At 70.2% G+C, this 53254-nt stretch carries 68 protein-coding genes and 2 pseudogenes; 35 read left to right on the forward strand and 35 right to left on the reverse strand.

All coding sequences use genetic code 11. The features are described from left to right. Positions 1-62: 62 nt before the first annotated feature. From AC559T_RS03490 to AC559T_RS03500, 3 genes and pseudogenes are all read right to left on the reverse strand, one after another. Entirely contained in the window at positions 63-1199 is a 1137-nt protein-coding gene (locus AC559T_RS03490; protein ID WP_498867719.1) for a hypothetical protein, read from the reverse strand. Continuing rightward, entirely contained in the window at positions 1196-1426 is a 231-nt protein-coding gene (locus tag AC559T_RS03495) for a hypothetical protein (RefSeq protein WP_498867799.1), read from the reverse strand. Before AC559T_RS03495 ends, AC559T_RS03490 begins: the two co-directional genes overlap by 4 nt. Further along, positions 1427-1582 (reverse strand): annotated as a pseudogene (locus AC559T_RS03500) (hypothetical protein); the annotation flags it as partial. Between AC559T_RS03500 and AC559T_RS03505 the strand changes: the two are divergent. After that, positions 1552-1707, forward strand: coding sequence for a WCX domain-containing protein (locus AC559T_RS03505; RefSeq protein WP_498867795.1), 156 nt, complete (start codon positions 1552-1554; stop codon positions 1705-1707). The pseudogene AC559T_RS03500 and the gene AC559T_RS03505 overlap by 31 nt on opposite strands. A 359-nt stretch (positions 1708-2066) precedes the next feature. On the opposite strand, the gene AC559T_RS03510 is transcribed toward AC559T_RS03505, so the two are convergent. Continuing rightward, positions 2067-2450 carry a twitching motility protein PilT gene (locus AC559T_RS03510; RefSeq protein ID WP_235014005.1) on the reverse strand — a complete coding sequence of 128 codons (384 nt, stop codon included), beginning with the start codon at positions 2448-2450 and terminating at the stop codon, positions 2067-2069. Then, the gene (locus AC559T_RS03515) at positions 2447-2692 is read right to left on the reverse strand and encodes a hypothetical protein (protein ID WP_112106445.1); all 246 of its coding nucleotides are present in this window, start codon (positions 2690-2692) and stop codon (positions 2447-2449) included. Before AC559T_RS03515 ends, AC559T_RS03510 begins: the two co-directional genes overlap by 4 nt. A 34-nt stretch (positions 2693-2726) precedes the next feature. Between AC559T_RS03515 and AC559T_RS03520 the strand changes: the two genes are divergently transcribed. After that, positions 2727-2996: a hypothetical protein gene (locus tag AC559T_RS03520; protein WP_498867720.1), complete on the forward strand. Its 270-nt coding sequence runs from the start codon at positions 2727-2729 to the stop codon at positions 2994-2996. 17 nt (positions 2997-3013) lie between these two features. Here AC559T_RS03520 and AC559T_RS03525 read toward each other — a convergent pair whose 3' ends face one another. From AC559T_RS03525 to AC559T_RS03545, 5 genes are all read right to left on the reverse strand, one after another. Next, entirely contained in the window at positions 3014-4045 is a 1032-nt protein-coding gene (locus AC559T_RS03525; RefSeq protein WP_498867721.1) for an NAD(P)/FAD-dependent oxidoreductase, read from the reverse strand. A gap of 110 nt (positions 4046-4155) precedes the next feature. Further along, positions 4156-4629, reverse strand: coding sequence for a TetR/AcrR family transcriptional regulator (locus AC559T_RS03530; protein ID WP_498867722.1), 474 nt, complete (start codon positions 4627-4629; stop codon positions 4156-4158). A gap of 335 nt (positions 4630-4964) precedes the next feature. Next, the gene (locus tag AC559T_RS03535) at positions 4965-5408 is read right to left on the reverse strand and encodes an SRPBCC family protein (protein WP_498867723.1); all 444 of its coding nucleotides are present in this window, start codon (positions 5406-5408) and stop codon (positions 4965-4967) included. Position 5409: 1 nt separating this feature from the next. After that, positions 5410-5835, reverse strand: a complete 426-nt coding sequence (locus AC559T_RS03540) for an ArsR/SmtB family transcription factor (protein ID WP_498867724.1) — start codon at positions 5833-5835, stop codon at positions 5410-5412. Continuing rightward, positions 5832-6293, reverse strand: a complete 462-nt coding sequence (locus AC559T_RS03545) for an SRPBCC family protein (RefSeq protein ID WP_498867725.1) — start codon at positions 6291-6293, stop codon at positions 5832-5834. The genes AC559T_RS03540 and AC559T_RS03545 overlap by 4 nt, the downstream gene beginning before the upstream one ends. 175 nt (positions 6294-6468) lie before the next feature. Here AC559T_RS03545 and AC559T_RS03550 point away from each other — a divergent pair, with 175 nt between their 5' ends. The 3 genes and pseudogenes from AC559T_RS03550 to AC559T_RS03560 all read left to right on the forward strand — a co-directional run. Beyond that, entirely contained in the window at positions 6469-6807 is a 339-nt protein-coding gene (locus AC559T_RS03550) for an ArsR/SmtB family transcription factor (RefSeq protein ID WP_498867726.1), read from the forward strand. After that, a complete protein-coding gene (locus AC559T_RS03555) occupies positions 6804-7286 on the forward strand; it encodes an SRPBCC domain-containing protein (RefSeq protein WP_498867727.1) in 483 nt (160 codons plus the stop codon). The genes AC559T_RS03550 and AC559T_RS03555 overlap by 4 nt, the downstream gene beginning before the upstream one ends. A 17-nt stretch (positions 7287-7303) precedes the next feature. Beyond that, positions 7304-7459: pseudogene (locus AC559T_RS03560) on the forward strand (hypothetical protein); the annotation flags it as partial. Between the two features lie 167 nt (positions 7460-7626). Here AC559T_RS03560 and AC559T_RS03565 read toward each other — a convergent pair. Beyond that, positions 7627-7764 (reverse strand): hypothetical protein, encoded by a 138-nt coding sequence (locus AC559T_RS03565; RefSeq protein ID WP_498867728.1) that lies wholly within the window; start codon positions 7762-7764, stop codon positions 7627-7629. A 351-nt stretch (positions 7765-8115) separates the two neighbouring features. Further along, positions 8116-8457 (reverse strand): MerR family transcriptional regulator, encoded by a 342-nt coding sequence (locus AC559T_RS03570; protein WP_498867729.1) that lies wholly within the window; start codon positions 8455-8457, stop codon positions 8116-8118. 63 nt (positions 8458-8520) lie between these two features. Here AC559T_RS03570 and AC559T_RS03575 point away from each other — a divergent pair, with 63 nt between their 5' ends. After that, positions 8521-9357 (forward strand): LLM class F420-dependent oxidoreductase, encoded by an 837-nt coding sequence (locus tag AC559T_RS03575; protein ID WP_498867730.1) that lies wholly within the window; start codon positions 8521-8523, stop codon positions 9355-9357. Positions 9358-9495: 138 nt separating this feature from the next. On the opposite strand, the gene AC559T_RS03580 is transcribed toward AC559T_RS03575, so the two are convergent. Then, on the reverse strand, positions 9496-10764 hold the full coding sequence (locus AC559T_RS03580) for an ATP-binding protein (protein ID WP_498867731.1): 1269 nt from the start codon (positions 10762-10764) through the stop codon (positions 9496-9498). 600 nt (positions 10765-11364) lie between these two features. On the opposite strand from AC559T_RS03580, the gene AC559T_RS03585 reads away from it, so the two are divergent. Beyond that, on the forward strand, positions 11365-11646 hold the full coding sequence (locus tag AC559T_RS03585; RefSeq protein WP_498867732.1) for a MazF family transcriptional regulator: 282 nt from the start codon (positions 11365-11367) through the stop codon (positions 11644-11646). A 110-nt stretch (positions 11647-11756) separates the two neighbouring features. Here AC559T_RS03585 and AC559T_RS03590 read toward each other — a convergent pair whose 3' ends face one another. Next, positions 11757-13256 (reverse strand): hypothetical protein, encoded by a 1500-nt coding sequence (locus AC559T_RS03590; RefSeq protein ID WP_498867733.1) that lies wholly within the window; start codon positions 13254-13256, stop codon positions 11757-11759. Between the two features lie 338 nt (positions 13257-13594). Between AC559T_RS03590 and AC559T_RS03595 the strand changes: the two genes are divergently transcribed. The 6 genes from AC559T_RS03595 to AC559T_RS03620 all read left to right on the forward strand — a co-directional run bounded on the left by AC559T_RS03595 (position 13595) and on the right by AC559T_RS03620 (position 17713). Next, on the forward strand, positions 13595-13933 hold the full coding sequence (locus tag AC559T_RS03595) for an ArsR/SmtB family transcription factor (RefSeq protein WP_498867734.1): 339 nt from the start codon (positions 13595-13597) through the stop codon (positions 13931-13933). After that, entirely contained in the window at positions 13930-14433 is a 504-nt protein-coding gene (locus tag AC559T_RS03600; protein ID WP_498867735.1) for an SRPBCC domain-containing protein, read from the forward strand. The genes AC559T_RS03595 and AC559T_RS03600 overlap by 4 nt, the downstream gene beginning before the upstream one ends. Positions 14434-14898: 465 nt before the next feature. Further along, on the forward strand, positions 14899-16575 hold the full coding sequence (locus tag AC559T_RS03605; protein ID WP_498867736.1) for a plasmid pRiA4b ORF-3 family protein: 1677 nt from the start codon (positions 14899-14901) through the stop codon (positions 16573-16575). Positions 16576-16677: 102 nt separating this feature from the next. Continuing rightward, a complete protein-coding gene (locus AC559T_RS03610) occupies positions 16678-17001 on the forward strand; it encodes a PadR family transcriptional regulator (RefSeq protein WP_112106456.1) in 324 nt (107 codons plus the stop codon). Next, the gene (locus AC559T_RS03615; protein ID WP_131626803.1) at positions 16998-17357 is read left to right on the forward strand and encodes a hypothetical protein; all 360 of its coding nucleotides are present in this window, start codon (positions 16998-17000) and stop codon (positions 17355-17357) included. Before AC559T_RS03610 ends, AC559T_RS03615 begins: the two co-directional genes overlap by 4 nt. Beyond that, on the forward strand, positions 17354-17713 hold the full coding sequence (locus AC559T_RS03620; protein WP_200835290.1) for a hypothetical protein: 360 nt from the start codon (positions 17354-17356) through the stop codon (positions 17711-17713). Before AC559T_RS03615 ends, AC559T_RS03620 begins: the two co-directional genes overlap by 4 nt. Before the next feature lie 20 nt (positions 17714-17733). On the opposite strand, the gene AC559T_RS03625 is transcribed toward AC559T_RS03620, so the two are convergent. Continuing rightward, the gene (locus AC559T_RS03625; RefSeq protein ID WP_165938734.1) at positions 17734-17871 is read right to left on the reverse strand and encodes a hypothetical protein; all 138 of its coding nucleotides are present in this window, start codon (positions 17869-17871) and stop codon (positions 17734-17736) included. Positions 17872-17914: 43 nt separating this feature from the next. On the opposite strand from AC559T_RS03625, the gene AC559T_RS03630 reads away from it, so the two are divergent. Next, positions 17915-18847, forward strand: a complete 933-nt coding sequence (locus AC559T_RS03630; protein WP_498867737.1) for an aspartyl protease family protein — start codon at positions 17915-17917, stop codon at positions 18845-18847. 566 nt (positions 18848-19413) lie between these two features. On the opposite strand, the gene AC559T_RS03635 is transcribed toward AC559T_RS03630, so the two are convergent. The 3 genes from AC559T_RS03635 to AC559T_RS03645 form a co-directional block, all read right to left on the reverse strand. Then, positions 19414-19872: an NYN domain-containing protein gene (locus tag AC559T_RS03635; protein WP_498867738.1), complete on the reverse strand. Its 459-nt coding sequence runs from the start codon at positions 19870-19872 to the stop codon at positions 19414-19416. 295 nt (positions 19873-20167) lie between these two features. Continuing rightward, a complete protein-coding gene (locus tag AC559T_RS03640) occupies positions 20168-20305 on the reverse strand; it encodes a hypothetical protein (RefSeq protein WP_498867739.1) in 138 nt (45 codons plus the stop codon). 188 nt (positions 20306-20493) lie between these two features. Continuing rightward, positions 20494-21528 (reverse strand): aldo/keto reductase, encoded by a 1035-nt coding sequence (locus tag AC559T_RS03645; RefSeq protein WP_498867740.1) that lies wholly within the window; start codon positions 21526-21528, stop codon positions 20494-20496. Positions 21529-21616: 88 nt separating this feature from the next. Here AC559T_RS03645 and AC559T_RS03650 point away from each other — a divergent pair, with 88 nt between their 5' ends. Continuing rightward, positions 21617-22225, forward strand: coding sequence for a TetR/AcrR family transcriptional regulator (locus tag AC559T_RS03650; RefSeq protein WP_498867741.1), 609 nt, complete (start codon positions 21617-21619; stop codon positions 22223-22225). A gap of 143 nt (positions 22226-22368) precedes the next feature. On the opposite strand, the gene AC559T_RS03655 is transcribed toward AC559T_RS03650, so the two are convergent. Next, positions 22369-22536, reverse strand: coding sequence for a hypothetical protein (locus AC559T_RS03655; RefSeq protein ID WP_498867742.1), 168 nt, complete (start codon positions 22534-22536; stop codon positions 22369-22371). A 244-nt stretch (positions 22537-22780) separates the two neighbouring features. Next, on the reverse strand, positions 22781-23425 hold the full coding sequence (locus tag AC559T_RS03660) for a dihydrofolate reductase family protein (RefSeq protein WP_131626805.1): 645 nt from the start codon (positions 23423-23425) through the stop codon (positions 22781-22783). Between the two features lie 162 nt (positions 23426-23587). Between AC559T_RS03660 and AC559T_RS03665 the strand changes: the two genes are divergently transcribed. The 3 genes from AC559T_RS03665 to AC559T_RS03675 all read left to right on the forward strand — a co-directional run bounded on the left by AC559T_RS03665 (position 23588) and on the right by AC559T_RS03675 (position 26334). Continuing rightward, positions 23588-23998 carry a YciI family protein gene (locus AC559T_RS03665; protein WP_235014007.1) on the forward strand — a complete coding sequence of 137 codons (411 nt, stop codon included), beginning with the start codon at positions 23588-23590 and terminating at the stop codon, positions 23996-23998. Further along, entirely contained in the window at positions 23995-25224 is a 1230-nt protein-coding gene (locus AC559T_RS03670) for an RNA polymerase sigma factor (protein WP_498867743.1), read from the forward strand. Before AC559T_RS03665 ends, AC559T_RS03670 begins: the two co-directional genes overlap by 4 nt. Positions 25225-25443: 219 nt before the next feature. Next, complete coding sequence (locus AC559T_RS03675) at positions 25444-26334, forward strand: MerR family transcriptional regulator (protein ID WP_498867744.1); 891 nt, start codon at positions 25444-25446, stop codon at positions 26332-26334. A 26-nt stretch (positions 26335-26360) separates the two neighbouring features. On the opposite strand, the gene AC559T_RS03680 is transcribed toward AC559T_RS03675, so the two are convergent. From AC559T_RS03680 to AC559T_RS03690, 3 genes are read right to left on the reverse strand one after another with little or no spacing between them, the layout of a single operon-like run. Continuing rightward, positions 26361-26816, reverse strand: a complete 456-nt coding sequence (locus AC559T_RS03680; protein WP_498867796.1) for a LuxR C-terminal-related transcriptional regulator — start codon at positions 26814-26816, stop codon at positions 26361-26363. Beyond that, on the reverse strand, positions 26759-27307 hold the full coding sequence (locus AC559T_RS03685) for a histidine kinase (protein ID WP_498867745.1): 549 nt from the start codon (positions 27305-27307) through the stop codon (positions 26759-26761). Before AC559T_RS03685 ends, AC559T_RS03680 begins: the two co-directional genes overlap by 58 nt. Next, positions 27295-28530, reverse strand: a complete 1236-nt coding sequence (locus AC559T_RS03690) for a hypothetical protein (protein ID WP_498867746.1) — start codon at positions 28528-28530, stop codon at positions 27295-27297. The genes AC559T_RS03685 and AC559T_RS03690 overlap by 13 nt, the downstream gene beginning before the upstream one ends. Before the next feature lie 489 nt (positions 28531-29019). On the opposite strand from AC559T_RS03690, the gene AC559T_RS03695 reads away from it, so the two are divergent. Then, positions 29020-30420, forward strand: a complete 1401-nt coding sequence (locus tag AC559T_RS03695) for a phenylacetate--CoA ligase family protein (RefSeq protein WP_498867747.1) — start codon at positions 29020-29022, stop codon at positions 30418-30420. A 197-nt stretch (positions 30421-30617) separates the two neighbouring features. Here the strand turns inward: AC559T_RS03695 and AC559T_RS03700 are convergent, their stop codons facing one another. Continuing rightward, a complete protein-coding gene (locus tag AC559T_RS03700; RefSeq protein ID WP_112106469.1) occupies positions 30618-31205 on the reverse strand; it encodes a DJ-1/PfpI family protein in 588 nt (195 codons plus the stop codon). A gap of 339 nt (positions 31206-31544) precedes the next feature. Here AC559T_RS03700 and AC559T_RS03705 point away from each other — a divergent pair, with 339 nt between their 5' ends. Further along, complete coding sequence (locus tag AC559T_RS03705) at positions 31545-32771, forward strand: alpha/beta hydrolase family protein (protein ID WP_498867748.1); 1227 nt, start codon at positions 31545-31547, stop codon at positions 32769-32771. 244 nt (positions 32772-33015) lie between these two features. Beyond that, positions 33016-33753, forward strand: coding sequence for a GNAT family N-acetyltransferase (locus tag AC559T_RS03710; protein WP_498867749.1), 738 nt, complete (start codon positions 33016-33018; stop codon positions 33751-33753). A gap of 161 nt (positions 33754-33914) precedes the next feature. Here the strand turns inward: AC559T_RS03710 and AC559T_RS03715 are convergent, their stop codons facing one another. Both AC559T_RS03715 and AC559T_RS03720 read right to left on the reverse strand, forming a co-directional pair. Then, positions 33915-34109 carry a hypothetical protein gene (locus AC559T_RS03715; protein WP_498867750.1) on the reverse strand — a complete coding sequence of 65 codons (195 nt, stop codon included), beginning with the start codon at positions 34107-34109 and terminating at the stop codon, positions 33915-33917. A 17-nt stretch (positions 34110-34126) separates the two neighbouring features. Then, on the reverse strand, positions 34127-35065 hold the full coding sequence (locus tag AC559T_RS03720) for a LysR family transcriptional regulator (RefSeq protein WP_498867751.1): 939 nt from the start codon (positions 35063-35065) through the stop codon (positions 34127-34129). Positions 35066-35126: 61 nt separating this feature from the next. Here AC559T_RS03720 and AC559T_RS03725 point away from each other — a divergent pair, with 61 nt between their 5' ends. From AC559T_RS03725 to AC559T_RS03735, 3 genes are all read left to right on the forward strand, one after another. After that, positions 35127-35990, forward strand: a complete 864-nt coding sequence (locus tag AC559T_RS03725) for an SDR family NAD(P)-dependent oxidoreductase (protein ID WP_112106473.1) — start codon at positions 35127-35129, stop codon at positions 35988-35990. A 466-nt stretch (positions 35991-36456) separates the two neighbouring features. Next, on the forward strand, positions 36457-37422 hold the full coding sequence (locus AC559T_RS03730) for a nuclease-related domain-containing protein (RefSeq protein ID WP_498867752.1): 966 nt from the start codon (positions 36457-36459) through the stop codon (positions 37420-37422). A 72-nt stretch (positions 37423-37494) separates the two neighbouring features. After that, positions 37495-38838 carry an effector-associated domain EAD1-containing protein gene (locus tag AC559T_RS03735; RefSeq protein WP_498867753.1) on the forward strand — a complete coding sequence of 448 codons (1344 nt, stop codon included), beginning with the start codon at positions 37495-37497 and terminating at the stop codon, positions 38836-38838. Between the two features lie 17 nt (positions 38839-38855). Here AC559T_RS03735 and AC559T_RS03740 read toward each other — a convergent pair whose 3' ends face one another. Continuing rightward, positions 38856-39788, reverse strand: a complete 933-nt coding sequence (locus tag AC559T_RS03740) for a LysR family transcriptional regulator (protein WP_498867754.1) — start codon at positions 39786-39788, stop codon at positions 38856-38858. 57 nt (positions 39789-39845) lie between these two features. Here AC559T_RS03740 and AC559T_RS03745 point away from each other — a divergent pair, with 57 nt between their 5' ends. Continuing rightward, positions 39846-40685 carry a siderophore-interacting protein gene (locus tag AC559T_RS03745; protein ID WP_498867755.1) on the forward strand — a complete coding sequence of 280 codons (840 nt, stop codon included), beginning with the start codon at positions 39846-39848 and terminating at the stop codon, positions 40683-40685. 189 nt (positions 40686-40874) lie between these two features. Here AC559T_RS03745 and AC559T_RS03750 read toward each other — a convergent pair whose 3' ends face one another. After that, entirely contained in the window at positions 40875-41519 is a 645-nt protein-coding gene (locus AC559T_RS03750; protein ID WP_112106478.1) for a TetR/AcrR family transcriptional regulator, read from the reverse strand. A gap of 94 nt (positions 41520-41613) precedes the next feature. Between AC559T_RS03750 and AC559T_RS03755 the strand changes: the two genes are divergently transcribed. Then, on the forward strand, positions 41614-42507 hold the full coding sequence (locus tag AC559T_RS03755; protein WP_498867756.1) for an NmrA/HSCARG family protein: 894 nt from the start codon (positions 41614-41616) through the stop codon (positions 42505-42507). Between the two features lie 43 nt (positions 42508-42550). Here AC559T_RS03755 and AC559T_RS03760 read toward each other — a convergent pair whose 3' ends face one another. Beyond that, positions 42551-42943 carry a winged helix-turn-helix transcriptional regulator gene (locus AC559T_RS03760; RefSeq protein ID WP_071059750.1) on the reverse strand — a complete coding sequence of 131 codons (393 nt, stop codon included), beginning with the start codon at positions 42941-42943 and terminating at the stop codon, positions 42551-42553. Between the two features lie 130 nt (positions 42944-43073). Between AC559T_RS03760 and AC559T_RS03765 the strand changes: the two genes are divergently transcribed. Continuing rightward, entirely contained in the window at positions 43074-43739 is a 666-nt protein-coding gene (locus tag AC559T_RS03765) for an NADPH-dependent F420 reductase (protein ID WP_112106480.1), read from the forward strand. 16 nt (positions 43740-43755) lie between these two features. Here the strand turns inward: AC559T_RS03765 and AC559T_RS03770 are convergent, their stop codons facing one another. Then, positions 43756-43923 carry an antibiotic biosynthesis monooxygenase gene (locus tag AC559T_RS03770; protein ID WP_498867797.1) on the reverse strand — a complete coding sequence of 56 codons (168 nt, stop codon included), beginning with the start codon at positions 43921-43923 and terminating at the stop codon, positions 43756-43758. A 166-nt stretch (positions 43924-44089) separates the two neighbouring features. On the opposite strand from AC559T_RS03770, the gene AC559T_RS03775 reads away from it, so the two are divergent. Then, the gene (locus AC559T_RS03775; RefSeq protein WP_498867757.1) at positions 44090-44842 is read left to right on the forward strand and encodes a hypothetical protein; all 753 of its coding nucleotides are present in this window, start codon (positions 44090-44092) and stop codon (positions 44840-44842) included. Beyond that, positions 44839-45429 carry an RNA polymerase sigma factor gene (locus AC559T_RS03780; protein ID WP_498867758.1) on the forward strand — a complete coding sequence of 197 codons (591 nt, stop codon included), beginning with the start codon at positions 44839-44841 and terminating at the stop codon, positions 45427-45429. Before AC559T_RS03775 ends, AC559T_RS03780 begins: the two co-directional genes overlap by 4 nt. Before the next feature lie 119 nt (positions 45430-45548). Here AC559T_RS03780 and AC559T_RS03785 read toward each other — a convergent pair whose 3' ends face one another. Beyond that, positions 45549-45905 (reverse strand): antibiotic biosynthesis monooxygenase family protein, encoded by a 357-nt coding sequence (locus AC559T_RS03785; RefSeq protein ID WP_498867759.1) that lies wholly within the window; start codon positions 45903-45905, stop codon positions 45549-45551. A 28-nt stretch (positions 45906-45933) separates the two neighbouring features. Then, positions 45934-47031 carry an epoxide hydrolase family protein gene (locus tag AC559T_RS03790; protein ID WP_498867760.1) on the reverse strand — a complete coding sequence of 366 codons (1098 nt, stop codon included), beginning with the start codon at positions 47029-47031 and terminating at the stop codon, positions 45934-45936. 67 nt (positions 47032-47098) lie between these two features. On the opposite strand from AC559T_RS03790, the gene AC559T_RS03795 reads away from it, so the two are divergent. The 3 genes from AC559T_RS03795 (at position 47099) to AC559T_RS03805 (ending at position 48922) form a co-directional block, all read left to right on the forward strand. Next, positions 47099-47581, forward strand: a complete 483-nt coding sequence (locus AC559T_RS03795; RefSeq protein WP_498867761.1) for a MarR family winged helix-turn-helix transcriptional regulator — start codon at positions 47099-47101, stop codon at positions 47579-47581. Between the two features lie 173 nt (positions 47582-47754). Continuing rightward, complete coding sequence (locus tag AC559T_RS03800) at positions 47755-48192, forward strand: PPOX class F420-dependent oxidoreductase (protein WP_498867762.1); 438 nt, start codon at positions 47755-47757, stop codon at positions 48190-48192. Between the two features lie 76 nt (positions 48193-48268). Continuing rightward, positions 48269-48922, forward strand: coding sequence for a dihydrofolate reductase family protein (locus AC559T_RS03805; RefSeq protein ID WP_498867763.1), 654 nt, complete (start codon positions 48269-48271; stop codon positions 48920-48922). Positions 48923-48947: 25 nt separating this feature from the next. Here the strand turns inward: AC559T_RS03805 and AC559T_RS03810 are convergent, their stop codons facing one another. Then, positions 48948-49745, reverse strand: a complete 798-nt coding sequence (locus AC559T_RS03810) for a class I SAM-dependent methyltransferase (RefSeq protein WP_498867764.1) — start codon at positions 49743-49745, stop codon at positions 48948-48950. Positions 49746-49888: 143 nt separating this feature from the next. On the opposite strand from AC559T_RS03810, the gene AC559T_RS03815 reads away from it, so the two are divergent. Next, positions 49889-50746 (forward strand): phytanoyl-CoA dioxygenase family protein, encoded by an 858-nt coding sequence (locus AC559T_RS03815; protein WP_498867765.1) that lies wholly within the window; start codon positions 49889-49891, stop codon positions 50744-50746. 50 nt (positions 50747-50796) lie between these two features. Here the strand turns inward: AC559T_RS03815 and AC559T_RS03820 are convergent, their stop codons facing one another. Both AC559T_RS03820 and AC559T_RS03825 read right to left on the reverse strand, forming a co-directional pair. Continuing rightward, positions 50797-51138: a hypothetical protein gene (locus AC559T_RS03820; RefSeq protein ID WP_112106486.1), complete on the reverse strand. Its 342-nt coding sequence runs from the start codon at positions 51136-51138 to the stop codon at positions 50797-50799. Between the two features lie 118 nt (positions 51139-51256). After that, positions 51257-51466 (reverse strand): hypothetical protein, encoded by a 210-nt coding sequence (locus AC559T_RS03825; protein WP_071059758.1) that lies wholly within the window; start codon positions 51464-51466, stop codon positions 51257-51259. Between the two features lie 643 nt (positions 51467-52109). Between AC559T_RS03825 and AC559T_RS03830 the strand changes: the two genes are divergently transcribed. Together AC559T_RS03830 and AC559T_RS03835 are read left to right on the forward strand one after the other, a co-directional pair. Next, the gene (locus AC559T_RS03830) at positions 52110-52973 is read left to right on the forward strand and encodes a helix-turn-helix domain-containing protein (RefSeq protein WP_498867766.1); all 864 of its coding nucleotides are present in this window, start codon (positions 52110-52112) and stop codon (positions 52971-52973) included. After that, positions 52970-53209: a DUF397 domain-containing protein gene (locus tag AC559T_RS03835; protein WP_071059760.1), complete on the forward strand. Its 240-nt coding sequence runs from the start codon at positions 52970-52972 to the stop codon at positions 53207-53209. Before AC559T_RS03830 ends, AC559T_RS03835 begins: the two co-directional genes overlap by 4 nt. The last annotated feature ends 45 nt before the right edge of the window (positions 53210-53254 follow it).

Below are 53254 nucleotides of genomic sequence, written 5' to 3' on the forward strand. Positions count from 1 at the left end.
AGTGGGCTATCGAACAAAAATGTGACCAGCCGCGGCATCACGGCCGGGCCCGACGGGAACTTCTACATCGCCACCGGCAGTACCGGTACGACGCTGTGCGGCGTGAACAGCAGCGGCACCCTTCTGGTCGTCAACCCGGCGATGACCGCGTTCGGCTGCAACAACCTGGGCCCAGGAATCTTCAATTCCCAGGACGTCGCCGTGCAGCGTGGCACCGGCCGGCGCGACCTGCTGGCGAACGCCCAGCAGCGAGACCTGCACCCGGCGCAGCGCCAGCCAGGCCGCGACGGCGGCACCCAGCGGGATGCCGAACGCGACCGCCAGCACGTCGGCGAGGCTGAGCGAAATGTCGGCGGGGTGGAAGCGGTCGCCGGTGAACGGGATCGCGGCGAGTTCCGGCCGGCTCGCGAAGAACAGCGCGAATCCGGCGACGGTGCCAGCGCCGGCCGCGCGGTCGACTCGACGGCCGAGAACACCGAGATCTGCCGGGGGGTCGCCCCGACCAGCCGCATCGCCGCGAACCGCTGCTCCCGCCGGGCGGCGGCGAGCCGCGTCGCCGTCCCGATGAACATCAATACCGGGAAGAGCAGCGCCACCGCGACGACGGATAGCACCAGCGTCAAGGCGTCGGGGTTGAATCCGACCACGCAGCCGTCGCAGTCACCCGGGTCGGTCGTCGAGATCTGGTTGACCCGCTGCCCACCGAGCCGCTCCGTGGCGGGGTCACGCCCGATGAGGATGATCAACGAGTCGGGCGACGGCAGCGCGGCCGGGCCGAGTACACCGGCCTCACGCCCTGGAAAGCGGTCGCCCAGCTCGCCCGACGGCACGGTGCGCAGCAGCTCGGCGAGGGCGGGCGACACGTAGAACTCGCCGGCCGCGGGCAGCCGCGGAACGCCCGGCGGGACCGCGACACCCGGCCCGAGGGAGGCGACGTCGATCCGGCCGATGGACTCGCCATGGTAATAGTCCTCGCGTAGCAGCCACCACAGCCCGTCACCCGGACCCTGGGTGGAGTCCGGCGCGATCGCCGTGTTGAGCCAGCCGTAGCGCAGGTTCTGCGCCTGGACGGCGTTCATGCCGGCGAGAGGGGCCAGCAGCATGCCGACTCCGAGCGCCACCGCACCGGCGAGGACGGCGAGCCGGGCGGCGGACTCCCGCCCGCCGGCCAGCGAGAGGCGCAGCGCGAGCCAGATCATGACGGCACCAGCGCGTTCACCTGACCGTCACGCACCATGACCTGCCGGTCCGCGTACGCGGCGACGCGGGCCGAATGGGTGACCAGCACGACGGTCGTGCCCTGTTCCCGGGCGGACCCGACGAGCAGGTCCATGACACGTTCGCCGGTGAAGGAGTCGAGCGCGCCGGTCGGCTCGTCAGCGAACAGCACCTCCGGCCGGCCGACGAGGCCCCGCGCCAACGCCACCCGCTGCGCCTGGCCGCCGGACAGCTCACCGGACCGGCGTCGCTCCAGCCCGGCGATGCCGAGCCGCTCGACTGCTGAACAGCGCGCTGGCTGTCCGCGCCGAGGAACCCGACGCAGACGGCTGGCTGCGGCTGGAGGTGACCTTCCAGGATTCACGGCACGCCGAGTGGGCGCTGTGGCAGCTCAGCACGAACGCGGAAGCCCTAGCCCCGCAGTCGTTGCGCACTTCCCTGCGCAACCGCGCCGCCGCTATTGCCACCCGCTACGAAGACCCATCCTGAGAGTTCGTCGCCCGGTACCGCTGGCCATCCTGCTAACCGTCGCGGAACAGCGCTGCGCGGTGGATCACGAGCCCAGCGGTCGGCCTGCCGGTCGCTGACCCTCGCGGCCTCCGGCTGATGATCGGGGCTGGGACGGCCGCGATAGACGCGGACGGCGGCGAGCTCACCGCGAGTGCCACTCGTTCTTTCCACGCTCACCGAAGGTACTCGGCGGCACTCCCCGGCCCGCCTGCCTGCGCATCCCCACGGCTGCCGCGCTGAATTACCAATGTCGTGTACGGGGTCAACGAGCGAGCCTCGTCGGCGTTGGTGGCGTCACAGCCGTGCTGCTGGCCAAGGGAAGCCGGCTGGTGAAGTTGCTAGCAGGGCACTACCACGGCTGGTACGCCGCCCGCCTGAACAAGCCGGGTGATGTCCTTGGGGTCGCTGGTCAGGATGCGGTCGCCCGGACGGGCGAGCAGGGCGACCGTCGCGTCAACCACATCAGATGTGCCGGCGCGGCCAAGTAGCACACCGGCATCGCGACCGGTCCGCTCATCAACGGTGCACACCTCCACCGCGCGTAGCAGGCGGGCCAGTGCGGCCTGCCGCCCGGCCTGATTCCGCCAAACCTGGGCAACGACGACGGCGTTACTCCGTAGCCCGATGTCCCGCTGCTGCGCTATCCGGAGTCGGGCGACCATCTCCCGATCGCCGCGCTCGACAGCCAGGAACGCGCCCGCGTCGAGAACGAGCGCGCTCACGCCGCCGACTGATCCGCGCGCAGGCCCAGCTCGCGCTCAGCCCGCGCCAGTTCCTCCGGCGTCAACGCCGGATTTGCCGTCTCCCACGAGTCGAGGAACTCGGCGAGGGCATCGGCTCGAAGCTTCGCGGCAGCGGCGACCGCCAGCCAGGCCGACAGCCCGACGCCAGCGCGCCGGGCGGCATCCCGAACCGCGTCGCCCAGTTCGCCGTCGAACGAGACGCTCATCTTGTCAACCTTCACCGCTCCAGAATACCGGAGTAGCAACTACCGCGGTATGTCAGCTCGGCGTGGCTCGTCCACGGTGCCTGCCGGGCGGGCGACCAGTACCAGCACCTCGTGCTCGCGTGGCGTCAGTTCGTCGAGCAGGCCGGGCGGCGTCGGCGGGCGGGTACGGGCGGCGAAGGTCTTGACCAGCCGCCTGGTGATGGTCCGCTCCGGCCTGACACCACTGGCGGCGATCAGCCTGCACCTGGTGGATGGTGCCGTGCGCACCATCCACCTGGTCAGCAACCCCGAGAAGCTGGCGGGGCTGCGCGACCTATGATCGCCGCCGTCCGGAGCTCACGCGGCGGCCGGACGGCGCGCCGCTCGGCCGCCGCGGCTCGACAGCGCCGCCGCGGGCAGCGGCACCCGCCGCGCGAGACGGTAGGTCGAGCGCGGGCTGCTGGTGACCGTCTCCTTGTAGCGGACGGCGGCCCGGCCGCGCAGGTACCAGCGGCGAGGGGTGTCGTCCGCGTGGGTGAGCTGGATGACCGCATCGCGTCGGCCGAGACTCACCGGCTGATGGATGTAGCCAAAGCGGAACGGCTTGGCCTCGCGACCCCGCATCCGCCGCGCAATCGAGGCGGCGGCGTGCGCCCCGGTGGGAATCCCGCTCTGGCAGGTGCCGTGGATGACACCCCAGGCCTGATGGATCGCGGCCGCGTCACCGATGGCGTAGATCGCCGGATCGCTGACCGCGCGCAGCGTCTCGTCCACCACGATCCGGCCCGTCGCGTCGACGGTCAGGCCCGCCTCGGCGGCCAGCGGCGAGGCCCGGAAGCCCGTCGTCCACAGCACGGCGTTCGCTGGGACGATCTCGTCGCCCAGCTCGACACCGTCGGGAAGCACCTTGGTGATCTCCACCCCGGTTCGGACCTCGACGCTGAGGCGGTCGAGCGCCCGCCGAACGTGGGCGCGGGCACGCGGGCCCATCGCGGTGGCGGGCTCGTTCCGGCTGAGCAGGATGACGTGGATGCCCGGATAGGACTCGGCGATCTCGGTGGCCGCCTCGAGCCCGGCGAGGCCGGCCCCGCCCACCGCCACGGTGCCGGTGCCGATCTGAGCCAGCCAGCCCGCGAGCCGCGCCGCCTCCGTTGGGCTGTTCAACGTGTGCGCGTGCAGGCCGGCGCCGGGGACCGGATCGGTATCGGCCGCGCTACCGGTCACATATACCAGCGTGTCGTAGGGCACCAGCAGGGGCCCTTCAGCGGTGTCGACGTGCAGCACCCGGCCGGCCCGGTCGATCCGCGTCGCCCATCCCTGGACGAACTCGATGCCGGCGGGCTCGACGAGGCTCGGAATGTCGATCTCGGCCATCCGCTGGGCGGTCACGATCATCCGTACGACGCCCAGGAACTGGTAGGCGATGTCGGTAGCGGTGATGTCGTCGGCCAGCGTGCTGTCGGTCCGGGAGCGTTCGACGGCGTCGTGTCCGATGCCCGTCAGATGGGCGACTGCCCGTCAGATGGGCGACTGCCCGTCAGATGGGCGACGCAGCGTTGCAGCTCGGCCCCTGAGGGGTCGGCATTCGCGAGCAGGTCGACCGCCGCCCGGTTGTGGACCAGGGGCGTCAGCGCCGCGGTGAAGAACGCACGGAGCGCGTCGATCGCGGATGGGCCCGGGGGGAGGCTAGACGTGGCGAGGCCCGCCAGGTCGGTGTTGGTGATCTCCTTCACCAGATGCTGGCGCGTCGGGAAGTGCCGGTAGAGCGTGCCGACGCCCACACCCGCCTCTCTGGCGATGGCGCGCATGTCGACGTCGAGGCCGCGCTCCCGCAACATCGTTGTGGCCGCCGCCACGATGCGGGCCCGATTGACAGGCGTCGACAGCTCCAGCCCGCCGGTGCGGGTCCAGCACATGAGCACCGAGATCGCGGACGGCCTGCAGCGCAGTTGACCGTCGAGCGGACCAGCCACACATTTCTGGCTCGTGGCTATCGCCCGGTCACAACCGGGCGCGCTCCGCGGAGCGGGCGTCCTGGACGAGCGTTCCGCTGTGGAGTACGCCCGCCATCGCACCGTCGCGCCAAGCGGCGGTGGAGTCGTAGAGCGCGGCCTCGGTGTCGACGGTGGAGATCAGAACGCCGCTTCGATTACGCGGCAGCCGTCCACTGACGACACCGTCGGCCCGGACGAAGAAGGCGCCCCACCCTATCTGGCCGGACCAACCCCGCCCCGCTGGCAGTTTCGCCGATGGTCCTCGACGGGCGCACAGCCGCGGCTCGACCTTTGTTCCGTAGCCCTCGACTCGCTCAGTGCCAGTCGCTGATCTGGACGTCCCGCGGCGCCGGCGCGCCCTCGCCGGTCTCCACCAGGTCTTTCAGACTCATCAGGAACGAGCCCCACTTGGTGCTGCAATGGTGCATGAACTCCACCGGCTCCTTCCAACCCTGGTGGCTGAAGAGCACGATCGTGTAGTCGCCACTCTGGCGCAGGTCCCAGTCGATCGTCGTCCCGACCCATTCTTCGGGTCCGTCCACCACCCGCCACAGGACCCGATCGGACGGCCGTGACTCGACAACCTCCATATCGAAACCACCCGCCGGAAAACGGAACTCAAGGACGCCGCCCACGTCGGCACTGCCCTTCGTGTCGTCGGTCCACCAGCTGGCGAGGCCCTCGATGGTCGTCAGCGCGTTGTACACCTTCTCCGGGTTAGCGCCCCGCACTCCGACCCTGTGCAGAATGTCCACCATCTCAGCTCTCCTCAGTCTCGTTGATCTCGTTGATCTCGTTGGTTTCGCTGGTCTCGTTTATCTCGCTGGTCTCGCCGTGTGTCTGCTGGGCGCGCTGGATCGTCTCGGCGATCCGCCTGATCCGCCGCAGTCGGGCGTCCCACGTCGAGCCGACAGACGACAGCTGGGCCACGGCGCGGGCAAGCTGGACGTCGTCCACCCGGTAGCGCTTCTCCCGGCCCTCCGGCGCGGCCCGGACCAGACCCGCCCGGTCGAGGACGCCGAGATGCTTGGCCACCGCCTGCCGGGTGACCGGCAACTGCTGGCTCAGCGTGGTCGCGGTGCCGCCCCCGTCGATCAGCAGCAGGTCGAGCATCCGGCGCCGGGTCGGGTCCCCGATCGCGGACCAGAGGTCGTCGTCGACGGTCTCGGCCACCGCGACGCTCATCGCGGCACCCGCAGCGTGGCGACGTATGGCACCAGCCGCGGCAGGTAGTAGGCCCAGCCGGTGACGTGCTCCTGATACTGCTCTTCCAGGAGTGCGACCTCCCAGCCCATCTCACGGAAGCCGGTCTCGGTCATCCGCAGCAACGTCCCGTCACCGGACGGGGCCAGGTCGAAGGTGACCAGCAGCGAGTTGCCCTCCACCGCGACCTCGCCGGCCGGATGCGTCCAGCGGAACGAGAACGTCCGGGGCGGCCGCGCGTCGACGACGGTGAACGCCACCACCTTCCCGTCCGCGTCGCAGTCACCGAAGACGATTGCCCCCGACGCCCCGGGGGTCGGGTCATACCGGGCCTCGTCCGGCCACCACTCCTTCAGATGCTCAGGACTGCTGACCACGTCGAAGACGATCTCCGGCGCCGCCTCGATGTAGATCTCACGCTCGATGGACCCGAACTCCATGCCAGCCTCCAGCAACCTTTGGTTGCACATCAGACTAGCCGGGAGTCGCCCTTGATGCAACCATCGGTTGCGCTGACCCCACTCGAACCAGACGGCACACCACCTCAGGCAGCGCCTGCGACGCGCCAACACTTTGCCCTTGCACTAAGTGTTGCGGCGAGCAATGCTTAGCCGCATGGCACAGTATTCGGCGGAGCTGGACGGTGTGTTCGTCGCCCTCGCCGACCCGACCCGGCGCGACGTCGTCCGACGCCTCGGCCGCGGTCCGACGAGCGTCGGCGATCTCGCCCGCGAGTTTCCGATGACCCTGCCCTCGTTCATGAAGCACATACGGACACTCGAGGCGAACGGGCTGATCCACACGGTCAGGTCCGGCCGGGTACGCACCTGTGCGCTCAACCGCGAGCGCCTCGTCCTGGTCGACGGCTGGCTCACCGAGCAGCGCCGGATCTGGGAAGCGCGCACCGATCGCCTCGAACGCCTCGTCACCGATCCCAAGGAGAATCAGCGGTGAATCCCGACCTGGACCTCAGCCTTGAACGGATCATCCGCGCCCACCGCACCGCCGTGTGGAACGCGTGGACCGACCCATCCAGCTTCGAGAAGTGGTGGCTCCCGGCGCCGACCCTGTGCCGCGTCGACCACCTGGACGTCCGGCCCGGCGGCGCGCTCGTGACCCGGCTCAGCGACGACGGGGTGGAGTTCCTCCCGCACGTCGACGCGACCTTCCTCCTCGTCGACGAACTCGAACGCATCGTGTTCACGAACGCCATCGACAGCGCCTGGCGCCCCGCGAGCCCTGCCCCGGTCGCCATGACCGCCGAGATCACCCTGCGCGAGCATCCGGACGGCACGGATTACCGGGTCATCGTCCGCCATGGTGATCCGGCCGCCCGGGCCCGTCACGAGGAGCTCGGCTTCTTCGAAGGCTGGGGCTCGGTCACCAGGCAGCTCGCCGCGGTCGCCGAAGGTGTGGCGGCGGTGTCCGGGTAGCCCGCCGGATCATCGATGTGGACGCGTTTGGACGCGTTGCGCGGCCTGGCGCTACTCGGAATCCTGGTAGTCAACATCGCGTTCGGGATAGTGCTCGCCACGCAAAGACGCACGGCATCAAGGCGTTCCGCCACCCGGTGGTCGGCCCGCTGACCCTGCGCTTCGAGACGCTCGGACTTCCTGGCGACCAGCAGAGCCTGATCACCTATCTGCCCGTCGATGCCGAGTCGCCGCGACGTTGCGCCTCCTGGCGGCCTGGGAGGAAGGGCACCCGGCTCCCGAACGTGGTGCCTCACTCCAGCACCCGCAGATCCGCGGATCCGATTCTGACGCTACGCCGTCAGGTGAGTGCGGATTGCCCCGTCCCGCTCCATCCTTCCAATACTGACTGGTCCAGCACCATCCCGATCAGCAACGCCAGCGGGTCGTTGGTCAGCAGTTCGTCGGCCTCGTCGATCTGGCTCAGGTGCAGTCCCACGACATCACCGTAGCCGACCTGGTCGGCTGGCTGCCGCGGCCGGCGGCCAGGCTGCGGTGCTGTCGGTGTAGTCCCGGCAGCCTTCGTAGTCGAGGGTCACGGGCCCGCGGTCGGCCTGCCGGTCATTGGCCCTCGCCGTCTCCGGCCGGTGATCGAGGCTCGGACGGGCGCGGTGGGGTCCGAACTCGGCCCGCCCCTCGTCGATCAGCCGCGCCCGGCGCCGACGCACCCTGGGACGGAACGGACGCTCGCGCCTGGGTGGAGATAGCCCAGGGTGCCTGGGCGACGCTCGAAGCACAGTCCACGAAGGCCTGCGGCGGCGGTGCTGCGGCTCGTGACGCCGCCTTCGCGTCAGACCATGAGCATTCGGGAGATCAGGGTGCGGGCTCGATCAAGTTGATCGGCCTGATGGTCCAGCCGGGCGAGTTCACCACGAAGTTTCGCGGACACCTCCTCGCACGGGATGATTCTTGGCGTCGCGTCAAGTGTGCAGGGCAGCACCTGCCGAATTGTCGCCACCGACAATCCCGCGGCGAGAAGCACCCGGATTCTGGCCACTGTCTCCACCGCTGAGTCCGGAAATTGACGGTAGCCGTTCATACCTCGGCCGGCGACCAGCAGACCGTGCGTTTCGTAGTGCCGCAGCGACCGCACACTCGCGCCCGTGGCGGCGGACAACTCACCGATCAGCATCCGGCACCGCCTCCGATCCGCGCGTTTGACCCTCACACCAGTGTCAGACCCTACTCTCCTCCCATGAACTTCGGGATCTTCACAGCGGTCACCGACAACCAGCTCAGGCCGGCATCGCTCGCCAGGGCGATCGAGGAACGGGGGTTCGAGTCACTGTTCATCGCTGAACACACCCACATCCCCGTCCGCCGGGAGACGCCACACCCCGAGCTGGGTGAGATTCCGCGCGAGTACTACCGCAATCTCGATCCGTTCATCAGTCTGACGGCCGCCGCGACCGCGACGACCCGGCTGCGGCTGGGTACCGCGGTCGCGCTGGTGGTGCAGCGTGACCCGATCCTGCTGGCGAAGGAAGCCGCCAGTCTCGACCTGATCAGCGACGGGCGGTTCGAGCTGGGAGTTGGCGCCGGCTGGCTACGTGAGGAGATGCGCAACCATGGCACCGATCCGGCGACGCGGGTAGCGCTGCTGCGAGAGCGGCTCGGCGCGGTCAAGGCACTGTGGACCCAGGAGCAGGCGGAGTTCCACGGCCGTTTCGTCGACTTCGATCCGGTCTTCCAGTGGCCGAAGCCGGTGCAGCGGCCCCACCCACCGGTCTGGGTCGGCGGGTGGGGCCCGACCACCTTCGACAGGATCGTCGCCGACGGTGACGGCTGGCTCGCCCCCGCTCTTCCGGTCGGCGACCTGGCCACGGGGGTCGACAACCTGGCGAAGGTCGCGGGCGAAGCGGGAACGGCCACGCCGCCGGTGATCGCGACCCTGCTGGACCCCGACGAGGCAGCCATCGAAAAGGTGACTTCCCTTGGTGTGCACCGCGTTCTGTTCGGCCTGCTCTCCATCACCGAACCGGACACGACGCTGCGCGAGCTCGACCGCTTCAGCGCCCTGCTTCGCGCGTAGTCCTGTGAGCGTCCGACCGCGCCCACTCCACCTGGCGCCCAGAGCCGCTGACCCGGAAGATCCGACCCTGATCACCAGATCAGCCGCACGGCGGATGCAGGGTTCGTGACGACCCGCGGCTCCGCCCGCCCCAGTGGGTCACGGACCGAGAAGTGCCAGCGGGACCACGGCGACATCATCACGTCGACGGTAGGCGTGCTCGCCCGCATAGATCACGAGGGCGTCGATCAGATCTTCTCCGATGCGGTCTCGCAGCCAGTTCAGATGCCTGACGTCGGAATCCTCGACCCGGTCCGCCAGCTTGACCTCGGCCGCCAGCACGCGGCCGTCCGAGCGCTCGACTATCAGATCGATCTCATGGTCGTTGTTCTGGGTACGCAGGTGACCCACCCGGGCCTCGGCGGCCTCGGCGTAGGTATGAAGGCTGAGCGCGGCGAGGTGCTCGAACAGGGCCCCGAGGATCGTGCCTGCCGGGAGGACGGTGCTGCCCTGCTCGGCCCGCAGCAGCGCGGAGCCGTCGAGTCCGAGCAGCCGTGCGGCCAGCGCCGGGTCCGCCAGGTGGTGTTTGGGGGACCGGCCGAGCCGGTCGAGATGGTTTCGGCTGGGAATCCACGGTGGTACCGCGTCGAGCAACCACAGTGACGACAGGGCGTCACGATAGGCAAGAGTGGTCTCCTTGGCTGGCTTGTTGCCCAGGCCGGGAGTCGCCGCATCCAGAATTTTCGAGTAGGCCGTCGTCGTCGACGTGGCGGCAGCATAGGCCGCGAGCCAGGCGCGCAGCACCGTCGGGCGCCGGATCGGGTAACCCTGCTCGGGAAACTCCCGTTGAACGACGTTGTCCAGGTACGCGTCCAGTTCGGCTCGACGCACCCGCGGCGGCAGGCTGCGGATAGCGGGAAAGCCCGATGCCGTGATCTCCTCGACGTAGTCCGTCAACCGCACGGCGGTCGCACCCCCGACGTCGCCGTTTCCTTCGAGGAGCGCAGCGAGGCTCACAGTCGGCTCGTCGACGTCCCGCTCGGCCAGGCTCAGCGGGCGCATCCGCAACGGCACGATCCGCCCTGCGCCCGAGTGGACCACTGCCCCTCGGGGTGCGGAGCTGCCCGCGATGATGAAGTGACCGGCCGGCGAGCCGGCGTCGACCGCACGCCGCACGTGGTCCCACACCTCGGGAAGGCGCTGCCACTCATCGACCAGGACCGGCCCCGGCAGCCGGGTCAGGACGGTCGGATCGGCGGCCACGATCTCACGCTGGCCGGGAAGGCTGAGATCGATGATCGACGCCGCACGCCGCATCGCGGTCGCGGTCTTGCCCACCGCCTTCGGCCCGTGGATCGACAGAGCGCGAAGATGCGGCTGAAGTGCGTCCAGCGTGCCGTCGAGCACACGACGCCGATAGTCGACCACATCTCTACTCTACCAACGACAGATGCCCTAGTCTGCTAATAGCAGGCCCGCGAGTCTGCTGATCCAACCTCGTCGACAGCCCCGGCCTGACGGACGGGCCGGGCCTCGCACTGTCCTCACCAGCCGAGGCGCCGTCTGGCGGCCACCTGCGAACCGCCCCGGCGCCGTCGCCCCGCACCGGCGCACGGTGGAGCTGGGGATCGATCCGATCGACTCGGATCGCTACTCTACGAAATCAAGCTGGAACGGACCGTCCGATCCCACTCCACCCTTCCGATACTGGCTGGTCCAGCACCATGCCGATCAACAGTGCCAACGGGTCGTTCGTCAGCAGCTCGTCTGCCTCGGCGATCTGACTCAGGTGAAGTCCCACACCATCACACTAGCGTCGCGTCGCCCACCCCGAAGATCGGCACTCGCCGGAGAGCCCCAGATGGTGCGCTTGCCGGTAGGACTCTGCTGGGTGACTCCTGATTGCCGATCATGGTGCCGCGCGATTGACTTCATGTCGACCTTGACGTCTCCAGAGACGTGACAGCTGCCGCGGGCGGGGCGCGTGGTCATGTCTGGCGGTCGTCGTACTGCCGCTGGCTGTGCTCGATGTCAGGGTCGTGCTCGACGGCCCACTCAGCCAGCGCCACGGTCTACAACGAGATCGCCGACGAGCCGACCGTACTGGTCGCGCTGGTCGCGCTGGTCGTGGAGGACGCCGCCGACGAGGGGTTCTGCGTCAGGCTCGGCGAGGGCCAGTGGGCCGTGATGGGCCTGGTCACGTTCGTGGCCAAGGCCGCTCTGGACGAGTGCCTGCGCCTGGTCGACGTCCAGACGCTCACCGACGCCAACACCATGCTTTTCAAGATCCTGGCCACACCCGAACACTGACGTCTCATGCGTTCTATCCGATAACTGCTGGTCAACGCGGGCACCACGAGGGCGGCCCGCCCGGCTGTGGCTGTCCGGGCCGCCCTGGCCAGCGCAAGGCCGGCCGCGACTCAGACCGGGTTCGGAGTGACGGCGTTCAGGCTGGCCGCGACGTGGTTGACCAGCGCCTGGGTCTGGACGGCCGCGCCGGCCGTGAACGGTGGCAGCGGGCCGGCGACCATCGGGTTCACCGCTGCCCGCCACGCAGCCAGGCGCGCCTTGTCAGCGAGCCGGCCCGGCCCGGCCGGAGCGTACAGGTGCACGTTCGCGTAGTTGAGGCCGTTGAGCAGCGCCCGTTCGAACGCGTTCTGGTTCCCGGCCCCGGCCCCGCCGGGCCCTGCGACCGCCGCCGCGCCGTCCTTCGAGCCCGCGACGAAATAGTGCAGCCCGGCACGCCCGGACGGCTCGACGACCATCGTGATGCCGTTGGCGAAGCCCTTGCCCCGCGGTCCCGGCGTCTCCCACTGCTCGTGCCAGCTCCGGCCGGCCCCCGTCCCGTACATCTGGAAGTAGTAGAGATGTTCCTGGGCCGGCGGCGCACCGATGAGCGGCACCACCGCCGGGCTGATCTCTGCGCCGCGGGCGTAGTTCTCCAGCGTCACGTAGTCCGCGCCGTCGATGGCGACGACGCCGCCCCAGTGGAATCCCCAGGCGACGTCGTTGATGTTCTGCGCGGTGAGGGCCCGGCTGTTCGAGTAGTCCTGCGCGGTGGACCCACCGACGGACGCCGCGCGGGTACCGAGACTCGTCGTCCACAGCCCCTGGCCGATCCGGGCCGGCCGCGCGTACTGGTTGATTCCCCGCACCTGGAGGTCGTGGTCCAGAGTGGGGTTGGCGACGACGGGGTTACCGGACTTCAGCGCGAAGACCGCCTGGCCGTACCGTTTGGCGATCGCGTTCTGCGATGCCTGGAGAGTGGCGACGGGCGCGACGGTGATCGGGGTGTTCGCGGCATGGCCGCCGGTCAGGGCGATCGCCGCGAAGTACTCGGACAAGGTGTCCTGGCCGGGCGCCACGTAGACCGGCGCGGTGAACACCGGCTGCATGGCCGCGCCGAAGACACCACCGCCGCCGGTCACGTTCATCACCATGACGTCGCAGTTCTCGGTGGTCCGCATCCGGTCGCCGGCGAGGCCGAGGTTGAGATTGACCGGGAAGATCTTGATCAATGTCCGGGGCGCGCCTCCGGCTGGCGGGACGAAGGTGACCGTGGCGCCCGGCTCGGGTATGAGCTGGAAATCGGAGCCGGCCTGGGCGAGCGCGCGGTTCCAGTCGGCGACGGCGTTCTGGCTGGCGAAGAAGTGCCGCGGCTGGCGCCGAGTGAGATCGGCCTGCTCGATGGCAAGGTTTCCCTGGTCGGAAACCCACAGCTGTGGGCTGGGTAGCGGCGGAGCGGCCGCCGGGTCCGGCAACGTACGAACGACAGGAGCAATAGGACCGGGCGCACCGTTGAGAAATGAATAGCCGACCGGCGCGTTCACGTCAGCCCGGAACTGTAACGCGCTGAAGGTGCTGGTCGTCGTGTAGGTGGGAGCGGCGGCGCCGGGCACGGAAAAGTTGTACAGCTGCACGGTGAGAATCCCCCTGGGTCACGGCGGTGTTCCACCGCCGGACTCCGACGGTATCGCGCGCCGACCCCACGCCCGGCTGTTTCCAGAAGGTCGACTGTGTATTTCCACCGGCCCACCGGCGGGCCACCCGCATAGTCATTAAATGGACGTTCAGGGCAGAGTGGGACATCGCCGAGCTCTCGTTCACGCATGAAGGCGCGCCGGGACAGACCGCCATCCAGAGCGTGATCGCCTGATCGCGGCACGCCTTGAGCTCCCGGTCACCTGGCTGCGATCGGACTCGCCGGGACGGCCGCCGCCCTTGCGCCAGGTGTCCCGACGAAGCAATACTTAGCCTCATGGCACAGTATTCGGCGGAGCTGGACGGCGTGTTCGTCGCCCTCGCCGACCCAACCCGGCGCGGCGTCCTCCGACGCCTCGGCCGCGGTCCGACGAGCGTCGGTGATCTCGCCCGCGAGTTCCCGATGACCCTTCCCTCGTTCATGAAGCACGTACGGACCCTCGAGGCGAACGGGCTGATCCACACGGTCAAGTCCGGCCGGGTGCGCACCTGTGTGCTCAACCGCGAGCGCCTCGCGCTCGTCGACGACTGGCTCACCGAGCAGCGCCGGATCTGGGAAGCGCGCACCGATCGCCTCGAGAACCTCGTCACCGATCCTGAGGAGAACCAACGATGAATCCCGATCTGGACCTCACCCTGGAGCGGATCATCCGTGCCCACCGCGCCGCCGTGTGGAGCGCGTGGACCGACCCGTCCCGCTTCGAGAAGTGGTGGCTACCGGCTCCGACCCTGTGTCGCGTCGACCACCTGGACGTCCGGCCCGGCGGCGCGCTCGTGACCCGACTGAGCGACGACGGGGTGGAGTTCCTCCCGCACGTCGACGCAAGCTTCCTCCTCGTCGACGAACTCGAGCGGATCGTGTTCACGAACGCGATCGACAGCGCCTGGCGCCCCGCGAACCCCGCCCCGGTCGCCATGACCGCCGAGATCACCCTGAGCGATCATCCAGACGGCACGGACTACCGGATCATCGTCCGCCATGGTGACCCCGCCGCCCGAGCCCGTCACGAGGAACTCGGCTTCCTCGAAGGCTGGGGCTCGGTCACCAGGCAACTCGCCACGGTCGCCGAAGGTCAGGACACGCGACAGAGCTCGCTCCCACCGGCCCCTGACTGACGGGAGAGCAGCACGAAAACCCTTTTGATGGGAGCGCGACGGGCCGGACCGTCAACTACACCTCGCGCCAGCGCCAGCAGATCATCTTCGCGGTCGCCGCCGGTTCCCTGCGGATATATGTGGCGGGTACGAGCCAGTCTCGCTCATCAACCAGCCGACCCACCATCACTACGTATCGTAGTCAGATCCGCCGATACCCTTGAGGAATCGAACCAGCGGATCAACACCCCGACCTGGGCATCTTCCATTCGATCAACCATCAGATCTCATAGTTCTTACCTATTTACCCAGGTCAGGACATTGTTACGCATCGTGGTGGTCCAGGTGGAAGTCGAACCAACGGTCTATCGCGGCATCGGGTCGGCAGGCGCCTGAGCGAGCCGAGCTGCCAGGCCGATCAGACACGTGCGCGGGCGGGCCACGCCGGGTGCATGATGACGTCGCACCTGCTGCAGACTTGAATGCATGAGCCCCGCGAGCCGTGGTCGCAAGAACGGGAAGAAGCCCTCCGCGAAGGAGCCAGCGCCGGCGAGGCGCACCTCGCGGCCCGCGCTGTCCGCTGTGCCGGACATCGGTGATCAGTCTCCGCGGCCTCCTGACGACAGCGAGCTGGACCCGCGCGCACTCACCGCCGACATGCTTGAGATCGGCGGGGTACTCCGCGAGAACGACGACCCGCTGATGGCGGAGGTGGCCGGTGCGACGTTCGCCGTGCTTGACGACCTCACCGACGGCTCCATCGGGGTGGCGTTCCTTCAGGAGATCGTGCCGCGGCTGGAGGCAGCGGCGACCGAGGGCGCCCTTGCGGTGCTGCTGGCAGTAGGTTCCGTCGCGTCGGGGCCGGTCGGTGTCGCCGCAGATACCGCCGCCGGCCGGCTCGCCGCGGCCGGGGTCTCCCGGCCGCGGTGGGCGGACGAGTTGACTGCGCCACTGGTGGCCGGCGACTTCCAGCGCCGGTATGACGACGAAGGTGACACCGTCCTTCTGAGCTGCACCGTCGAACGGGCTGGCCGGCCGCACGCGTTCTTGGTAATTGTCGACCCATCGGCCTGTGGTGAGGCCGCAGACCTCCTCGTCCTCCCGGCCGAGGACCTTCCCAAGGTTCTGGAGGAGATCACCGCCGCGGCTCGCAGGGACAAGGTCGGACTACTAACCGAGACGCTGGACGCCGAGGAGTTTCGCTGGCAGGTCGAGAACGCCCTGAGCGCGCGTGCGGTGCACGACGACGAGCTCTCGTTCGAGGACGACGAGGAAGCCGCCCCCTTTCTCAGGTTCGGCGAGGAGGTCGAGATCCCCTTCCATGAGGAGGAGGACGGCGAGGATGGGCCGCCGTACGAGGCCCTGGTGCTCGTGCTGCGGTCGCGCCTCGCGACGCTCCCGACCCCCCGGAAGCCCCCCGCTCCGCATGCGGATGACGACGAGGACGAGGGGATCGACGCGCTCGGTGACTTGGCCGACATCGTCAGGATGCTGGACGAGCGGGGGGTGAACCCGGCCGAGCTTGCCGCAGGCATGCTGGCGAACCTGACTGGGCGGCCCGGTCTGCCGCCGACGCTCCCGAAGAAGCCGAAGCGGGCCAAGGGGCAGCGCGCCCCGGTCTACCAGGTCAAGGTAGGGCTGCGCGACGCGAAGCCACCGATCTGGCGACGGTTGGAGGTGCCAGCCGACACCAGCCTGGCGCGCCTGCACACGATCCTTCAGACAGCGTTCGGCTGGGACGACAGCCATCTGCACGTCTTCGAAACGCCCTACGGCAGGTTCGGCAGGCCGGACGCGGACCTTGGCCAACGCGCCGAGGCGGCGGTGTCGCTGGAGCAGGTGCTTCCCGACGTCAAAGCAAAGATCAGCTATACCTACGATTTCGGCGACGACTGGGAGCACCAGATCGTCCTCGAGAAGATCCTCGATCCCGACCCGTCCGTCCGGTATCCGCGCTGCACCGGCGGGCGTCGCGCGGCCCCGCCGGACGACTGCGGCGGTATCTGGGGCTACGAGGCGCTCCTGGAGACCCTGGGCAACCCCAGTCATCCCGAGCACGAAGAGCGGCTGGAATGGCTGGGCCTCGACAACCCCGCCGACCTCGACCCCGCCAGGTTCGACGCCGAGGAAGTGACAGCCGCGCTGTCCCGGCTCCTCCGCTGATGGTGGCGCGACGTCGATCCGACAGCCGCCGAGCGGAGCCTGACGAATGACGAACGCCGACGGCCTTGCCGCTCCCAACTACTACGCCATACGATGCATCGCATGGCGAGGTTCGGACGGGACGAGGGCCTGGCCCGCTTCGGCGAGCCGGGAGTACTCGTCCTGCTGTCACTGAGCGACGGCGCCAAACACGGTTACGCGATCACCGCCGATGTGCTGGAACAGACCGGGGTCCGGCTCGGCCCCGGCACCCTGTACGGCTCGCTGACCAAGCTGGTGGAACGCGGCCTGATAGCCGCACTGCCCAGCAACGACCGCCGCCGCCCCTACGAGATCACGCCGGCGGGAAGAGCGGCGTTGGCCGCTCAGTTGGCTACCTGGTCCCGGGTCGTCCAGACCGGGCAGTCACGGCTGGCCCAGGCATGAGGCGCTTCCTTCTCGCCCTGTGCCCCAGGCAGTGGCGGGCGCGCTACGGCGACGAGTTCGCCGCGCTCCTCCGGGACACCCCTCTGACCTTGGCCGCCGTCGTCGACGTCCTGCGCCTCGCCATGAGGCTCCATCTGCGGGCCAGGCCGTGGCTCGCCCAGATCGCCGGAGCGGTACTCGCCACGGCCGCCATGGAAGCCGCTGCCGTACGGGCAGAGCTGACCGACAACATCCTGTGGGCTCCGAGCACGCCGCTGCGGGCGCTGGCCCTGGTAGCGGTCCTGACGCCGACCGCGATGGTGGTCGACTCCGCGGCCATGCGCCGTGCCCGGCTCCGCGGAGACGAGCTGGCGTGACGGGACTGGCCGTAGCCGCCGTGGTCGCAGCGAGCCTGATCACGGTGGGCCTGATCACGGCACGCCGACCCGCGCCACCGCCAGCCGCTGGCTGGGCCGCACAACTACGGCGCGCGGCGGTCTGTCTTCTCCTTCTGGCGGCCGGCGCCGTTCTTGTCGCAAGGGCCGGATACATCCTCGCCACCGAGCATCCCGGCGATCCGGAGACCTATCAACACGCCTGGGGCGGCCCTCATTACATTGGTTTCATCATCGTGCACGTCGGCCCCGCCGTCCTCGTCCTGTTCCTGACCGGCCTGGCGCTGTGCCGCAGGTTGAGGGGACGCCGGCGAGCGGTCAGCCAGCAGCGCGGGTGACAGGAAACCCGGGCCAACCGTTATTCGTTCTTTCCGAAACCCGCATGGTCAAGGACCATGTCGATGAGCAGCGCCAACGGATCGTTGGTCAGCAGTTCGTCTGCTTCGGTGATCTGGCTCAGGTGCAGTCCCACGCCATCACCGTAGCCGACCGTCACGTGGCGCCCGTGGCACCGTCGGCGCGAGCAGGAAGGTGACGCAATGGACATCCGTGCCGACAGTCCGGTCTCGACGCGGATCACGTCCCGACGGAACTGGTGCGAGCGCCCCATAGTTCCGCGATCCGTCCGCCGGGGCGCCTACCTCTCCCCGTTCCTGCCAGGGGTCGACGTGACGCTCGACGGCCACCGCCTGTGCGCCCATATCGATACTGGCGGCACGTTCGTCGTCATGGGAACCCAGCGCGCCGAGGCGCTCGGCATCCGGCTCGCCGCGAACGGACGCGATTACCACGGCACCACCAGCACCGACGTCTACGTCGGTGTGGCCAGGGAGCTGACGCTCGGCGGAGCCACCCTGGCCAACGTGCCGGTCGAGGCGATGCCCACGCTGCACGACGGCCAGGACGTCGTACTCATAGGCACCAACATCCTGCAACAATTCCTCGCCACGATCGACTACCCGGGCCAGCGCCTACTTCTGTCGCCACGCCGCGACCCGCAGCAGGCGACCGACCACCTCGCCCAACTCCGCGACCTGAAGGAGGTCGCGCGGTTCCCCTTCTACCTGTGGGGAGATCATTACATGTTCGCGCGGGGCGGCTTCGGCACCCGACAGGACCTCAACTTCTTCATCGACTCGGGACTGGCCTACGTCATCCAGGAGGAGGACTCGCAGCCCCGCCAGGCATGCCTGTACACGACGGCCCGGCACTACCGCTCCTGGGGAATACCCCGGGCCCGCGCCGCTGGCCCGCACTTCGAAGCCGACCAACCGATTTGGCTGGGGCCGCTCCGCCAGGACAAGCAGTTCGTGGCCACGTCGCCCGCGCGTCGCCCGCCCTGGCATTCGTTCGGCGGCGTACGCATCGACGGTCTGCTGTCCCACGCCTTCCTGAGTGCCTACGCCTGGACCCTCGACTTCGACCGGCACGAGTACACGTTCCGGCAGCCGGCACGCCTTCAGGTGCCGTGATTCGACGACACTCGCGCCCGGCATTGGGCGGCTCGGTTCGTGTGTAGCGCCTCCTCGGTCTCGATGGTCACTGAAGGGCGGGTTGATCCACACCTTAGGGGCGGCACGGGCGGTGTGGGGCGGCGACGGATCCGTTCGGGGTGGACGGCGTCAGGGACCGGGGCGTGCCGGGAACCGCGCCATTGCGCGACACGCGTCACCGCGCCGCTCGTGGGCTCGCCCCACCCGCGTGCCCGATCATCGGACAGCGACGGCAGGCACGAGTGGGCATGACCCCACGGAAGATCCGATCCTGATCACGAGATCAGCCGCCGGGCCGACCGGGATTCGTGACGGCCCGGCGGATCCGCGGTCCAAGCTGGTCCGGCAGGCAGAAAGATTGACCAGCCGCCGCGCGATTCGCGCCGCGCGTGGACCCAGACGTCAGCCACGCACAACAGCACCCACGTGAGCCGTGATCGCCGGCCCAAGTAGACAAAGGCACCGACGGTGTAGTGGTGCAGGAGCAGATAGAACACGAAGACCGCAGGCAAGCCAAGCCGCCGCCGACCGTCAGGCCGCAGCGATCAGATCGCCGTGTAGTCGGTGTAGTCCCGGCAGGCCTCGTAGTCGTCGGCGTCCAGGTAGTGGCACCACGGAAGCTGCGAGTCAGGAAAGCGGAGTCGGCTCGTGCCCTTCCAGCTCGCGACCTCCACATGGATACCAAGATCGCGGAAGGCCTCCAGCGCGGGCACGAGGTCCGTGTCGCGGCTGAACAGGACGCCGATGTCGTAGGTGTCCTCGCAGGCGAGACGCACGAAGTCCACGGCGAGTGCGACGTCGATACCCTTCTCCTGCGCGGGCTCGGCCGGCCATGCCTTCGGGTAGCGGGGCTGCCGGCGGGCAACGACCACACGAGGATCACGGGCCCAGCGGTCGGCCTGCCGGTCGCTGGCCCTCGCCGCCTCCGGCTGGTGATCGGGGCTTGGACGGCTGGCCGCGGTAGACACGGACAGCCGCAAGCTCACCGCCAAGTCGTCGTCCATCGACGATCCGCCGCGCCACACGCACGGGATCGACGTGTCCATGCTGGCCAGGCGTGCCGGCGGGGAGGAACCTGCCGCGTGCCGAGAGGCGGACGTTCTGGTAGTCGATGAAAACAGCGACTCGCGGGGGCATGACCTAGCCGATCTAGAAAAAAGCCCCGCCAGTCCCGGAGGACGGCGGGGAGAAAGTGACTACCACGTCACTGGCGCAGGCTCCGGACCGTCAAACGCAGACACGGTCGCTCACTGTGGTCCTTCACTCCGGTAGCCCCGAGCCGGGAGTGGCACTGCACGGTCAGGCATGCGCAGAATGTCGCATCCCGCTCCATCCTTCCGAAACCCGCTGGTCCAGAACCACGCCAATAAGGAGTGCAAACGGATCGTTGGTCAGCAGCTCGTCCGCCTCGGCGACCTGGCTCAGATGCAGTCCCACGAGGACACCGTAGCCAACCTCGGGGCAGAGGCCGTCATACCGGTGGTCGGACCGCGATGAAGTCAGCGGCCTGGGCGTCTGCCGACGGGCGACAGCGATCTTCTGCGAACGAGGCCGAACCGGCAGGTCCGGCTCCTCGCCGCCGAGCACCGTCCGGGCACGCCACCGGCCGGATATTGGCCGCCGCCCTAGACCGGCGACGGGTTCAGCCGGGCGAAGCCCTCCTGCCGTTGGTACGGGAAGTACGGGTAGGGAGCGGTGCGGGCGCTGGCCGCGTCCAACCGTGCCATCTGTCCCGCGGTCAGCGACCAGCCGACCGCCCCGAGGTTCTGCCGTAGCTGTGTCTCGTCCCGTGCGCCGATGATGACGGAGGACACCGTGGGCCGCTGGAGCAGCCAGTTGAGGGCGATCTGCGGCACGGCCTGACCGGTCTCCGCAGCAATCTCGTCGAGCGCGTCGACCACGGTGAACAGGTACTCGTCGTCCACCGGCGGGCCGTAGTCCGCGGTGGCGGGTAGCCGGCTGTGCGCGGGCAGTGGCTGGCCGCGACGAATTCGGCCGGTCAGCCGACCCCAACCCAGTGGGCTCCAGACGATCGCGCCGACGCCCTGATCCAGGCCCAGTGGCAGTAGACCCCACTCGTAGTCGCGGCCGACCAGCGAGTAGTAGACCTGGTGCGCCACATAGCGCGGGTATCGGTACTTCTCGGCGATGCCGAGGGACTTCATCAGCTGCCAGCCCGCGAAGTTGGACACGCCTAGATATCGAATCTTGCCGGCCCGCACCAGATCGTCCAGGGTGGCCAGAACTTCCTCGATCGGGGTGCCTGCGTCGAATGCGTGCAGCTGGAAAAGATCGATGTAGTCGGTGTTCAGTCGACGCAGGGCGGCGTCGCACGCGGCGAGCAGCCGGGCACGGGACGAGCCGGCGTCGTTGGGCCCATCGCCGAGGGGCAGGCTTGCCTTGGTGGACACGAGCACCTGGTCGCGCCTGCCCCTGATGGCCGCGCCGAGCACCTCCTCGGAGGCGCCATCGGAATAGACGTCGGCGGTGTCGAACATGGTCACACCCGCCTCCAGGCAGATGTCCACCAGGCGCCGGGCCTGGTCAGCGTCGGTGTTGCCCCAAGCGCCGAACAGCGGACCACGGCCGCCGAAGGTGCCGGCACCGAAGCTCAGTGCGGGAACCAGCAGCCCGGATGCGCCCAGGCGCCGATACTCCATAGCAACCGCCTAACGATTCTCCAGTTCCGTTAAGATGACTCGACCGTACCACGCAGAAAGGCACTAGCGGAACTGGAGACCCGTTACCGTGAATGAGGACAGCGAGCCGGGGACTGTTCGGCCCGGCGGGCGCACCGCACGGGTGCGGGCCAGCGTGCTGCGGGCGGCCGGGGATGTGCTGGCCGAGCGGGGTTTCGCCCACCTGGACCTGGCCGACGTGGCGCGCCGGGCCGGCGTCGGTAAGACCACTGTCTACCGGCGGTGGGGGGCGGTTGCCGGCCTGGTGGCCGACCTGCTGGCCGAGATGGTCGAGGAGTCCGTGCCGCGTGCCGAGACCGGCTCCCTGCTCAACGACCTGAAGGCCAACGCCAACCTGGTACGGCGCACCCTGTGCGACCCCCGCCAGGGCGCGTTGTTCAAAGCGGTGATCGCTGCCGCGACCTATGACGAGCGCACCGCGCAGGCACTGCGCCGCTTCTACGACGCCCGAGTCACCGAGTGGGCGCCGTGTGTGACACAGGCGATCGACCGTGGCGAGGTACCCGCTGGAACCGATCCGTGCGAGGTAATCCGCGCCGTCTCCGCCCCGCTGTACTATCGCCTGCTGACCATCGGGGAACCGCCGGACGAGACCGCGGCCGAGCGCGCCGCCAGGGCGGCCGCAGCCGGCGCCCGCGCCGGGGTGTACGTGCGGTGAGATCGCACGCACCACGGTCGCCGACCCCGGATGCGATCGAAGCGACCCCGACCCCGGCCCCCAGCCACGTCCGTCGCCGCCGGGCAGGAGGACGAAGCTGTTGACGCGTCCGGCCCGGCGGCCGTGTCACCCGGCGCCGGGCGCTAGCTCGTTCGAGCGGCGACTGGCAACGCGTTCGTTCTTTCCGAAACCCGCTGGTCCAGCACCATCCCGATCAGCAAGGCCAACGGGTCGCTGGTCAGCAGTTCGTCCGCCTCGGCGATCTGGCTCAGGGGAGCTGTGCCGCTACTCGGGCGGTCACGGCTGGTCATGGGGCGACTCTGGCCGGCTACGAAGACCGACCCGGTACCCGGATGACGGCCATGTCTCGCGCATTGTCCGCCGGCATGGTCGTCACCCGGGGAAACGGCCGTTGACCGCGGGCCGGTTCGCCGCGCGGTCGGCCACGTCGCGCCACGTGACGGCTGCCCGGCGCCGACCTGGTCCGAGACAAGGCGACCCGAGCTGCGTCACTCATGACGGTCAACTCCTCAGTCGGTGTCTGTTGCCGCGTACCTATCGCCGCCAGAAGAAGTGGTGCACGACACCGCTCGGGCTTGGCACGCGTTCCAGGTGGTAGCGGTCGGTCAGCTCGTCCGGGTTGTCCCAGAGACGGAGACCACTGCCGAGTTCATGCGGGCCGACGGCGATGTGCATCTCGTCGATCAGGTCCGCGTCGAGGAACTCGCGGATGGTCGTGACGCCACCGCCGATGCGCACGTCCCGGCCGTCGGCGGCGGCCTTCGCCTGCTTCAGTGCTTCGTGCGGCGTCGCGTCGAGGAAGTGGAAGGTCGTGTCGCTCAGGGTGAACGACGGCCGAACGTGATGCGTGAGCACGAAGACCGGCGTGTGGAAGGGGGGCTCGTCTCCCCACCAGCCCTGCCACTCGTGGCCCGGCCAGGGGCCACGGATCGGACCGAACTTGTTGCGCCCCATGATCTCGGCGCCGACGTTACGGGTGAAGTCACGTACGACGTAGTCGTCGAGCCCTCGGGTGCCGCCGGGATCGGTGCGGTGAACCCAGCTGTCCGTGGCACCGGCCCAGGCGAACAGGTCACCAGGGTCCACCTGGCCGAACGGGCGTTCGAGGCTTTGCTCCTCGCCCGCTCCGATCCCGTCCTGGCTGACGCTGAAGCAGTGGACCCGGACCCGCTGTGTCATGGCCTACCTCCTGAACGTGGGCGGCTCGCCTGTCGCGGCCGCATGCCAGGTGGTCGTCGCCGACACGCCCCGCGCGACAACGACGGCGGAGATTCCTGGCTGCCGTGGTGGAGATTCCTGGCTGCGTAGTGTCGCGGGAGCACTGTCGGCGACGACCACCTGGTGAGCCGCCGCGCGGGTGGCTGCTTCGCCAAGGAGGAGACCGTGAAGTATCTGATCATCATGCAGATCGACCCGGCTGTGCTGGAACAGCTCACCGACGACCAGCAGCGGCAGATCCAGGAGGGACACGGCGCGTTCATCGCCGCCACCAAGGAGCGCGGTGAGTTCATCGCGGCTCAGGCCCTCGCCGACCCCAGCCAGTCGAAGGTCGTTCGCAGCTCCGGGGGCCAGCCCGAGGTGACGGACGGACCATTCGTCGAGAGCAAGGAGTTCATGGGCGGCTTCTATCTCCTCGACGTCGAGGACGAGGCCCGGGCGGTGGAGCTGGCCCGGCAGATACCCGATGCCAACATCCCCGGCCTCGCCCTCGAGCTTCGGCCGGTGATGTTCGCCGACCTCGGAGCGGGATGATCCCAGCTGAACCCCTCGGCGAGGGCCGGTGGCGCGAGCTCGCGCGACAGGCCCTCGCCCGGTTGCTGCGCCGCTATGGCAGCGCCCAGTTCGACCTGTGCGAGGACGCCGTCCAGGATGCGCTCCTGCAGGCGTACCAACAGTGGCCGGCGCGGTTCCCCGACGACCCGCTGGGCTGGCTGATCGCGACCGCCCGCCGCCGGTATGCCGACCGCGCCCGCAGTGATGCCCGGCGCCGACACCGCGAGACCCGCGCCGCGTTGTTGCAGCCCCCGGTGGCGCCGGAGGCCGTCCAGCGGGACGACTCGCTGCTGGTGCTGCAGCTGTGCTGCCACCCCGACCTGCCACGCTCCGGACAGGTCGCACTGACCCTCCGGGCGGTCGCCGGGCTGACCACCGCCCAGATCGCCAACGTCTACCAGGTCCCCGAACGCACCATCGCCCAGCGGATCACCCGGGCCAAGCGTCGCCTCTGCGAGCTCGGCCGGCCGCTACCGCCACCCGGGCAGGCAGGCGAGTGCGTCACCGCCGTCCTCGACGTGCTCTACGTGATGTTCGCTGAGGCGCACCACACAACCGCCGGCGCGCCTCCCCGCGACGCGGATCTCGCCGTCGAAGCGATTCACCTGACCCGGCTCCTTCGTCGCAGCGTCCCCGAGTCCACCGAGGTCACCGGGCTTCTCGCGCTGATGCTGCTCACCGAGGCCCGCCACCCGGCCCGGGTGGGGCCGGATGGGCGTCTCACCTCGCTCGACGAGCAGGACCGCGCGTTGTGGGACCGGGAGCTGATCGACGAAGGGATCAGGCTCGTCGAACAGGCCACCCCGGGCGCCGAACCCGGCCCTTACCTGCTCCAGGCCTGCATCGCGGCTCTGCACGCCGAAGCCCCCGACATCGCGACAACCGACTGGGACGAGATCCTCGCGCTCTACCGGCTCCTCGAGATCGTGACCGGTCATCGGAACCCCACGATCACCCTCAACCGGATCGTCGCGCAGGCCATGGTCGACGGCATCGACGTCGCCCTCGCCCGGATCGACGCGCTGGAAGCCGACCACCCTGGCCTTCCCCGTCTCAACGCCGTACGCGCCCACCTCCTGGAGCAGGCCGGCAGACCGGACGACGCGGCCAGGGCCTACCGACGAGCCATCGCCGCCACGGTCAACCTCGCGGAGCAACACCACCTCAGGCACCGCCTACGCCGCCTGTCTGGCGCACATACGTGACGCATGGACCACCCAGGACTCCGCCAGGTGTCTGTACGGCCGGTCGGCGTCCGGATCCGGGTCCGCCCTGCCCAACCTGGATTTCAGCGACGACACATGACCGACGGTCGATAGCCAGACCCGTCGATCGTGCACATAGTGGGTTTGAGACGCCCCTTGGGCCGTGGACGGGTTGAGGCGGTTGACTCTCCAGCCGGTGGAGACGCGACGATCGGCTTCATGATGATCGGCCAGCTCGCGGCGAGCACCGGGCTCTCGGTGCGGACGTTGCGGTTCTACGCCGACGCCGGAGTGCTGCCCGCGCAGGAACGCACCGCGTCGGGATACCGGCTGTTCGGGCCGGACGCCGTGGCCCGGGCGCGGCTCATCCGCACCCTGCGCGAGCTCGGTGTCGGGCTGGACCACATCAGGCGCGTGCTCAGCGCCGAAACATCACTGGATGAGGTGGCCGTCGAGCATGTACGCGCCCTCGACGCCCAGATTCGCGTGCTGCGACTGCAGCGCGCGGTGCTGCGCGCCTTCATCGGATCCACCGACCCCGAGGAGCTCCGACGGATGACCGACCTGACCAGCCTGACGACCGAACAACGCCGGCGGATCATCGACGACTACCTCGACGCCGTCTTCGGCGACAGCCCCAGCGCCGTCGCCGACAAACTGGCCATGGGCGCACCCGAGCTGCCCGACGACCCGACCCCGGAGCAGGTCGCGGCCTGGGTGGAGATCGCCGAGCTGCTGCGCGACCCCGACTTCGTCGCCTCCAGCCGCCGGATGGCCGAACGAGCCCGCGCCGAAGGGCCGGAGCCGGACGTGGCGCAGTTCGAGGTCGGCAAAGCTGTCGGCGAACTCGCCGGCCCCGCCGCCCGGGCCGGTGTCGACCCCGCCTCCCCCGAGGCCCTGGCCGTGGTCGAGCGTCTCGAAGCCCTCGGCCCGACCCCGTCTGAAGACCGCACGCGCGTGGCCGACCGCATCGAGGCCTTCACCGACCGCCGGGTCGGCCGCTACTGGACCCTCGTCGGCATCATCAACGGCTGGGCCCCCGACCAGGCGCCCAACGACATCATCGACACCTGGGAGTGGTACGCCCGAGCACTGCGCGCCCACGCCTGACATCCTGCTCCGACGGGAGCGGACCGCTAGTCGGCGGGACCGGATCCGAAGCCGGCATCGCGGGCCCGCAGGATCACCTCGGTACGGGTCGCCGCCCCGAGCTTGGTGAGGCTCGTCGAGATCCGGTTGCGCACCGTCTTCTCGGAGAGGAGCAGCCGGGCGGCGATCTGCCCGTTGGCGAGGCCGTCCTCGACGAGGTCCAGCACCCGGACCTCGGCCTCCGTCAGCTGGGGAAACAGCCGCGGCGAGAGCCCGCCGACGGCGTGCCGCACCTTGTCGGCGATCCCCGGTCCGATGACCAGCTCGCCTCGCGCGACGGCCTCCAACGCTTGCGCGACGTCCGCCTTCGACGACTCCTTCAGCAGGTAGCCGCGTGCCCCCGCCTGGAGGGCCGCCTGCAGCGACGCGGTGGCCTCGCTCATTGTCAGGACCAGGACCGCGGTCCCGGGCGCCTGCTCGCCGATGCGCGCGGTGGCCTCGATGCCGCCAGGCCCGGCATGCGCAGGTCCTCGACGGTGTGCCGGATCTCGCGCACGGTGCCGCGCAGCCGGTCGCGGACCAGAGCGGCGCGCTCCGCCGCGGGGTCGGCCCGTTCCGCCAGGCCCTCGACGATGCCGTCGAGCTGCATCGCCATCGCGGCGAGCTGGGGGCCGACGCCGTCGTGCAGGTCGCGGCGCAGCCTGCGGCGTTCCTCCTCGCGCGCGGCGACCAGCCGCTCCCGGCTGCGCCGCAGGTCATGCTGCGTACTCGCCGCGTCAAGCAGGTCACCGGCCCGCCGGGCGATGTCGTCGAACATCGCCCGTTCCGGCTCGGTGAACTGGTCCGCCGGGTGGCGGCGGCCCACGAGCAGGGTGCCGGCCCGCCCGCTTCCGGTCCTGGCGGGCACCGGCAGCCGCTCGAGCCAGCCGACGGGCGTCCCGGACTCGATCGTCGCCAGGCGTTCGTCACTGCTTTCGACTGCTACGTAGGGCACTTGCAGAGCCTCCCGCACCCGTCCGCGAGCTGTGAGAGCGCGTCCAGCGGCCCGGTGGCCAGGTCGGGCCGGCCGCGCAGGACGGCGAGCACCGCGTACGGGTCGCGGGTCGCGCCGAACAGCAGCCGGTCGACGAGCCTCTGCAGCTGGTCGCGGGCCGCCGCCGCGACCAGTGCCGCGACCGCGAGCACGCCGTAGGCGATGCGCCGCCCCGGCACCAGCGCGCCCGCGCCGGCGACGGTTGCGGCATACGCCAGCACCAGGAACGCGGTGAGCAGGCCGTACACCAGGGTCCTGCTGAGCGCCGTCCCTATGTCGAACAGCCGATGGCGGACGGCTCCGATGCCGATGGCGGCGACCAGCAGCACCATCCCGGCGCCCATGCCCGTGGCCTGCGCGTCCGGCCCGTGCGGGAGCGAACCCAGCAGGGTCGCGCCGACCAGGCAGGCGACCCCGAGAACCAGCCACTGCAGCCGGGCCCGCTCGACGCCGGTGGACCGGCGCAGCCGCGTCACGACCGCCATGAGCCCGAGCAGCCCTCCGCCGAAGATGACGGCCAGGGCGGTGACCATGGTGACGTAGCGCAGCCAGGTCGCGGCCTCCAGACCGTAGGGGTTCCGCAACGTCGTGGACACGTCCAGCCGCGTCGGGCTGAGTATCCGGGCGATCAGGTGACACCCGATGGCCACGGCGGTGGCGGCGACGGGAACGCGCCACCGCCTGGAGGGCAGCCGCCCGTCGGGGAACAGCGCCGGCACCAGCCCCCACAGCACGAAGTACGGAACGTAGCCCCAGACCGCGAACCAGGTGGCCGCGTACTGGGAGGCCAGCAGGTACGGGCCGGTCAGCGCGGTCGTCAGCAGCAGCCATCCGACCCGGTTACGCGGCTGGTAGACCAGCACCAGGGCCGCGACCAGCGGGAACGCGACGGCGAGGACCAGATCCGCGGGGTCCAGTGCGACGTGCTGGGCCGTCCGGGCCATCACGTACTGATGCAGCAGCAGTGCGCCGGCCGAGCAGAAGACCGACAGCAGCGCCAGGCCGACCACGAGCACCGAGGCCGCGACGACTCCGGTCGTCATCGTGACCGCCCGCGCCCGCGCCCGCGCGGGCGCGGGCGCGGGCGCGGGCGCGGGGACGGGGACGGGGGGCGGGAGCGCGGGCGCCGCCGGGAGTGGTGCCGCGCCATCCCTGGTGCCGGGTACCGGCGCAGATGCCCCCATGCACCAAGGATCGCGCCAGCTCGGCAGCCAGCTCGTGCGGTGTCGCGCGCGCGTCCATGGCACGGGGCGGCTGTCCCTCGTTTACGGGACGCCGGGCGCCCGAGGGTGATCCTCACAACGCCGACGGCGATCGGGCCGTCGGTGCGAGGAGGGGACGGGACACCATGACAACCACGACAGCGCAGGCCACCCGCGGCCACACGGACGGCGACGCCGCCGGCGCGCCCACCCGAGCGCGGTGGACGTGGCTCGGTGTCGGCGCCGGGGTGCTCGGCATCGTCGCGACGATGTTCACCAGCCCGAACGTCGGCAGTGACCGGGTCGGGCCGGAGGCGATCGCCGAGCTCTCCCGAGGGCAGGTCCAGCAAGCCGGCGGCGCGCTCGTGTTCGCGGTCAGGGCATCACGGCGCCGGCGGCATCTCGGCGAGGACGTCCGCTGCGGCGGACAGACCGAGACGGGTAGCGCCGGCCTGGACGAAGGCCTGGGCCGTGGCCGACACTGTGTGCGTGCCCCGGGAGGACCCCAAGGCGGCTTACCAGCGTCTGCGCGCAGCGCACCTGAGCGCTGTGCAGGCCGCGATCGAGGACCATGTGGCGCGGCTGGCGTGGCCGCGCCAGCGAATCGAGCGTTACCGCACCGAACGACTCCGGTCGTTGCTGGGGTTCGCGCGCGAACGCTCGCCGTTCCACGCGGCCCGGATGGCCGACATCGACCCGGCCACGGCGACGGTCGACGACCTCGCACGGCTGCCAGCCATGGTCAAGCAGGATATTCAGAATGAATGGGACAGGATCGTCACCACGCCCGATATCGACCGTGCGGGCGCCGAGCGGGTGCTGGCCCGGCAGGGCTGGTTCTCCTACACACCCGCGGGACTCCAGGTGTTCAGCTCGGGCGGCTCAAGCGGTGTGCGCGGCGTTTACGTATGGGACTGGGAGCAGTTCGTCACGCTCGCCTGTCTCGCCTGGCGATGGCAGGCGCGTGGCGAGCGCGCTTCCGGCTCGGCCGGCCGCCCGGTGCGACTGGCCGTGGTGGAGGCCGGCGAGCCGCCACACGCCAGCACGCCGTTGTTCGACGTCGCGACCGGGCCGTCGACGCAGACCGTCGTGATCCCGGCGGCGGCGCCGTTCGATCAGGTGCTGCGCGCCCTGGCGGACGCGCGGCCGACCCATCTCGTGGGCTACGCCTCGGTGATCGGCCGCCTCGCCCGGGCCGCGATCATGGGAGAGCTCGATATCCGGCCGGTTCGGGTGAGCACCAACTCCGAGCCGCTCAGCGCACAGGACCGCCACGCGATCGACACCGCCTGGAGCGCCCCCGTCCACAACCTGTGGGGCTCGACCGAGATCGGCGTCCAGGCAGTCGGCTGCGGCCACGGCGACGGCCTTCACATCTGCGAGGACGAGGTGATCCTCGAGCGGGTCGATGCGGCCGGGCGCTCGGTCGCTCCCGATGAGCCGGCGGCACGCACGCTCGCGACCGGGCTCGCGGGGCGCACGTTTCCGTTTATTCGCTATGACCTCGGTGACGAGATCACGCTGCTGCCCGGCCGCTGCGCATGTGGCAGTTCGATGCCGCGCGTCGCCGACATCGTCGGTCGGCGTGACGACGACTTCCGCTACGGGCGGCGAATGGTCCCGGCGAGCGCATTCCGGTACGTGCTGGGTACCGACCCGCTGATCTCGGAGTATCAGGTGCGTCAGACCGCGGGCGGGGCGGACGTGCTCGTGGTCGGGTCACCCGACGCCGCCGTGGTAGCCGCGGCGCTGGCCTTCTCGCTGCGGCCGTATGGACTTACGAATCCCGACATCAGCGTAAGCGTCGTCGAGCAGATCCCCCGGCACGCCTCGACAGGCAAGCTCAAGCGGTTCATCGCGCTGAGCGGCTAACCGCTTACATCCCGACGTCAAGATCGGTATCAGGGTGAATCCTGCGGATATGCGCACAGCGGCACCGGCATGCCCGGGGTGGCCAACGGGTCGTCGGTCAGCAGCTCGTCCGCTTCGGTGCGTGCGTATCCACCGACTCTCGTTCCCTGCCTGTCCCAGCATCGTGAACGTCCAGCCCGACAGCACGACGGGCCGGATCAGATCGGCGGTCGCGGGTCGTACTGGATGCCGCGCCGAACCTGTCGTGCGCGCTCGACGTCCTGGAGACGCGCCACGAGGTGCAGTGCCATGTCGATGCCCGCGCTGACACCTGCCGAAGTGACCATGTCGCCGTCGTCGACGAAACGGTCGTCGGGACGGGCCGTGAGCGTCGGGTCGAGCTCGCGCAGCAGATCGAGCGATCCCCAGTGGGTCGTCGCCGGTCGCCCCGCCAGCAACCCGGCTCGCGCGTACACCAGCGAGCCGGTACACACGCTGGCCATGAGCGGCACCTGCGCACGTTGCCGGCGCACCCAGTCGAGCTGCCCCTCGTCGTCCAGGTGGGCGCGGGTGCCCTGCCCACCGGGATAGATCAGCACGTCGAGCGGCGGAGACGTCTCGTACGAGTACTCGGGGTGGACGACGAGTCCCTTGGCGGCCCTGACCGGCGTGCCGTCTCGGGAGAGCGCGGTGACCCGCCAGCCGTCGTCAGGAAACCGGCGGGCCCAGAACGAGAGCACTTCCCACGGCCCGACCGCGTCGAGTTCCTCAAAGCCGTCGAACAGCAGAATCCCGATGGTTTTCACACGCCCACCTTCACAGGTCCGGGCCCTGACTCCGACCCCGTTCACCTCGGCTATCGCGGCGGGACCGCTCCAGAGTCCGGCAGAGGCAGCACGAGGGCCGCCCGCGTCAGCCCGGTGGCTGATACCCGCACTGCCCGTGCTGCAGTGGGGGAAACCCCACCGAGAAGGTTCCTTAAACCCCACCACTAAGACACCAGGAGACCGGCGGTCACAAAGCGTCGACGACGCCCAACTTCATGCACCGTGACGTCTAACAACAGTCGACATGCGCAGTTCCGGTGGTCGAACCGTCCGAGGGCTGGCTTCTTGGCCGTGTCCGGAATAATGACCGCCGCACTCATGGTTGCTGGGACCTCCGTGGCCCCGGCACTCGCCGCCGACCGGCACGATTACATCAGTACGCCAGACCACGGTGACGAATCCGGACGCGGCGCCGGGTGGCGCGGCGAGCTGGTGTCGTGGGCGCCCCTCGCCACGCTGACTGATCGGGCCGACGTCGATGCCTTTCTTCGCGAGGAGAGTTTCGATGCGGGAACCGACCGGTACGGGGTCAGCACCTATCAACTGGTGTACCGGACGGTCGACCCCGGCGGGGCGCCGACCACGGCGAGTGGCCTGCTGGCCGTCCCCCTGAATGACCGGAAATGGCTACAGCCGGTTTCCTTCGCGCACGGCACGCAGATGTTCAGGGACGACGCGCCCTCCACGTCGTCCGACGGATTTCTCACCGCCCCACCTGTGACCTTCGCGTCCGCCGGTTTCGCCGCGGTGGCCCCCGACTACCTCGGTCTCGGCGAAGGGCCGGGACCGCACCCGTGGATGGATGTCCCGTCAGAGACCACGGCCTCCCTCGACCTGCTGCGGGCCGCCCGTGCCTTCCTGGCCGACAGGGGCAAGCAGCTCCGACGTGACGTGCTGGCCACCGGCTTCTCGCAGGGCGCGTCCGCTGCGCTGGGACTGGGCCGGGCCCTGCAGGGCGGTGCGGACCCATGGTTCCAGCTGGGCGGCCTCGCGCCGATCAGCGGCGCCTACGCCTTCCAGAATGCGGAGATCCCCGCCGCGCTCAACGGGGAGCTGCACCCGAAGTTCACCGTTGCCTACATGACGTACCTGCTTGTCGCGTTCAACCGGCTTCACCACATCTATGATGCGCCGAACGAGATCTTCCAACCCCGCTACGTCGACGTCTCCGAACTGTTCGACGGCATGCACCCAGGAATTGAGGTTCTCAACGACCTGCCCGACACCTTGTCCGAGCTGCTGACACCGCAGGGCTTCGCCATGCTGGCCCATCCCACCGGCGCGTTCGCGACCGCGCTGGCGGAACTCGACAGCGTCTGTTCCGACTGGACTCCGACCGCTCCCACACGGCTGTATCTCAGCCCCGGCGACGAACAGGCCGCCAACGCCAATTCCACGCACTGTCGCGACCGTTTCGCCGCACGAGGAATTCAGGTCCCCATCGTGAACGTGGGCGTCGACCGCGACTACAGCGGCTTCGTCCATGAGGGATCCGAGCTGCTCGGCACGGCCGCGGTGGCCCGCTGGTTTCTAACACTGCGCTGACCTTGGAGCGCGGGGGCCGACGTCGGCAGCGGCCGTCGCGACAGGACCCAGGACCGCCGGGAGGCAAGGTGGTTCAGGCGGCGCCCAGACCATGGGGCGCCGCCAATCGTTACGGTCCGCGGAACAGACCCGCCGAACCGCGCCGGACGGGTGCGGCGCAGGCATAGTCGACACCGGCGGCGGGTGCGGCCTCGACGTCCACGCAAGGACCTGCCACGCATGGAATCCGAGGGAGAACGGGCACGTGCCGAACACAGACGTAGGGCTACCGGGTCAGGAGACCCTGCTCGCGAGCTGGGAAGCGCTGGCACGGACGTCGTCCGGAGCTCGACTGATCCGGTCGTCAGAAGTAGCCGCCGCCATGTTCCCCGCGTGGGCGCCGCTGAACAACGCGATCGTGTCAACCGGCGACGCCGACCTTCCCACGGCTTCCGTCATCTCCGGGCTACGCGGCATGTACAGGGAGGCTGGCGTCGCCACCTGGGCGTTGTGGATGCCCAGCCGGACGACGGACCTGAACGCGCCCGACCACCCGCGCACGCTCGACGGATTCCAACGCGACACGACGACGCTCGTCATGCGGGCGGATCTCCGGCCCGGGCTGGGCCGGCACGACAGCGTCATGCGGGCCTCGCTCGCCGCCGCCACCCGGGCCGGTGACGAGCCGGTCCCGGTTGCCGAACTGGGCGAGCCGGAGAGCGTCCCGGGCCTGACGGCCTGGGTGCTGGTGCGGGATGACTTCGCTGTCGCCAGCGCCTGGAGCTTCCTACACGGCACCGACTGCGGGATCTACGCTGTCGGCACGGTGCCGGCCTGGCGACGGCGCGGCCTGGCGACCACGTTGCTGCGGCACATACTCGCCGTCGCCGAACAGGATGGCGCGCGGACCGCGACCTTGCAGTCCACGCGCATGGCCCGGAGTCTCTACGAGTCGCTGGGCTTCACCGCCGAGGGCCGCTACGAAGAGTGGATCTCGCAGTAGGCCGTCGAAGGCGGAACCCGCGTGCGCGTCACGGTATCTGCGGCGGCCCTGCTACGGGGGGTCGAGCGCGAGCGCCTGCCGGATGGTGTCGCGCGCGCAGCCGCGAAGCCACCGATGCGGCCCGTCGGCCTCGTGGCGGGGATGCCACGCCTGCGCGATCGTCAGGGTGGGCAGGTCGAATTGCGGCGGGGCGATCGCCGAGAAGCCGCGGTCTGGGCCTCTTCGGGTGTCACCTGGCCGAGCAGGCCGGTGAAGACCGTGAACAGCCGCTGTTCGTCGCGGGTGTGGCCGACGAGCAGTTCGACGTCCCGGCTGGCGCCGGCCGCCGCGGCCTGCCGCGGCAAGATCCTGGCCACGCTCGAACGCTGACATCTCACTCGTTCTTTCCGATATCCGTGGCAAGCGCGGACCGTTCCGTCCCACTCGTCGCCGTGATCACGTCCTGGCAGGCGTCGACGAAGTCGGTGACGATCTGGCGCCGATCGTCGCGGCGCCAGATCAGCGCAAGCTGGCTGCGGGGGGCGTCGATGAGCGGACGGGTGACGACCCCGGCGCGGTGGAGCAGCGGCGCGTTGCCCGCGGCGAGCAGGACGATGCCGATGCCTCCCACCAGGGCCTCGTAGGTCTCTTCCGCGCTGCGCACGACCGCGCCGATCCGTGGTGGCGCCGGGAGCAGGGCGGTGAGCAGCCAGAAGTCCCGCAGGTCGCCGGCGTCCTCCGGCAGCGCGAGGAACGGCTGGTCGGCGAGGTCAGCGAGGCGCAGTTCCGGGTGCGCAGCGAGCGGATGGTCCTCAGGTATCGCCACCAGCAGCGGCTCCTGGGCAATCACCATGGTTGCGAAGTCCCGCGCCGACGACAGTGGCAGCCAGGCGAAGGCGAGGTCACAGGAGCCGTCGGCGAGCCCGGCCGTCGGATCGTCCCACTGGACCTGCCGCAGCTCGAAGTCCGCCGCCGGCTGCCGAGACCGGAACCGCGACCGCAGGGCCGGGAGCAGCCCGCGCCCAGGGCTGGTGCTCATCCCCACCACCAGGCTCGATGCCAGCGCGGCGCGGTGCCGCGCGACCGCACTGTCGGCGTCGTCCCAGGCCGCGAGGACACGCCGCGCGTAAGGCAGGAGCACCGCCGCGGCGTCGGTCAGCCGGACGACGCGCCGGTCCCGCTCGAACAGGGTGACGCCGAGCTGTCCTTCCAGCTGCCTGACCTGCCTGCTCAGCGCCGGCTGCGAGACGAAGAGCCGCTCGGCGGCGCGGGTGAAGTGCAGCTCCTCGGCGACCGCGACGAAGTACCGGAGCTCCCGGACGTGGATGTCCATAACCAACGGCTATCACAGCGGGTCTTGGACACACCACGCCCCGGCGCCGCAGGCTTGGGTCATGGACAAGGTATGGATCATCACAGGTGCGAACAGCGGCTTCGGCCTTGCCTTCGCCCGCGCGGCCATCGAGGCCGGCGACGTCGTTGTCGCCGCGGTCCGCCGTCCCGAAACGATGGACGCGCTCGCGGCCCAGTTCCCGGACCGGCTCGACGTCGTCCCGTTCGACGTCACCGCCACGACACGCGCGCAGGCGGTCGTGGACGACATCGTCGCCCGGCACGGCCACGTCGACGTGCTGGTCAACAACGCGGGCCGTACGCATGTCGGCGCCGCCGAGGAAACAACCGAGGACGAGCTGCGTAGCCTGTTCGAGCTGCACTTCTTCGGCGTGGTGGCGCTCACCCGAGCGGTGTTGCCGCAGATGCGCCAGCAGCGCCGGGGCGCGATCGTGCAGCTGAGCAGTATGGGCGGCCAGATGTCGTTCGCCGGGTTCTCGGCCTACAGCGCGACGAAGTTCGCCCTGGAGGGCTGGTCGGAGGGTCTGGCCCACGAGGTCCGCCCGTTCGGCATCGACCTGCTGATCGTCGAGCCGGGGGCGTTCCGCACCGGCCTGTTCGATCCGACGCGCCGGACGTTCAGCACCGACCAGGGCGACTACGCCGACACCGTCGGCGGCACCCGGGCGATGGTCGAGGGTGGCGACGGCGACCAGGCGGGCGACCCGGCGAAGCTGGCCCGGCTGGTCGTCGAGGTGCTGGGCTCCGGCCGGGTCCCGCTGCGGCTGCCGGTCGGCGCCGACGGGGTCGACGCCGTGCTCAGCCATCTCGACGCGGTGCGCGCCGACATCGATGCCTGGGAGAAGGCGGCACGGAACACCGCGTTCGACCCCGCCTCCGACCCCGCGTCCGCGCCGACGCCCTGACAATCAACGGCCGCGCCCGCGTCGAGAAGTGGTTGAGGCGGGCCGGCCGGCGAGGAACCCTGCCGGTCGGCGAGAGTTCGTGGCCCCGAACGGTTGCTCCGCATACCACGCTCCCGTACGCGGTGTGACGACGCACGAATTTCGCTATACGAAGGGTAGCGACCGCCGCAGATCCCGGAAATCGGTTCCGACCAGTAGTCGCGCTGGTCAGCGGCCTAATACTGATTCGCTTTCGGGGCGCGGGCTTGCCGGCCGTCGCAGAACCGCTGGATGGGCTCCTCACCTCGGGATAGTGTGGCGCGGTCGCATCGTACGGGGGTCGTCTGTCAGAAAGACGGCGACTCGGCGCGCGACAAAGGCGATTGATCGACCCTGATCCGTCATCTTCGTCGACAGGAATGGGCGCGCAGGCATGGGCGAGCTACATGTGATGCGGTGGAACCGGTATGGGCACGCTCGGCTTTACGTGAACCTTCCGGACGGGCAGAGCGTGGCCTGGTTCGACCTGCGGACCGATCAGCTCAACATCCTGCTCGACGTAGATCGGGATGCGGTGCTCGCCGCACTCGCCCCCTACCTGGGACAACGGCCCGAGCCCTCGGCCCACCCGCCGCCGTCGCACGTCGTGCCGCCGCCACCGGCGCCCGTATCGACGCCGGCACCGCTGGCGGGATGGACGCCGGAAGTGCCTGTACGCACCGGGTCCCAGACCGTGCCGCTGCCGGCCGTGCCCCTGCCGGCCGTGCCCCTGCCCGGATCGCCGCCCATGCAGCCGCCGGGCGCCCCCGGGCTGACTGGTGGCGCACCCGCGGACGACCTCGCCGGCAATCCGCCCGGAGCCGCGATCCGGGCGAAGATCGAGGAGCTGACGCCGGGTTTCTGGCGTGCCCTGCTCAACCGTCTGTTCCGCCGGCCGTCGGAGACCGACGGTTGGCGCAAAGGGCTGGTCGGAGAAGAGACGGTGGGTGCGGAACTGGAACTGCTCGCCGGCCGGGGATGGCGGGTGCTGCATTCGATACCGCTGCCCCGAGGCGTCGACATCGACCATCTGCTGATCGGCCCGGGCGGCGTGTTCACCTTCAACACGAAGTACCACGTAGGCGCCAGGATCTGGGTGGGTGACCAGGCCGTGAAGCTGGGAGGTCAGCCCTATCCGTATGTGCGAAAGGCCCGGGCGGAGGCCAGCCGGGCATCGGCGGCGCTGAGTGGGGCCTGCGGATTCGCCGTGCAGGTCGACGCGGTGCTGGCATTTGTCGCGCCGGCGAAGCTGACCGTGGCGCCCTCGCGTGATGTAGTCCATGCCATCCGAGTCCACGCCATCCGGCACGACCAGATCGCGACCTTCAGTGATCTTTCGGCGGTGTGGCAGCCAGCCCATGTCGAGCAGATCTATGCCGCGGCGCGAGACCGGCGTAACTGGCTGAACGCCTGACGGCAGGCTGGGCAGCCTCCCGCCCCGCCCGCCTTCGATTCCCCTGCGGCACGGGGGTGGGTTCCGCGTAGGGTGATTCCTGGGGCCTCGCCAAGGGAGGGGAAGATCGTCGAGCTTCTCGCCGGTTTCCAGGCCGAGGCCACCGGAGTGACCTTGGTCTTCTTAGGTAAATCGACCCTGCAGCTGGCCATCATTCTTCTCGGCCTCAGCCTGGTGTTCGTCCCGTTCGCCTCCTCGCGGCCTCGGAGCACCCGGCGGCGGCAGCAGCGCAAAGCCCGCGCCCGGGTCGCGGCGGTCGCGTCTGCCATGGGTACGACAGGTCTGCCGTCCGCCGATCAGATCGTCGACGACGTCGCCAAACGCGGCCAGATCGTTGCTCGCACACAGGTGTTGCTCCTACCGCCGATTATCGTCATGCTGCTGGGGATTTCCGTATACCTCTGCGGGACAATCCTGCGCGACCACGCCAGATCACCTAACGGAATTCCACCCAGGACAGTCGGCAGCGCGTTCGCCCTCACGGCTGCCTTCCTTATTTTCTTCGGCGCCTCCGAAGGAGTGCGACGATGGATATGGAATCAGAATCCTGAATTCTTCGCGACACATCACCTGCTGCACGCCATCGAGCTGATGTTGAAGTTACAACCCGATGCGTCAGCTGACGGCGGCACCATGGACATCACTCAGGTTCGCCGGGACATCGTAGCGGAGCTCGGGCAGGCCGCCAGATACGTGCGGAGGCTGATCGGACGGCGCCGCCCCTTCGTCGGGCCCGAGGAGCTGGACAATGCCCGGAAGAGGGCTGCGCAGCTGGCACGGGCGATCAGCAGTCAGCAGGAGACAGTCATCTATGGCTCGCTCGCGGAGATCTTCCCGCTGGTCCCGGCGGTCTCGCGGAGTCTGGCAGCGCTTGTCGAGCAGCGCTTCGGGGACCTTCCCCTCAGCGGTGGAGTAGGGCTGCCCGCTGATGCCGCCGAACGCACGCGCGGAGCGCACGGGGGAACCAATGACAACCGGACCGACGGTTCCGGTGAGCTACCACACCAACCACCCTCCGGCCGCTTTCACCCCGAAGATGTGGACACGTTTCGGCGGGAGATAGCACAGGTCTACACCACCACCGCCAGCGCGGAGCCGATGCTCACCCGGGCTGGATACCCCCGGGAACGACGGCCGAACATCGACTATCATCACCCCGAGGCCGCGTGGGAGGAGATCTTCCGCGACCTCGGAAACGGAATCATCGAGGATCCGTTCAGGACGCTGCTCGCCCGTGCCCTTGAATCCTACCCAGCCAATCCGATCTTCACGGAGCTGGCCCACCGCTACGATGTACCAGTGCCGCCATCTCGGCGGCAGGAGATTCCGCAGCGGGCGCGACGGGCGAAGCAGCGGATCAACCGACTGCGTTTCTAGGGTTAGCGGGCGGCCTGTTACGGGGGATCGAGCGCGAGCGCGTGCCGGATGGTGTCGCGCACGTGGCCGCGAAGCCAGCGATGCGGCGCGTCGGTCTCATTGCGGGGATGCCACGCCTGCGCGATCGTCAGGGTGGGCAGGTCGAGGCCGATGTCGAGAGCCACCAGGCCGAGGCTGGTGAGCAGACCGCGGCCGAGCCGGGCGGGCACCAGGCCGACCAGGTCGCTGCCGGCGACGAGCAGCAGCGCGGCGGAGTGGGACGGAACTGAGACCGCGACCGTCCGGCGCAGACCGCGCGCGGCGAGGGCCTCGTCCAGCGGGCCCGCGAAGCGTCCCCGGCGGGACGCCGTGACGTGCCGGGCGGCGGCGAGGCGTTCCGGCGTCAGGCGACCCCGGGCCAGCGGATGCCCGGAACGGACGACGGCGAGAGCCTGCTCCTCGGCCAGGACCTCGATGTGGATTTCCGGTGGGGTCGAATCGATCTCACCGATCTCCAGGTCGGCGGTCCCGTCGCGGAGGAGGTCGTCGGTCGCGTACGGCTCGGGGAGGAACCGCACCCGCGCGCCCGGGGCGTCCCGGGTCAGCCGGTCGAGCAGATCGACGCCGATCGCGGTGGTCAGCGCGTCGCTGGCCAGGATGGTGAACGTCCTGGTCAGGGTGGCCAGGTCGGGTTCCCGAACCGGGGTGAACACCGCGTGGGCCCGTTCCACCAGGGCATGCACCTCGACCTGGACGGCCAGCGCCCGCGGGGTGGGCACCATCCGATGGCCGGCGCGCACGAGGACCGGGTCGTCCATCGCCCGCCGTATGCGCCCCAGCGCGCGGCTGACCGCGGACTCGGTCAGCAGCAGCCGCCGCGCGGCGCCGCTGACGCTCCGCTCCTCCAGCAGGGCGTCGAGAGCCACCAGGAGGTTGAGGTCCAGCGAGGGCATCGATTGCATGGCATGCATCTTGCCATTGAGTAAGTTTCATTTGAGTGCTGATCGTCTGCTGCCTACGCTCGTCTCGTGACCGAACACTCCCCGGCTGCCCCCTCGGCCCGTCCCCGGCGGGGGCCGCTCGCGCTGCTGGACCGGATGCTGCTGCGCGCGGAGGTCGACAGCGTCGACCAGCTGGCCCGACGCACCCGCCGGATCGTGCTGGCCGGCCCCGCGCTCGCCGGCCTCACCTGGACACCGGGCCAGAACGTGACCCTGTTCCCCCAGGACCCGACCCGGCTGGACAGCTGGCGACAGGGGCCCCGCGACATCAAGCGCAGCTACTCGGTCTGGGAGTACCACCCGGCCGGACGGCTGGCGTTGGCCGTGTACGACCACGGCGGCGACTCCCCCGGCGCGGCGTGGGCCCGCGGCGTCGCACCGGGAGATGAAGCGATCATCACGAAGCCGGACGGACGCCTCGTCGCGCGGGCCGACGCGAGCTTCCACCTGTTCGTCGGTGACGACACCGCGGCGGTTCCCTTCGGCGCGATCCTGCGCGGCCTGCCCGCTTCCGCCCAGGTCCGCGGCGTGTTCGAGTGCGACGACCCGGCGGACGCGCTGCCCTTGCCCCGGGCCGGGGACCTCGCCTGGAGCTACCGCCACGGTGCCCCGGCCGCCGGCTCCCCGCTGCTGCCGGCGGCGCTCGCCGACCTCGACCTGCCCGATCCGCGGGACCCCGCCACCAGCACCAGCATCGACATCGGGTCCGGGTCCGATGGCCGCACGGGCCGGCCCGTCGCCTACGTCGCCGGGGAGGCCCGGACCTGCCAGGCCGTCCGCCGCCACCTGGTGAGTGAGCGGGGCTGGGAGCGCCGCCAGGTTATCGTCCAGCCGTTCTGGACCCCGGGCAAACGCGGCATGGACTGACCCGGCCACTCACGATCCGGCGTCCACGGCCGAGGGTGTCGCCAGCGGTGACCTTGACGAGCATCGACCAGTTCGGCAGGTCGATACGACGGCCCTCGTCGCGACCGCGCGCGAAGCCTTGAACCGGTTGTGGCCCGGCTGAAGGCGATTCGTCTGGCGTATGGGCGTTGGGCGTATGGGCGTTGAATGTCACGGCGCCGTCACCTCAGGAGACGGCTGGCCGTGGCCGTGGCCGTCGCGATCAGAAGCCGAGGTCGGTGCCATCTGTGGATCCCGCGCTCCGGCCAGCCCGCAGATCATCATTGAGAGCAGTCGTTCCGCCCGGCCCGACGGGTCGGACGACTGCTCGCTCGCCCACGCGATCGCGGCGACGAACGCGAGCAGGTCGTCGATGGTGATGTCGCCGCGCACGGCCCCGGTCCGCGCCGCACGTTCGAGCAGCCCGGCGCCGGCGGCACGCATGGCCGCGCACGAGCCGTGCAACGCCGAGCTCTCATCCTCGAGGGCCGCCAGGATCGAGGCGGGCAGGCCCTGGTAGACGGCGGAGCCGGTGGCGACCTCCCCCAGCCACGTGAGCAGCGCGTCACGGGGACGCGGCGCGGCGAGCAGGCTCTCGGCCCGCGCGCGCAGCCCGTCGAAGCCCCGGCCCAGCAACGCCTCCAGCAACGCCTCGCGGGTCGGGAAGTGGCGGTAGAGCGTGCCGATGCCGACACCGGCGCGGCGCGCGATGTCCCGTAGCGAGGCGTCGATGCCGTGCTCGGCGAACACGTCCCGGGCGACATCAAGGATCAGTTCGTAGTTACGGCGAGCGTCCGCGCGCGGCGACTCGGCCAACCGGCTCCTCCATCATTGACATCCGGAGCACCGCTCCGTATGTTTCGGAGCACCGCTCCGGAAGATGACCTGAACCTAACAGAAGGGGCTCCGCATGCCGACGCCCGATCGGACCATCCTCGTCACCGGGGCCACCGGCCAGCAGGGCGGGGCCACCGCGCGACGTCTCCTGGCCGACGGATGGCGGGTGAGGGCGCTGGTCCGCGACCCCGCCGGGCCGGCGGCGCGGCGGCTCGCCCTCGACGGCGCCGAACTGGTGACCGGTGACCTGGACGACCGGGACACGCTGGCCGCCGCCACCGAGGGCGTGTACGGGGTGTTCAGTGTTCAGCCGGCAAGCCACGCCCCCCATTTCGTCGAGGGGGAGGAAAGGTACGGTGTCAACGTCGCCGACACGGCCGGGAACGCCGGGGTCCGGCATCTCGTTTACACCTCCGCGGCCGGTACCGATCGAAACCCGGACGGCCCCGCGGCCTCGAAGGCGCGGATCGAGCGCCACATCCGGGAGCTCGGCCTTCCCGCCACCGTGCTGCGTCCCGTCATGTTCGCGGAGAACCACACCGACCCGGTCTTCGGCGTCACCGGCCAGGCCTCGCTGGTCCGGATGATCCCGGCGGGGGTGACGGTTCAGCTCATCGCCGTCGCCGACATCGGAGCGTTCGCCGCCCTCGCCTTCGCGGATCCGGCCCGCTATGTGGGTGCGGCGCTGGAGCTGGCTGGCGACGAGTTGACCCGCGAACACCTGATCACCGCGATCAGCCGCGCGACCGGGCGCGACCTTCAGCTGGATCCGCTCCCCCGGGAGACTCTCGTCCAGCTCGGGGTCGACGTCGACGGCCTCGAGCTGGAGAAGTCCTTCAACGGCTGGCAGGCCGACATTCCCGCACTACGGCGACTGCACCCGGGGCTGATGGACTTCGAGACGTGGCTGGCGCGGGAAGGCGCGGCCAGATTCGCCGCGCTGTTCGCCGAACCGGCGAGCCGCTGACACGCCCGGTTCCCGGGGCGTACCCGCATCCGCCGCTCCGGTTTCAGTCAGCGCCGGTACGCCCCTGGAGCTCCGCCGATCCGTCCTGCGCGTCCTGTAGTTCCTCGCCATGCTCGGTGATCCAGTTTCCGAGCGCTTCCATCGGACCGTCCACCAGGCTCTGCCCGAGTGGAGTCAGCGCGTATTCGACCCGCGGCGGGGCCTGCGCGAACGCACGGCGGGCCACCAGACCGTAGGCGCCGAGCCGGCGTAGCGATTCGGTGAGGACCTTGTCGCTCATACCGCCGATCGCGACGCGCAGCTCGCGGCGCCGGCACGGCCCCGCGCGAAGAGCCACCAGCACGACCGGGTCCCAGATGTGGATGAACAGGTCGGTCACCGCCCGGATACGGCAGTCTGCCACCAGGTCCTCGCAGTGACGTCCCTGATCGCTCATCCCGGCCATCGTCGCAGGTCTCGCGTGCACCGATTGGTGCGTAACGGCCGCCTTACGGTCTCGGTCCGAGGCGATCGCGTCGAACGCGGTCGACGCGGTCGACGCGCACAAGCACGCACGAGGAGGAACCATGCGGATCGGGATTCTGGGCACCGGGGCGCTGGCCGAGGGGTTGGGGCGGGCCTGGGTCCAGGCCGGGCACGAGGTGGTGATCGGCGGTCGATCGCGCGCCAAGGCGGATGCGCTCGCGGAACGCCTGGGCGCGACGGCGCGGGCGGCCGCACCACGCGCGGCTGTCGCCGAGCGCGACGCGGTACTGCTGGCCGTGCTGTGGACCGGTGTCGAGGATGTCCTGCGCAGCGCGGGCGCAAACGAGGGAACGCTGGCGGGGGTTCCGTTGATCGACCCGACGAACGCGGTCGAGCACGGCGTCGGCGTCCTGCTCACCGAGCAGGGCGACTCGGCCGCGGCCCGGATCGCCGCGGCGGCTCCTGGAGCGCACGTCGTGAAGGCGTTCCACCTTTATCCCGCCGCCCAGTGGGCACGACCGCCGGCCGGCGGCGCCGGTGCGGACACATCAGCGCCCACAGTGGCGATCTGCGGCGACGACGAGGCGGCGCTGCGGGTCGTGAGCGATCTCGTCCGGGACGTCGGCGGCGTACCGGCCACGCTGGGAGCGCTGGTCCGCGCACGTCAGCTCGAGGAAGTCGCGGGCTTCGTCATCGGGCTGGCGTTCGCGGGCTTTGATCCGGCTTCGGCCATCCCCCGCGTACCGACGGGAACCGTGTCCGCCTAGCCGAGGACGGAAACGGTCAGCCCGCGGAGCCGCCGGCGATCGTGTAGCTCCACAGCTCGCTGTGCACGCCAACCGGCCTGGGCGCCTCGCCGCCGGCGCGTTCCGCCTCCGAGCGGTGCCCGTGGGCGAAGGCCGGCGAGCTGACCCACGCCTGGAACGACTCCTCGTCGCGCCAGCGGGTCATCACCAGCCGACCGCGCCGCCAGGACCGCCAGGACCGCCGCAGCCAGCGTCATGTCACACCGGCGGCCGTGCCGGACATCTTCTGGTCAGCCGATCGACGTCGACGCTGGAGGCTGATCAGAATCAAGTTGCCGGATGACGGCGAGCTGGATCGCCGGGTGCGGTCCGTGGACCCGGTCAGAGCCGACCTGGCGAGCCGCGACGACGTCGCCCGCCTGGTCAGTGAGCTCGCCAGGGCGGTTGTACGGACCGGGTCCGCTGACGAGGCCGGCCCTGACGGCATGACGGAGTGGCCGGCCCGGTCGGGGCAGCCGCATCGCCCGGGGCTGATGTCGGTGCGAGCGCCGGGAGACCGTTCCGCCAGGCGACGTGTTGTGGTCGCCGGCCTGGCCGCGGCAGCACTGCTGGGAACAGCGGCGTTCACCTTCGGCGACGAGCTTGCCGCCCGCACAGGTCTGTTCGGCTCTCCGGGGATGACGGAGAACGACACCAGTGAGTGGCTGAACACCGGAGCGTCGGACTTTCGCGAGGTCATGGAGTCGTTGCGGCCAGCCGACATCCCCCTGCCGGCCGGCCGGAGCTGGCAGCCCGTCATTGACCAAACGGTTGCGAACGGCCAGCGGGAGGCGGCGCTGATGCAGGTCACCGGAGTACGGGCGGCTTTCGCCTGGTACGCGATCTGTGTCTGGGACGGCGAATGGCTCGCTGCGCGCGGAACGGGTGACAGCGCCCGGGCCGGGCGGGCTGTCGGAGTCATGCGCGGCATGCCGTCCTGGCCGATCATCGTTGCGGTCGACGGGGGCGGCGTCACGGACAGCCTTCACGACATCGCCGAGGCCGCTGCCCGCGGCGATGAGGGCCCGGCCCGGCAGCACATCACGGCGAACTGTGGCTCCGAATGGATCGGTACCGACCAGTGACCTCTGAGCCCGTCAGATCCGCCGCCCATACGGCGTCGAGCGCTGAGGAACCGACAGCCGAGGAAACGACCGAGGAACGGTTCACCTGCCTCGTCAGCACGGTCGGCCCGCGGCTTCTGGCCTTTCTCACCCGCCGGGTCGACCCGGCGGTCGACGCCGCCGACCTGCTCGCCGAGCTTCTGATGACCGCCTGGCGCCGGGTCGCCGATCTACCGTCCGACGATGACGCGGCCACCGCCTGGCTGTTCGGCATCGCCCGGCACACGCTCGCCAACCACCGCCGGGGTCAGACCCGCCGGGCGGCGCTGGCCGACCGCCTTCGCGCCCATCTCGCCACTGTCATCCCGACGCACGCCGCACTGCCCGAACACGCCGTCGAGGTCCGGACCGCGCTGGCGCAGCTCACCGAGGCCGACCAGTTGATTCTCACGCTGACCTGCTGGGACGGCCTGACCGCGGACGAGATCGCCGAGATCCTGCGGATCACGCCGTCGGCGGTCAGGCAACGCCTGCGCCGTGCCCGGGAGCGGCTACGTCAGGCGCTGGCCATCCATCACCCGGCGACCGATCAGACGGCCTCCAGGTGACCGGTGCCACCCCTGCGGTGATGACGACATAGCCGGACGGCTAGCTCGCCCGTCAGGCCGATGTCGTCCAACGCATCGCACACCTTCGGCGCTACGCGTGACGGAACGGTCAGTCCGGGTCAGCCCGCGGAGCCGCCGGCGATCGTGTAGCTCCACAGCTCGCTGTGCACGCCGACGGGCTTGGGTGCCTCGCCGCCCGCGCGTTCCGCCTCCGAGCGGTGCCCGTGGGCGAAGGCCGGCGAGCTGACCCACGCCTGGAACGACTCCTCGTCGCGCCAGCGGGTCACCACCAGCCACGTGGTGCGGTCGTCGGTCGGCTTGAGCAGCTCGAAACCCTCGAAGCCGTCCCGGTCGTCGACCGCGCCGGCCCGCGCGGCGAAACGATGGGCCAGCTCGTCGCCGCTGTCCGGATCGACGGAGATGGCGTTGATCTTGATGACGGTCACGGTGCCCCGGCTTCCCCACTCGGTGGTCACAACTCGGTGGTCGCACGTTTCGCCGATGTTATCGGCCGCCCAGGTCCAGGAAAAACGCGCGGATGTCGGCGGCGAGCAGCTCGGGCGCCTCAAGCCCCGCGAAGTGGCCGCCGCGGTCGGCCTCCGTCCACCGGGCGATCGGCAGCCGCCGCTCGGCGTACGACCGGACCGGGCGGGTGATGTCCTCGGGCAGGACGAGGACACCCACCGGCTGGACGGTGCGCCACGACCGCGGGCCGCCGGTCTCCCGGTGCAGACGGGGCGCCGTCCCGGCGGTGCCGGTCAGCCAGAACAGTGTCACGTTCGTGAGCACCCGGTCGGGACTGATCGGGAAGTCCCGGGCCGCCCACATCGTCATCGGGTCGAGCAGCCAGGCGAGCAGCCCGACCGGTGAGTCGTTGAGGGCGTATGCCGGGGTCTGCGGCCGGGTGCCGTTGACCAGCCGGACCGCCGGCTGGTCGCGCAGGTAGGCCTCGGTCTGAGCGAGCCGCTCCTGGTCCCCCGGGGTCAGCCGGGCGCTGTCCGGGTCGCCGGGCAGTCGCGGTGTCGGCAGGTAGTTGAGATGTATTCCGATGACGTGGTCGGCGTCGTGCTGCGACAGCGCCCGGGACACCGACGCCCCCCAGTCACCGCCCTGCGCGCCGTAGCGGCGGTAGCCCAGCCCGCGCATCAGCTCCGCCCAGGCCCGGGCCACCCGGTCGACATCCCAGCCGCGCTCGCGTGTCGGGCCGGAGAAACCCCACCCCGGAATCGACGGGACGACCAGGTGGAAGTCCACCGAGAGCGGCCCGATCACGTCGAGGAACTCCACAACCGACCCCGGCCAGCCGTGGGTCAGCACCAACGGGAGCGCGTCCGGCCGGGGGCTGCGCAGGTGGAGGAAGTGGATCCGCTGGCCGTCGATCTCGGTGACGAACTGTGGATGACTGTTCAGCTCGGCCTCCGCGGCCCGCCAGTCGTAACGGCGGCGCCAGTGGTCGGCCAGTTCCCTGACCCTGGCCAGCGGCACGCCGAACTCGTCTCCGACGCCCGGTAGTTCGTCGGGCCAGCGGGTGCGGTCGAGGCGTGCGTGCAGGTCGTCGAGGTCGGCCTGCGGCACGGCGACGCGGAAGGGTTCGATCTTCATCGTTAGTCTCCCTAACGTTAGTGACACTAACGTTAGGTCGTTGGTGCCACTAACGCAAGCCCCTAGGATGCGGTTCATGCCGGAACGCGACCGCCACGGGCCGACCGACCCGTCCGCCGTCCCCGCGCGCCTGCGGTCACTGGCCAGCCGGCTCCTCGGCCGCGGCACGGTGCACGCGGAACGGATCTCGAACGCCCGTCTCGCCGCGGCGGGGGCGACGCGGTGGCAGTACGCGACGCTGGTCACGCTCCGCGACAGCGGCCCGGCGAGTCAGGCCGCGCTCAGCGAGCGCACCGGCATCCACCGCAGTGACATGGTCGCCGTGCTGAGCGGCCTGGCCGAGACGGCGTACGTGCAACGCGCCCCCGACCCCGCCGACCGGCGCCGCAACATCGTCACGCTGACCCCGGCCGGGCGGTCCTGGCTGCACACTCTGGACCAGCTCGTCGACGAGACCCAGGAAGAACTGCTCGCCCCGCTCACCCCGGCCGAACGCGCGGAGCTGGTCCGCCTCCTGCAACGCCTGGACGACCACCACTCGGCACGCTGACAGGTCGAGCGCCCAGGCTCGAACATGACGACCACAAACAGCGCGGACAAACAACCCGAACAGCCTGGACGAACTGGATCGGCTGAACGGACAGGACGGGTTGGACGGGTTGGACGGGTTGGATGACCACCAGGCACGGTGCCCGACGCCGGTGCCGCGAAAGGAGATCGAGCGTGAGCACTCTGCCGCAGGAACTGAGGGACCTCATCGAGTCCGGGCCGATGGCCCACCTGACCACCATCAACGCCGATGGCAGCCCGCAGGTGACGGTCATCTGGATCGGCCTGGACGGCGACGCGATCGTCACCGGGCACATGTCGAAACAGGTGAAGCTACGCAACATCGAGCGTGACCCGCGGGTCGTGTTGTCCTTCGACGCCCCGCGGGTGCCGGGCGCCTTCCTGAACCAGTACGCCGTGGTGCGGGCACGGGCGACGGTCACGCCGAGCGATGACACCTGGGACCTGCTCAACCGCCTGGCGAAGGTCTACATCTCCCCGGAGGCCGAGTTCCCGGCGCCGCGGGGCCCGGGATTCATCGTGCGCTACGCCGTGGAGCGCGTCAGCGGTGTCGGCCCCTGGGTGCCGACAGCCGGCCAAGCCAACAACTGAACCGACGGCCAAACGCCGCGCCGACGAGGGTCGCGCCGGCGCGACCGTGGATTTCACGAAAGCGGGAGGTCAGCCTGTGTCCCGGGTAAGGGTTCACAACTTCTCCGTCTCCCTCGACGGTTATGGCACCGGCGAGGGGCAGAGCCTTAAAAGGCCGTTCGGTCACGCCGAGGGGCGGTTGCACGACTGGTTCTTCCACACCAGGTCGTTCCGCGCGATGCACGGCGAGGACGGCGGAGACACCGGGGTGGACGACGCGCTTGCCGGAGCATGGGAGCCGGGCATCGGCGCCGAGATCATGGGGCGGAACAAGTTCGGGCCGCAGCGCGGCCCCTGGGAGGACCACGAATGGACGGGGTGGTGGGGCGAGGATCCCCCGTTCCACACGCCGGTCTTCGTCCTGACCCACCACCCCCGCCCGCCGTTGGTGATGAAAGGGGGCACGACGTTCCACTTCATCGACGCCACCCCGCAGGAGGCGCTCCGCCAGGCACGGGAGGCCGCCGGCGGCCTCGACGTCCGGATCGGTGGCGGGCCGACCATGGTCCGCGACTTCCTGGCAGTGGATCTGATCGACCACCTGCACGTGGCCGTCGTGCCGATCCTCCTCGGCCGCGGGGTGCGGCTGTGGGAGGGCCTCGAGGAGATGGAGAAGCGCTTCACCGTCGAATCCACGACGACCCCCAGCGGCATCACCCACGTGACCTTTACCCGACCCGCCGATCAATGATGAAACGCGGCCCAGGGTAATTGACTTATCTTGCGCGAGCCGGCGTCCCGGGAGACTGGCTCTCGAAGATCAGGCAAGGCGTACGGATTCTGGCTGGCCGGGCCTCGGCCGGGTTCGGGAGACCGCGAAGAGCGTCCAGCGCGGGTTCGACGATCGTGGACCATTTCGACGCGGGGACGTCCCAGAAGGTCGACCATGTCCGGAGCTCGATCTGCCGGGCGGCTTCCAGCGGGGTCGAGGGACGTCCCGCGCCGGTGAGGGTGAGGTCGGCGACCAGGCGCAGGCCGGCCTGCTCGGCGAGCCGGGTGACGGTGTCGGGCGCGTCGCGACGGGACGCACCGTCGGCAAGCGTGGCCTGCGTTGCTTGGATGATCTCGGAGATGTCCGATCCGTCGGGCGCCCCGGCCCCGACGAAACCGAACCGGCCGCCCGGGCGCAGCACCCGGACGACCTCGGCCAGCACTGCGGGCTGATCGCCGACGAGGTGCAGCACGTGCACCGCGGCGCAGGCGTCCACGGTGCCTGAGCGGAGTGGGATCGCTGTCGCGTCAGCGCGCAGGATCCGGCCGGGCAGCCGTCCCACGGCGCGGGCGAGCATCCGCTCGGAGAGATCCACTCCGGCCACGGACCAGCCGAGTTCGACGAAGGCGGCGGAGACCAGACCGGTACCGACGCCGATCTCCAGCAGCCGCGCGCGTTCCGGGGACGTCTCGCCGAGCAGGTGCGGAGCGAGCGCGGCGGCGACGGTCCGGCCACGTTCCGCCCCGCCCCGCGTCTCGTCGTAGCGGTCCGCCATACGGTCAAAGTTCACGGACTCCGGCACAGTCCAAGGCTAATCCCGCACCACGACACCCCGCCGTCGCAGGCCGCCGCCCAGCGCGGACGCGCCGAGGTGAGCGGCGAAAAATGCGTGGCGGGCGGCTGCCGGTCGCGGGCAGACTCGTTCACCGGAGGTGGTCGCGGCCCATGACGTCCGGATTCACGGCCGAGTCGTCCCGTCCCATGCTTACCGGCGAGGAGATCGAGAGGTTCGTCGCGGACGGATTCGTGCGGGTGGCTGGGGCGTTCAGCCGCGCGGTCGCCGACGCGGGCCGGGCGATTCTCTGGGAGACGATCGACGCCGATCCCGCGGACAGCGCGACCTGGACGCACCCTGTCGTCCGCGTGGGCGGGCGCGCCGACGAGCCGTTCCGCACCGCCGCGTCCTCGCCGCGGCTGAGTGCCGCGTTCGACCAGCTCGTAGGCCCCGGGCGCTGGCTGCCCCGGGTCGGGCTGGGCACTTTCCCGATTCGTTTCCCGCACCCCGACGACCCGGGCGACACAGGCTGGCACATGGATGGCAGCTACGCCGCGGACGACCCGGCGCAGGCCGCGGCGACAGCGCCCTGGCCGTGGCTCAATGTGGCCTCACGCGGCCGTGCCCTGCTGATGCTCTTCCTGTTCTCCGACGTCGGCCCGGCCGATGCCCCGACCAGGATCAAGGTCGGTTCGCATCTGGACGTCCCGCGGTTCCTCGAGCCGCTCGGTGGGCGCGGGACGGACGTCCTGAGCCTGTGCCGGACGATGGACGCGGCCGGCCGGCTCGACGCCGCGGACCGTCCGACCGCGCTGGCCACCGGGCAGGCCGGGGACGTCTACCTCTGCCACCCGTTCCTGATCCACGCCGCGCAGGTGCACCGGGGGTCGACTCCCCGGTTCCTCGCCCAGCCGCCGCTCGAGCCCGACGGCCCGCCGCTCCTCGGCGACACGGATCTCCCCTGCTCTCCGGTGGAGCAGGCGATCCACCGCGGGCTGGGAGGCGACGACCCGGCGGCCTCCGGCTGAGCCGGCCGAGGCGGTTGCGGCGGTTGCGGGCCGGCTCTGACAGCCTGCGCTCAGGAGGCTTTGACCTGGCGGCGGAGCCTGTTCCGCGGGCGCGGGCTCACCGTTCCCGGCGGCGGCGCCGACGGAGCGACGAAGGCGGACGGGACGGGGAGCGGCACCGGCGGCGGCGGTGCGCAGTAGCCGTACTCGACCTGGCGCCGCCAGACGGTGAGTCGGCACTGCTCGCCGCTCACCGTCCAGGTGCGGCGCTCGGCGCGGTCCTCCACCTGTACGGGGCCGGTATTCGCGGGTTCGGCTGATCGTAGGTGCGCCCAGGAATGCGCGTCCTCCCACTCCGCGAACGTGCCCACGAGCTCACCGTCGCCGTCGAACACAAGAAATCGCCGGGTCATCGTCGTCCCGCCTCTCTTCTCACCGGCCGGCCGGGTCTTTTCGGCGGTCGGGTTGTCTCGCCGGTCGGAAGGTCTCGCCGGTCGGTGGGTCTCGCCAGCTGGTGGGTCTCGCCGCGCTTCACCGGACCCGGCGGATACCCGCCGGCGACAGGAAGGACAGCGGCGCGACCAGGTAGTCGACATAATGGTTCTCGACCGCGTACGCATCGGCGTCGGACGCGGAGTCGAAGGCGAGGACGATCCGGCGCGCCCGACGCGGACCGGCCGCGAAGAGGATCACGCCGAACATCGAGGAGGAGTCGGGGTCGTCAGCCTCCCCCAACCGCATCGTGGCCGGCCGGACGCGCCTGCCGCAATGACCCCTGCTGCGTGAGTAACGATTCATCGGGACTCCAGTTCCCAGTTCTGGCGGGGCGGCCGCGCGGGCGCGGCACCCGCCCCCGCGAAGGCGCTCCGGACGGATGTCGGTCACGAACCGGCCGGCGGCTGGGGCTGTCACCGGACACGGCATGGCCGAGACCATCGCCGGCCGACGGGCGGCACGGCGCACGGCAGCCTGACGGGCGGCACGGCGGGCAGCGGCCTGACGGGCGGCGGGCACGGTCACCGGGCCGACCGCACGGATCGACGGAGGGACCATGCCGACGTGGCAGGCCGACCCGATGGCGCAGCCCAACCTGATGTGGGCGGCCGACCCGCCGTGGCAGGGCGGGCGGCACCGGCTCACGGCCATCCATCCCGTCCCGACCAGCACCGACGCTCCCCCGGTAGGCCCCATCGTCGACAACATCTCACCCAGGGGCTCGATTTCGCCACTCAAGGTGAGCACCGCTTCTGCAGCATGGAGCTTGCACCACGCATATGCAAGCCCTTGTGTGTTGGTTTCACTACAGATTGCGCACTATCTATGTGATCAGATTGTGGATGCGTAACGGAATGCTCCACAACGGTTCCGGTGACCGGGAGGACGGGTGACGGCGAGGAACAGCGGTCCCACGGTGCGGCGCCGGCGGCTCGGCGCCGAGCTCCGCCGCCTGCGCGAGGCCGCGGGTGTGGACGTCGAGCAGGTCCGCGAGGTGCTGCGCTGCTCGGCGTCGAAGGTGAGCAGGTTGGAGAACGGGCGGATCCCGGTGCGCACGAGGGATGTGGCGGACCTGCTCTGGCTGTACGGGGTGACTGACGCCGACCACCGCGAGGCGCTGCTCGGCCTGGCCCGCGAGTCGCGGCGGCACGGTTGGTGGCAGGCCTACCAGGACGTGGTCCCGGCCTGGTTCGAGGTCTACATCGGCCTCGAGGCCGATGCTTCCTCGATCAGCGTGTACGAGCCGCAGCTCGTCCACGGCCTGCTGCAGACCGCGGACTACGCGCGGGCGGTGATGCGCGCGAGCAACCCGGAGGCGCCCGACGACGAGATCGAGCGCCGGGTGGCGCTGCGGCTCGACCGGCAGTCGCGGCTGCGCGGCGACAGCCCGCCCCGACTCTGGGTGATCCTCGACGAGGCGGTCCTACGCCGCCCGGTCGGCGGCGCGGCGGCGATGCGCGCCCAGCTCGAGTGGGTCGCGAAGACATCCGAACTACCGAATGTCACCGTTCAGGTGCTTCCCTTCGCAGCCGGGGCACATGCCGGTATGGGCAGCACATTCTCCGTTCTGGGATTCGCGGACGAGACGGATCACGATGTGGTCTACATAGAAAAAGGCGCCGGAAGCCTCTACCTGGAACGTCCGTCAGAAATTCGCCGCTATAGAGTCAGGTTGGATCACCTGATGGCGTCCGCTCTTGGCCCGGCGGACTCCGTGGCGTTGATTTCCGCTGTTTCGGAGGAGCTTCGATGAGGACATCCAGGAAACCGGCGGTCACCGACCCGGCCGCGCTCCCGTGGCGCAAGAGCAGTCACAGCGGCGGGGAGGGCGGCATGTGCGTCGAGGTGGCCGACGTCGACGGCGGTGTGGCGGTCCGCGACTCCGCCGACCCGCTCGGCCCGGTTCTGGCCTTCAGCAGCGCGGAGTGGGAGGCCTTCCTCGCCGGGGTCCACGACGGCGAGTTCGACCGCCCGCGCGCCCGCCGCTGACCGGCGGATCCGGACAGCCGGCGGGTGTCAAGCCGCTGACCAGCC

Origin of the sequence: Frankia sp. Hr75.2, assembly GCF_949319125.1 — a bacterium.
In the GTDB taxonomy this organism is placed as follows: domain Bacteria; phylum Actinomycetota; class Actinomycetes; order Frankiales; family Frankiaceae; genus Parafrankia; species Parafrankia soli.

Coding starts and splice junctions, on each gene's coding strand:
- AC559T_RS03490 (WP_498867719.1), bottom strand. CDS start 1,199: ATGATCTGGCTCGCGCTGCGCCTCTCGCTGGCCGGCGGGCGGGAGTCC.
- AC559T_RS03520 (WP_498867720.1), top strand. CDS start 2,727: ATGTCAGCTCGGCGTGGCTCGTCCACGGTGCCTGCCGGGCGGGCGACC.
- AC559T_RS03535 (WP_498867723.1), bottom strand. CDS start 5,408: ATGGTGGACATTCTGCACAGGGTCGGAGTGCGGGGCGCTAACCCGGAG.
- AC559T_RS03540 (WP_498867724.1), bottom strand. CDS start 5,835: ATGAGCGTCGCGGTGGCCGAGACCGTCGACGACGACCTCTGGTCCGCG.
- AC559T_RS03545 (WP_498867725.1), bottom strand. CDS start 6,293: ATGGAGTTCGGGTCCATCGAGCGTGAGATCTACATCGAGGCGGCGCCG.
- AC559T_RS03550 (WP_498867726.1), top strand. CDS start 6,469: ATGGCACAGTATTCGGCGGAGCTGGACGGTGTGTTCGTCGCCCTCGCC.
- AC559T_RS03570 (WP_498867729.1), bottom strand. CDS start 8,457: ATGCTGATCGGTGAGTTGTCCGCCGCCACGGGCGCGAGTGTGCGGTCG.
- AC559T_RS03575 (WP_498867730.1), top strand. CDS start 8,521: ATGAACTTCGGGATCTTCACAGCGGTCACCGACAACCAGCTCAGGCCG.
- AC559T_RS03585 (WP_498867732.1), top strand. CDS start 11,365: ATGTCAGGGTCGTGCTCGACGGCCCACTCAGCCAGCGCCACGGTCTAC.
- AC559T_RS03595 (WP_498867734.1), top strand. CDS start 13,595: ATGGCACAGTATTCGGCGGAGCTGGACGGCGTGTTCGTCGCCCTCGCC.
- AC559T_RS03600 (WP_498867735.1), top strand. CDS start 13,930: ATGAATCCCGATCTGGACCTCACCCTGGAGCGGATCATCCGTGCCCAC.
- AC559T_RS03605 (WP_498867736.1), top strand. CDS start 14,899: ATGAGCCCCGCGAGCCGTGGTCGCAAGAACGGGAAGAAGCCCTCCGCG.
- AC559T_RS03610 (WP_112106456.1), top strand. CDS start 16,678: ATGGCGAGGTTCGGACGGGACGAGGGCCTGGCCCGCTTCGGCGAGCCG.
- AC559T_RS03615 (WP_131626803.1), top strand. CDS start 16,998: ATGAGGCGCTTCCTTCTCGCCCTGTGCCCCAGGCAGTGGCGGGCGCGC.
- AC559T_RS03630 (WP_498867737.1), top strand. CDS start 17,915: ATGGACATCCGTGCCGACAGTCCGGTCTCGACGCGGATCACGTCCCGA.
- AC559T_RS03635 (WP_498867738.1), bottom strand. CDS start 19,872: ATGGACGACGACTTGGCGGTGAGCTTGCGGCTGTCCGTGTCTACCGCG.
- AC559T_RS03645 (WP_498867740.1), bottom strand. CDS start 21,528: ATGGAGTATCGGCGCCTGGGCGCATCCGGGCTGCTGGTTCCCGCACTG.
- AC559T_RS03655 (WP_498867742.1), bottom strand. CDS start 22,536: ATGACCAGCCGTGACCGCCCGAGTAGCGGCACAGCTCCCCTGAGCCAG.
- AC559T_RS03660 (WP_131626805.1), bottom strand. CDS start 23,425: ATGACACAGCGGGTCCGGGTCCACTGCTTCAGCGTCAGCCAGGACGGG.
- AC559T_RS03670 (WP_498867743.1), top strand. CDS start 23,995: ATGATCCCAGCTGAACCCCTCGGCGAGGGCCGGTGGCGCGAGCTCGCG.
- AC559T_RS03675 (WP_498867744.1), top strand. CDS start 25,444: ATGATGATCGGCCAGCTCGCGGCGAGCACCGGGCTCTCGGTGCGGACG.
- AC559T_RS03690 (WP_498867746.1), bottom strand. CDS start 28,530: ATGGGGGCATCTGCGCCGGTACCCGGCACCAGGGATGGCGCGGCACCA.
- AC559T_RS03705 (WP_498867748.1), top strand. CDS start 31,545: ATGGTTGCTGGGACCTCCGTGGCCCCGGCACTCGCCGCCGACCGGCAC.
- AC559T_RS03720 (WP_498867751.1), bottom strand. CDS start 35,065: ATGGACATCCACGTCCGGGAGCTCCGGTACTTCGTCGCGGTCGCCGAG.
- AC559T_RS03725 (WP_112106473.1), top strand. CDS start 35,127: ATGGACAAGGTATGGATCATCACAGGTGCGAACAGCGGCTTCGGCCTT.
- AC559T_RS03740 (WP_498867754.1), bottom strand. CDS start 39,788: ATGCATGCCATGCAATCGATGCCCTCGCTGGACCTCAACCTCCTGGTG.
- AC559T_RS03755 (WP_498867756.1), top strand. CDS start 41,614: ATGCCGACGCCCGATCGGACCATCCTCGTCACCGGGGCCACCGGCCAG.
- AC559T_RS03760 (WP_071059750.1), bottom strand. CDS start 42,943: ATGAGCGATCAGGGACGTCACTGCGAGGACCTGGTGGCAGACTGCCGT.
- AC559T_RS03765 (WP_112106480.1), top strand. CDS start 43,074: ATGCGGATCGGGATTCTGGGCACCGGGGCGCTGGCCGAGGGGTTGGGG.
- AC559T_RS03770 (WP_498867797.1), bottom strand. CDS start 43,923: ATGACCCGCTGGCGCGACGAGGAGTCGTTCCAGGCGTGGGTCAGCTCG.
- AC559T_RS03790 (WP_498867760.1), bottom strand. CDS start 47,031: ATGAAGATCGAACCCTTCCGCGTCGCCGTGCCGCAGGCCGACCTCGAC.
- AC559T_RS03795 (WP_498867761.1), top strand. CDS start 47,099: ATGCGGTTCATGCCGGAACGCGACCGCCACGGGCCGACCGACCCGTCC.
- AC559T_RS03815 (WP_498867765.1), top strand. CDS start 49,889: ATGACGTCCGGATTCACGGCCGAGTCGTCCCGTCCCATGCTTACCGGC.
- AC559T_RS03820 (WP_112106486.1), bottom strand. CDS start 51,138: ATGACCCGGCGATTTCTTGTGTTCGACGGCGACGGTGAGCTCGTGGGC.
- AC559T_RS03825 (WP_071059758.1), bottom strand. CDS start 51,466: ATGCGGTTGGGGGAGGCTGACGACCCCGACTCCTCCTCGATGTTCGGC.
- AC559T_RS03835 (WP_071059760.1), top strand. CDS start 52,970: ATGAGGACATCCAGGAAACCGGCGGTCACCGACCCGGCCGCGCTCCCG.